The organism is Clostridioides sp. ZZV14-6387 (assembly GCF_020657835.1).
Taxonomy (GTDB): domain Bacteria; phylum Bacillota; class Clostridia; order Peptostreptococcales; family Peptostreptococcaceae; genus Clostridioides; species Clostridioides difficile_A.
The window spans coordinates 57672-105583 of the sequence record NZ_JAGWCW010000014.1 but is presented as its reverse complement, the minus strand read 5'-3'; the positions used below and the strand labels follow the sequence as shown (position 1 = coordinate 105583).

The window sequence follows — 47912 nt, the reverse complement described above, 5'->3', positions numbered from 1 at the left end:
AATAATGGTGGTGGCTCTACTACTCCTGATAATGGTGGAAATAATAATGGTGGTGGCTCTACTACTCCTGATAATGGCGGGAATAATAATGGTGGTGGCTCTACCAATACACCTGATGGTGGTGGTACCCCTGCAACTTAAGTTAACAAAAACTAAGATTTAAATAAAAATATAAGGAGTGTCTCATAGATAATTTTTTAAATTATCTATAAGACACTCCTTTTTTATGATTACATCATATAATTTATTCCTAGTTGTTAAAATATTCCATACAGTTTTATCACAAATTTATAGACCTGATTTTAATTACTGTATACCAAATGTCTGAAATCTATTTAATTTACCGTATCTTTTAATAAGCATTTCCCATTCTTCTTTATCATAGAAATCACACTTATTTCTACCAAATAGCTTAGCAACTTCTATTGCAAATCTGCCTGCTGAATCTAAATCACTAAAATTAGTTGCACCTGTAGCACATCCAGCAACAGGCACCTCTGTAGTAATCGCTACTCCTACTACGGGTGCGTCTATAGCTACAGCTGGTTGTAAAATACTATTTAAATGATATAGATTGTTTCCATATGGTGTTATATCTTGAATTGATAGTGGAAATACAAATGGAGCTTTCCCAGTCACAGTCTGCATGATATCCAAAAGATTGTCACTAGTTTTTAATATGTAACCTTCTTTAACAGTTGGTGATATTGCAAATCCTCTATTATTGATTATTCTATTTCCTTTAGTAGTATCTATTGAAAGTATTGCATCGCAACTATTATCAACTTCATTTTCATTCATAGTCATCATATCTATTGGTGAATCCATAAAAGGTGTAGGATGATGTTCTCTAGTTGGTGCATCTGGGCAAATATGAGTTGAGATTATAATATCTCCATCTAACATATCTCCCTTTCGTTGCATATCCAAAAGTCTTGCAGCAACTGCAATCGCTACTAATGCTCCATCACCATCTGATACAAAGCCTGTTACCTCTGGCCTTGCTCCAATCCCACCTAATCTACCTAAAATTCCAAGAGTAGGTGCATCTCCACCATTTGATTTGCCATTCTTACCAGGTATTGTAAGTTTGACTAAATCTGTTGAACCTTTACTTGAAGACAATTCTTTGACTGTTACATCTACTTCACCATAAGATTGTAGATAAGACTTAACTTCTTCTCCATTAGCGGTTGCTTTATCTAAAATGTCATAAACCTCTATTACTTGTTTTAATATCATGTCTAATCTAATTTCCTTTCTTATATATATTTTAAAATTATATATTATTTACTTATATAAAACATCTACTCCACACATTGCTAACACCTTAATTGCTTTTATAAGTGCTACTCTGCCTTCCTCACCACCAGCTGCAACAGCAAATTCATCTGTATGAGTTGCAGTATCTTCCTTTAATTTAATATATGCTTGTATTGCAGGTATCTCATGAGTTAAATTTCCAGTATCAGTTGAACCAATACCTTGACTTAAATCTCTTTCAACATAATCCTCACCTAACACTTCGAAATTACTTCTAACTATATTCACTAATTCTGAATCATTTTTAATTTCTTTGTATACTTCATCTAATTGAACTATATCTACATTAGTTCCTGTAGAAATTGCTGCTCCTTTGGCACAATTTTTAAGCATATCACAAATCTCATTTAAGTACTCTATACTTAAAGCTCTTACATTAAATATAGCTGTAGATTTTTCAGGAATTATATTATGTATGCTACCTCCATCAGTTATAATACCATGTACTCTTGCATAATCTTTAAGGTGTAATCTCATGCTATTTACACTGTTAAACAATGCGATTACTCCACTTAAAGCACTTTTTCCTTCCCAAGGATAAGCAGCAGCATGAGATGCCTTTCCACTAAAATCAAATTTTAAATTAACTTGAGCAAATGATATATCATCAGGCATTGAAGCATCACTTGGGTGTAAAATTAATGCAGCATCTACGTCTTTGAATACACCTTCTTTAATCATAGTTATTTTTCCACCCACTCTTTCTTCTGCAGGTGTTCCAAACACTTTTACAGTTCCTTCTATATTGTGTTTTTTCATTATTTCTTTTAATATGATGCCAGCACCAACAGAACTTGTACCTATAATATTATGCCCACATGCATGTCCCATCCCTGGAAGTGCATCATACTCAGCTAAAAAAGCTACTGTTTTTCCATTACCATTTGAATAAACAGCCTCAAAAGAGGTCTCTAATCCTCCTACACCTTTAGTTACATCAAATCCATTCTCTTCTAATAAATCACATAATGCTTTTTGTGACTTATGTTCTTCAAATGCCAATTCTGGATTTGCAAATAAATAATCAGATACATTTTCAAATGATGTCTTCTTTTCTTCAGATAACACTTTTATTTCTTCTTTGATTTTTAATTTTAATTCATTCATGTTTACCTACCTCCTTAAAGCATTCCATTTAATCTTAAAACTGTTTGAGATATAAAGGCAGAACCAAAGTAAGTAGATGTCATAACTATAAATGATATAACTACTAACTTCCAGCTCAAAGTCTTTAATATATCCAATTGGTTACCTACAGAAATTCCTGCAAAGGCTAACAATGGTGTTACTGTAGACATAAAATTGATTTTACCTACATTAGTTGCTATAATATCTCCCACTGGTGATATTGGAAGTGATAAAACGAATGCAACTAAAGTAGCCCATGCAAAACCTGGTAAATTAGGTTTTTTAACGAAGTTCTTAATTATAATAGCAACTATAACTAACAAAAAACCAAATACACTTCCAATTAATAAATCCTTAGCCTGAGTCTTAAGTGCTATCATTTGTCCAAAGCAAATAATAATATATATAAACAGTACTATTTTTACCTGTTCTATAATAGTCTTAAAAGTCTTTTCCATACATACACCCTCCTTTATAAGTCATTACTTGTTTTTGTTTTTCTTCCTCTGAATCTTTCAATAATTGGAGCTACTTTACTATAATAATAATTGGCTACTGGTAAAGATAAAAATAACTCTATATATATTCCAGTAACAGCTGTAATCAAACCACTAGTTGCTGAATATGCTAAAATCTGTTCTGACATCTGTGGAACCGTATTCATTAATGATGCTGTTGCAGCTCCCATCATCGAACCACTTCCCATTCCTGATGCCATTGCTAAAGCATATGGATGAAATCCTAAAAGTACACCTACTGGTGCCAAAAATGAGAATAATAATGTCCCAAATATACTACCACTTATGTAAGTTCCTAATGTTCCTATACCTTCTGGTGAATTTAACCCATACTTATCTCCAATAATTCCTAGTGCTGTGTCACGACATAATGAAAAAGTACCTCCTAATGCACTTCTCCCAAGACCTAATGCAACTCCAACAGGTAATGCAATCAACATTGTACCCATATGACCAAATTCTTGTAATAAAAGTGCTGGTCCTGCTTGAAGTAATATACCTACTTTAGGACCTGCATTGATTCCAAACATTATTCCTAATGGATATAGTGTTAAAGACAACAAATATGGAGATACATTTATTTCATTATCCCCTATAAATTTTTTTAGAGCTGGTATAACTCGTCCTAATAAATGAGGCGAAACAGCCATCCCTATAAAGATAGCCCATAGTATACTAAGTAAAGTTATATTAATACCCATAACTTTAAATGAAATAGGACCGATTAATTCCGCCAATATTGTGATTATAAAGGCTGCTATTATGGCATTTCTAATCCCTGCTTTTTCTTTCATTTCTATACCTCCTTGTAATTTTTATAATTTTCTTATAATATAATTGTTAGTGATTTTATTATATAACCTATCATTGATAATGTATAATATATATTATTCATCATTTTTATATACTTTTAGTTATGAATCAAAATAAGACATTGAAGATTCATGATATAAAACACAAATAATTTATTGAACTATATTATCTAAATAGTAAATTATTAACTAATCTAATAAAATTATTTACTGATTTTATGAAAACGTTCTAAATAAATAAAGGAGTACAATGTACTGATATACACTTACTCCTTTTAATTTCAATTCATATTATTTTTTAGATTAATTTATACAAACTATAATACTTCTAGTACATTTATGATATTTAAAAATTTACTATTTTATTCTTTTAACACTGTTTCGTATTATTAACCTTGGATATAGTTTTCTTGGAATATGTTCTGTTCCTTTTTTATTTATTATATTTACTAAACTATCTACTCCATTTTTTATAACTTGTTCTCTTGGGTCATCTATCGTTGATAAATGAGACCTAAAATATGATATTAATTCAATATTATTATATCCTATTATGGAAATATCTTCTGGTACATTTATACCATAAGTATTTTTTAATTCTTGTATTATAGAAATTGCTGGTACATCTTGTTGTACAAATATAGCTGATGCTTTTTTTATTTTATCAATATGCTTTTCTAATAGCTCAACTTGAGATTCAAAGTCCATTTTAGATTCAATAACCTCAGTCTTTAAATTTGCCTCTTCCATAGCATTCAAATATCCCTTTGTTCTATCTTCATGCATTTTTGAACTTTTATCATCTGAAGTTACTGTTATTATATCCTTATGACCATGGTCAATTAAATGCTTAGTGGCTATATAACCACCATATACATTATCATCCCAAAAGAAATTGTCTACTTCTCCTACAAAAGATGGTTTAAAATATATAAATACATGTGGAAAATTATTATCTTTTAAAAATTCATACTCTTCTTTTTTTATTGATTGAGATACAATTACTAATCCGTCTACCATTTGTCCATTAACCATTTTATATACATTACTGTCACCACTAATGTTATTATTAGGTTGTATTATAAAATCGTATTTATTAGTCTCAATAGAATTTATAGAACTGTCCATTATATCACTAAAAAACTTTCTAGTATCTTGGTGATTAAAATTATTTGAAAAGATTACCCCAATTCTGTTTGTTTCTTTTTTTGCCAGATTTCTTGCATTTACATTAAAATGGAACCCTAGTCTATTAGCCTCTTCTACTACCTTCTTTTTTGTTTTTTCAGATACATTAGGATTATTATTTAAGCACCTAGAAACGGTTGAATAACTGATACCTAGATTCCTTGCAATATCTTTAATAGTTACCATCTTTATCCCCTACTTCACTTCATTTTATTTTGATAATATAATACTACACTATGTTGTAAATAATTGTCAACTTCAATTATGTAAACGTTTCTTTATATAAAAAATAGGCAGAATCTGAAAGATATCTACCTATTTTATAAAAAGCTACTATTTTAAATTTTATTATTCTTTTAAGTAATATTTATGGCTTTGCTTTCGGTGTAAATACTACTGACATAATATATCCAAAGAATATAGCCGCTGCTATCCCACCAGCTGTAGCAGTTGTACCACCTAAGAAAATACCTAAAAAGCCATCACTTTGAATTGACTTTATTACTCCTGTAGCAAGTGAATATCCAAATCCTATTATAGGAACTGTTGCACCTGCTGCTGCAAACTTAACTAATGGTTCGTAAAGACCTAGAAAAGTTAAAACTACACCAGTTGTTACATATGTTACCATAACATATGGAGTTTGCATTTTAAAGTAATCCATCATTACTTGGGCTATTAAACATATAATTCCACCTACAATAAACACTCTTACATAGTCCATTAACATATATATCACTTCCTACTCATTTACTATTACTACTGCATGTGCAACACATGGTATTGTCTGCTTTTGTAGTGTACTTGTTGGTGACAGTAATGCTCCAGTTGATACAAGCATTACTTTATTAAATTCTTTTTTTCTCAACTTATCATATATATATCCTGCAAACACTGTAGCTGAACATCCACATCCACTTCCACCACAGTGGACATCTTGCTCTTTAAGATTAAACATCTCTATACCACAATCAGTATAACATTTTGATATGTCTAGACCTTTTTCTTTCAAAAAGTCCTCTGTTATCTGTTTTCCAAGAGTACCCAAATCTCCAGTAGCAATTATATCAAAGCTATTTGGGTCATCATTAGTATCTTCAAAATAAGAATATATTGTATCTATTGCTGCTGGAGCCATAGCTGGTCCCATATTATTACCATCATCAATACCTTCATCTATTACTTTACCAACTGTAACATATTTTATCTTAGGACCATCTCCATTAGGAGCTAATAATACACTTCCTGCTCCTGTAACCGTCCATTGTGCTGTCATTGGTTTTTGATTTCCAAGTTCTAAAGGAAATCTAAACTGTCTTTCTGCTGTACAATAATGACTTGATGTACCTGATAGTACTAAATCTGCAAAACCACCATCTATAAGCATAGAGCCTATACAAAGACCTTCTGCCATTGTAGAACAGGCTCCATATATACCTAAAAATGGAATTGCTAATTCCCTTGCTGCAAATGATGCTGGTACTATTTGATTTATTAAATCTCCACCTAACATGTAATTTACATCTGTTAGTTTTTTTCCTGCCTTTTGTATAGCTTTTTGAGATGCAGTCTCTACCATCTTACTTTCAGCTAATTCCCAAGTTTTTTCACCATATAAATCATCAGTCATAATCATATCAAAATAGTCCTTTAATGGCCCTTCACCTTCTTTAGAGCCTACTATAGTTCCAGTTGATATTATTGTTGGTTTATTTTCTAACTTTACTGTTCTTTTTCCAATTCTTTTATTTTTCATATTTTCACACCTTTTTAATTTTACATTTTAATATTTAATTTTTTAATATCAATTGAAATCTTCATAACTATTTTCTAACTAACAAGCTTCATAGTTAATTTTCAACTTTTATAGCTATTTTGCAATTAATAGAGTTTAAATTAAATAAAAACCATCTAAAACATCTTAAAAATATAATAAATAATCCCACATAAAATAGAAGAACCTATTCCATAAACTAAAACGGGTCCTGCAATTTTAAATAAGTTTGCACCTACACCTAATACATAACCTTCTCTTTTATACTCCATAGCTGGAGATACTATTGAGTTTGCAAAACCTGTTATTGGAATTATAGAACCAGCTCCAGCTCTTTTTCCGATTAAGTCGTAAACTCCTAGTCCAGTTAAAAATGCCCCTATAAATATTAGTGTTATTGATGTTGCAGAACTAGCACCTAATTTATCAAGACCTCCAACTTTCATGTATAAATCATTTATTGCTTGCCCTATCATACAAATAATTCCACCTACAATAAATGCAAGTGTATAGTTTTTTAAATATGTAGGTTTTGGGCTTATTTGGTCTACATATTTTTTATAATTTTTATCCATACTAAACACCTCTCTAAAGTATTATTTGTTAATTTTAAAAAAATAAACCTATTATTTATTTTGACAGTTTAAAGTTTTATCAAAAAATAAAAAAGATGTCTCATAAAGAAAATAATTTATTTTCTTTTATAAAGACACCTTACTTTTTAATATTTTTTATTCTAATTGAGAAATTTTTAATCATAGTTTAAAAATCTAATATCAAAAGCTATTACAGTTTATTTAAGTAATATTTTTATTATCTTTTGTTATTTTATATATCATAAGTATTCTCACGATATATATTCTTTTAATTTAGATAACACCTTTTTCTCTATCCTAGATACTTGAACCTGTGATATATTGAGCATTTCTCCTATTTCACTTTGAGTCATATCTTCAAAATATCTGAGAACTATTATTTGACGTTCTCTCTTATCTAATTTTCCAAGTATGTCTTTTAATAGTATATTATCTACTACTTTTTCTTCCTCACTTTCTCCTTTCATGCTTATTTTATCAATAAGGCATATTGGAGAACCTTCCTCTTCATGAATAACACCTTGTAAATACTCAACGTTGAAATTAGCTTCCATAGCCATTACTAAATCTTCTTTTTCTACATCAATTGCTTTAGCCAATTCTTCTATACTCGGTTCTCTACCTAACTTTTTGGTTAATGACTCACTTTCCATCTTGGCCTTTACAGCTATTTGCTTTAATGACCTTGATACTTTTATCATACCATCATCTCTTAAGTACCTCTTTATTTCACCTAAAATCATAGGTACTGCATAAGTAGAGAATTTTACATTAAATTTTGGGTCAAATTTATATATTGATTTTATTAAGCCTATAGAACCTAACTGAAATAAATCCTCTCTATCATATCCTATATTTAAAAATCTAGATACAACGCTCCTAACTAGACCTAAATTGCTTGATATTAATATTTCTTTTGCCTCTTCATCTCCATTTTGAACTTTGTCAATAAGTTCTAGAGTCTCCTCATGACTAAGAAGAGGTTTTTTTTCTTCTCTGGCAACAGTTACTTCCATAATAAAACCTCACTTTTGGACTTTATTTAGGCACATTTATTTTTTTAGACATTTCAATTCTAGTACCATTATCTTTTACAGAACTTACCTCTACATCGTCCATAAAGCTTTTCATTACTGTGAATCCCATTCCTGATCTATCAAGTTCTGGTTTTGATGTATAAAGTGGTTCCATTGCCTTCTCCACATTTTCTATTCCATACCCTTCATCTTCAACTATAATTTTTATAGTATTTCCCTCTATCTCACATCTTAAAAAAACAAATTTAGAACTATCTTCTTCATATCCATGTATTATAGCATTTGTAACAGCCTCAGAGACAGCAGTTTTTATATCCACTAATTCATCTACTGTTGGGTCTAATTTAGCTGCAAAGGATGCTACTATAACTCTTGCTAAACTTTCATTTTCAGATATTGCCGAAAATTTAACTTCCATAATATTATTCATCACATACTCCTCCCTACAAAGAACTTAGAGCTTCTTCATACGTATCATAAATGCCAATAATTTTATTTAACCCAGATAAATCAAAAATCTTCTTAACTCGTGAACTTATATTAATTACTGAAACTCGTCCCCCTTCATTAGAAATCTTTTTATATCTACCTATGATGACACCTATACCTGAAGAATCCATAAAATTAATATTTTCAAAATTAAATACAACATTTCTAACTTGATTTACACTTAATAAGTTATCTATTTCTTCCCTTATTTCATTGGCTACATGGTGGTCTAGTTCTGAGCACATAAATTCTATGTATAGATTCTTATGTTCTAAGGAATAATTTACCATCAAAATCCCTCCTTCAATAGTTTTGTAAAAATAGTAACTTTTAATCAATTCTATAATTGTATTTTTATTCCTTCAATGAAATTTAACTAGTTTTGTCGTATTATTTCTACCATACTTTCATTGTATGTTACCTGACCGCCAAAGTCTGATATGCCAGAGTCTGTCAAACTGTTTGGATTCCCATGTTTCTTCCACCAACCAACATACATTTTTACTATATAATCACCCACTCCATCGTCTATATTTATTTGTACATCTATTTTTGCTTTTTTTGAGTTTAAAGTCACAATGTCTTTATCCTTAATGCCTAATTGTTTAGCCATGCATTTATTTATATATGCTTGTGATATAGAAGTCTTATCCATAAAGTGTTGACTAAACAAAGTATCTGCATGATGATTAGTCAATAATCTAAAATAAGTATTTTCATTTTTCTCTTTTATATTTTTAGATTTATGATTCATATACACAGGTATTGGGCTTATTCCTAAGCTTTTTATTCGTTCTGAATAAAGCTCATACTTTCCAGATGGAGTCTCAAATTTCTTATCTTCCCAAGCAACAGGATTATGTATAGTGAAGTAGCTATTTTTAAGTTTTTCTATATTTAGATTTTTATCAAATTTTCTAAGTGGTTCAATTACTTTTTCTAGATATTCGCTTTTTCTAACAAATGGATAATCTTTAATCCCCATCTTTTTAGCTAACTCCATAAAGAAATAGTATTCATCCATCAATTTATATTTTGGTTTTACTGCTATTTCATTATAAGTTATATATGGATTAGTCATTGAACTATAGATTATATCTTCACTTTCTAGTGTATTTGTACAAGGTATAAACAAGTCGCATAGCGTGGCTGTATCAGTCATAAACATATCAAAACACACTTTAAATTCAATCTTTGAAAATACTTTCTCTAGCTTTACTAAATCTGGCAATTGATTCATCAGATTACTTTTGGTTATAACAGCCATCTTTATAGGAACATTAGTTTTTATTGATTTATTTGATAAGTTATTTAATTCACTTGATACAAGATTTGTTTTACTATCTTTATCATCAGACCCATTTAATGTATCTTTTAAAGATTTCTCTATAAATTCACTAATATTACTTACATAAAACTCCCTATCTTCTCCATATGACTGGCTATTATAAGGGTCAGAGTTTAGAATATTTGGATAAACCTTATTGGCATAGTTTATACCTCCACCACTAAAACCGATTTGACCTGTTATAGCTCCTAAAGCATCTATGGCTCTTATTGTATTTCCTCCATTTTTATACTTCTGAAGTCCATACCCAAGATTTATAGTTGAATATTTGTTGGTATATAAATCAACTAGTTCTCTTATATCCTTCTCTTTAACTCCACATTCATTAATTAAAAAACTTAATTCCAATGAATGCAAATATTCTTTGTACTCCTCAAAACCAATAACATATGAATTTATATATTCTTCATCATATAATTTATCTTCTACTATAACTTTTGCCATAGCTATAGCTAAAGCTCCATCTGTTCCAGGATTTACTTTTATGTACTTATCTGCTATTTGAGCTGTTTTTGTATATATGGGGTCAATTACTACTATCTGTATTCCTTTATCTTTAGCCCTTTTAATTATTTGCATAGTATGAATTGTAGTATATGCTGGATTTTTTCCCCATACAAATATGCTTTTACTATTTAACATGTCTTCTATGGCATTACTTTTAGCTTCTCCAAAATCATACTTTTGAGCATGCATTCCTGCACTCCAACATGGACCACCCTTGTGTCTACTAACTCCTCCATAAAAGTTAAAAAATATATCTCCTATGTATTTTAATACAGACCCACTTCCATATTGGTCATAATGCATAACAGACTTTGATGTGTACTTTTCTTTATAGTCTATAAGCTTTTCTGCCATTATCTCTATAGCTTCATCAAAAGAGATTTTCTTCCATACTCCATCAACTTTAAGCATTGGAGTCTCTATCCTCTCTTTATGATTTAGTCTATCTAAATGAGCCAATCCCTTTTTACATATAAATCCTTTTGTGTAAGGATGGTTTTTATCTCCTTCAATTTTTATTATGTTATTTCCTTCAATATAAACATTAAATTTGCAACAATCATGGCAATCTAGTGTACAACCATGACTTAATTTTTTTATTGTATCCATAAAGTATCCTTCTTTCCTTATTAAGAACTATCATATTTCCTGTAATTTATTAAATTTTATATACTCAAAACTACTTTATATAAAACATAAATATATTTTATCAAATTAAATTTAAAAATACTTCATAAATATAATATTATTGAAAAATTCACTTCTAAAAACTAACTGACTTCTAATTTTGCTTGAATACTATAGTTGTTAATAATAAAAATAACCTTTCAATTAATATATCTCTGATATACATAAATTGAAAGGTTATAAAAATTTTACATAACTTGTCCACCAGTAATATTTATAGATTGACCTGTACAATATTCAGCTTCCTTAGAAGCGTAAAATGTAAGCATATTTGCAACATCTATAAATCTACAACCTCTTTTTAGAGGTACTTTATCTATATAAACTTGCTTAACTTCTGATTCAGGTATCCCCAATTTTACTGCATATTGAGGAATTAAACTTTCAAACATGTCAGAATCAAGTAAATTTCCAAGCATCAACGCATTTACAGTTATCTTATGCTCTGCTAAATCTAATGCCAAACTTTGAGTAAGACCCACTCCAGCAAATTTACCTGCTGAATATCCTGAATTATGCTTGCTACCTACTCTACCTGATTTTGAATTTATCTGTATTATTCTACCTTCAATGCCTTTTGATATCATGACCTTAGATACTTCTCTTGCAAATAGAAAATACCCATTTAAATTTACATCTACAATAAATTTAAAATCTCTATATCCAAAATCAGTTATTTTTTTACTTACAGCCACTCCTGCATTGTATACCAATAAATCAATCCTATCAAAATCACTTTCAATCTTTTCAACAGTACTTATAACCTGTTCTTCATCAGTGGCATTACAGCCATATCCTATGGATTTACAATCAAACTCTTTTTCTATTTCTTCAGCTACTTTTTTTGCATTATCTTTATTTAAGTCCGCAATAGCAACATCATAACCTACTTTAGCTAGATGTTTAGATAAAAATTCACCTAAACTTCTTCCTCCTCCAACTACTAAAGCTACTTTTCTCATTTTCATTTCCCCTTTTATATCACATTAGAAGCTAACTTGATTAGTTAAATTGACTTTTATCTATAATTTACTTATAATATGATTAGATTAGTTTTAAATTTTATTTTCTAATTATTTTTAGTATAGTACCTACGCCAATAGGTGCTATTTCTTTTTTTTCAAGATATAAGGTCCCTCCAATTGCTCCATCTTTTTCACCTGTAAACTTAAATGTTATATGACCTAATTCTGAAAGATTTTGATTTACTAACTCACCAACAGAAGTAATTTTATAATCAACATTATTTATTGATAACACATCATTCGTAAGTATTTCTTTTACTAAATTATTTTCAGAATGTATATAACAGTAATTTTCTAATTCTTGAGGAGCATTATCCTTGAAAGTTACAAACATGTTATGTTCTAAAAATTCATTTGCATTATCTCCTATTTTATTTATTTGGGTACTGTATATTAATTCCATATCAACTGAACCTTTCTCTAATTATTTATAAAGTATTCTTTTATTTATATAATCCAAAGCTTGCTAACCATGCTAGTAGAACAGTTGGTGCACCTGTTAAAAATCTAGAATATAAAACTGATGGAACTCCTACTTGAACTGTATCAGGTTCAGCTTCTGCAAGACCAAGCCCTACTGGTATAAAGTCACATGCTGCTTGTGAATTTATTGCAAACAGTGCTGGCAATGCTAAACTTGGTGGAATATTTCCTTTTCCTATTTCTGTCCCAACTAATACCCCTACTATCTGAGCTATAACAGCTCCTGGTCCAAGAAATGGAGACAACAATGGAAATGAACATATTATTGATAAAACAACCAGCCCTCCAACATTTCCTATTAATGGAGTAAGCAAGTTGGCTACCCAATTTCCTACACCTGATTGATTTATTATACCTATTAGGACTGCAACGAAAGCCATAAAAGGCAATATAGTGTGTATTAATGTATCTATAGTATCTCTACCAGCTTGAAAAAGAGTACTTGTCACATTACCTAGTGCTATACCTATTTTTGCGACAATTCCTTGACTCTGTTCACTTATCTTCTTTTTAGTATCATAAGCCATATTTTTTTCCTCCTACATCCACAATTATAATTGCTCTACATTGTTTGGTTTTACCCCTGAAACATATATATCTTCTTTTATAAACATCGCTAATGGTCCACTTTTACCTGTCTTCATTATATTTATAGTTGGTATTTTCTTTTGAGGATATATACCACATCTTAATGTACCACCACAATTTATTATTACACATGCTATTTCATCATCTTTAACACCTTGCGAAAATCCATCTATTAATTCACATCCTGTAAGTTCAGCTATTCTTACTGCAGTTTCTGGTTTTGCTCCTCCAGTTACATATACTACCTTATTTTTCTTTTCTGTTGGCTCTATTATCAATGGTCCTCCCCATCCTCCAGAACCTTTTACTATTTTAACTTTATTAAATGACATACAAATTCTCCTCCTATATACACTATTTTTTATTTAAGTTATTATCTTAATCCTAATTCTATCCATTTCTTTCTTAGTTATCTTATTTTAAATCCTTTAATACTATTATTTATTTTCTTACATCTCATGTTAACTTTCTGCTATCTTATATGTAACTTTCTTATATTAATTTATTTAATTACTATTCAAAACAATCTACTTATTATATAAAACAATTTACTTTCACTTAGAATAAATTTAATTATATCTTAAAATAATTATCCAATATTTATATCTGAATTTAATGATATTCCTTGTTGCTTCTCTACAAATTTTGTCGTATAGTCAGTAACCACACCTTTAATAAAGTTTGCAATTATACCAACTAGTAAATATCTAACTGCTAAATCTGCTGTTGAAAATCCTAAAGTTGTTATACCATTTGCAATTCCTAGATATATAAATAGCTCTCCTGGATTAATGTGTGGAAATAATCCATTCATTGTATGGCATGAAAAACTTGCTGCTGCAAAATAACTAGGTTTAAATTTTTCTGGCAAAAATCTTCCAAGTGATAATGTCATTGGATTTGCAAATACGAATGTACCAAGTACTGGTAATATTAAATATCTAGTAAATATATTTGCAGAACATTTTTTTGCAAGCCTCTCGACTCTATCTGTACCTATAAAATTGATAATTGCATTCATTGTAACCAATAAAGCTACTAAAAGTGGAACTATATCTGTTACAAACCCTACAAATTGTTGACCTCCTGCCCTAAATAAATTCATAAAACTGTCTGCACCACTTGCTAATACTTGAAAAAATTGCGTCATATTAACTCCTCCTTATAAATATATATTTTTAAACTACTTCTGCATTGCATTCTTCATCAGTACTAGTACTATTTGTACTCTCACATCTATTTTTTTCAAATGTTATGTACTGTTTGACTGCATCTAGTATTGCTTTTTTTAGTAGTTTATTATACTCAGCTAAATCTGATTTTGTTATGTCCCCTAAGTCTTTTCCTACTAGCCCTTCAAACACTTTTACTCTTGCTAATACTGTAACACCTTGCATTTTCCTAGTTTCAACAATTGCACCATCCTCATCTATGAGTATTAGCACAATTGTACCTGATGATATTCTTCCTTTTTTTCTGCCTATTGCAACTCTACCTTTTCTTTTTAATTCAATATAATTTTTATTAAAATCTTTAAGTTGTAAGTATCCAAGAAAAATATTTAATAAATAAACTGCAATAAGTGATACTATAATAAAAATTACTGGGTCCATATTATTACCTCCTCTTGGTAATTATTTTATAAAATTCATCAAATGATTTTACTTTAGCAAGTGCTTCTACCATTTTTTTATCTCTTCCTATTTCAAGTACCTCTTCATAGCTTTTTATTATCAAATCTGTACTTTCTACATTCTTATCTGGAATTATCATTAATATTATTATTCTAATTTCTTTTGTATCCCAAATTACTGGATTTTCTAATATACCAAATGCCAGATAAAGATTTTCTCCTTTAGAGCTAACTGAATGGGGTAATGCTATGTAATTATCTAGTGCTGTAGAAGATTTCTGTTCCCTTTTTAATACATTTTCCTTAAACTCCAAATCAATAATTCCTTTATGTACTAGCTTTACTAACATTTCTTCTAAATTTTCCATGAATGTGTCATTATTCAGTATAAAAAACTTATCTTCCTCAACTAATTTACCTATAAAAGGAATATTCTTTTCAATATGCTTTATAGATTTAAGATTTATACTATTTTTCAATAGTATGGCATTTTCTATTTCTTTTTTTATACTTTCTTCATTAAATAAGGCATTTACTCTAAATATTGGAACATCTAAGTCTGTCTTAAAGTCTACTGTTGTAAACACTAGGTCATAGTACTTTAATAACTCCAAATTAGCCTTGGCTTCTATATCAGAAAAAGTATTTACTTCAACACTTTCTCCAAGAATTTTTCCTATTTTTATCCTGATGAGTTGTGCAGTCCCAAGACCAGTTCCACAAACAACTGCCACTCTGTTTACATTTAGAATCTTTCTTGAACTTTTTTCGAAATAACTTCCAAAATGTAATGCTATATATCCTATTTCGTGTTCACATATCTTTAAGTCAAACTTTTCTTCAATTATCATTGCAGCTATCTTTGCTACACTGTATGGAAATGTATATCTCTCCTTTATTTCTTGCAATAATGGATTTTTTACCCTTATGTTAAACCTCATTCTATTAAGTGCAAAATACAAATGATATTCTAGGTTTTCTATGAGCTTCTTATCTTCTTTAAAATCAATCCCAGATGTCTCCAATAGAAAACTAGTTACTTCATCTACAACTTCTTTTACACTATCATTTATCTTTATGCTACTAAGTGCTAACTTTGTACTAGGAGCTTTTCTGCCTATTAATGGCATTGTCAAAAATATGGTTTCTTTTTCATTTAAAACTATATTAAATATCTTTTCCAACAAAGATTTAAGTTTTAATCCTAAAATATATTCATCTGAACATCTTATGACTTCAAATCTCTTATCTATCTTTTCAAATTTATATCCATTTAGATTTCTTAAAACAGATATTATTATATATCTTTCAACATCCATTAAGACCTGCTCTGTTATATAGAGTTCTTCTTGATTAAATAACTTCTTTAATTCGTCTCTAAGACATTCAATATCACCCTTTTTAATAACTCTTATGTGATTAACGTTTTCCAGTATATCAATATAATTTTCATATAACCTATCAAGGACTAATAACCTTATATCCATTTCTTCGCCAACTAAAATCATACCTATATTTGGTTTTCTTTTTAACTCCAAGTCGTAATCTGCTAAAATCTTATCTGCCTTTTTTAAATCTTTTATTAGCGTTGTTCTTCCTATACATATCTCTTCAGCCAAATCATCTATAGTAATTGGATTGCTAGTCATAGTTAAAATATCAAGAACATAATTTACCCTTTCATCAGGTGAATTTAAATTTATAAAATTTGATGCTTTTCCTCTATTGAAATTTACAATTTCAATTAATTTACTTTCATCTTCAATTCTTATACTATATGTACCTTTTTCATTCTTAACTATTTTAGCAATACCATCTTTTAATTCTCGATTAATCTGGTTTATATAATTTCTGATAGTCCTAGTACTGACACCTAGAACACTTGAAAACTGTTCTAGAGTGTTTGTGTCTTCTTTTAACACCATTTCTAAAATTAAAAAAACCCTAGGGTCCATATAAGTCATTGACATCTTTTTCTCCCCTTTGTTATCTTACATTTTTTATTATAATCCAAACTGTATAGATAATTAATATTCTCTTTTTCAAATAAGATTTGAAAAAGAGGAACTAATATACATTTTTTCACAATACACTGGAAAAATGTATATTAACATATTAAATCGTATTCTCAAATGAAAATCATATATTAATTTTTATTTTGTTATAGATTTTAATTTTTTTTACATCTACTAAGTCAAATTATAAATTATTTTTAAAATGCTCCTCATAATAATATTATATAAAACAATAAAAGCCTTATGTTGTTAACTATTACAGACTCTACACATCTGTTTTGAAAACACATTAGGCTTTTTAAATATTCAATATATTATTTTATATATTTTCTAATTATATTTTTACATGCTATAAATTATTTTTTCTTTTTATTCGCTTTTTCTATATTAATCTTATTACCTTTTATCTTAATATCTTTCATTTTTTCAATTACTGTCTTAGCATCTTTTTTAGGTATTTCAACAAAAGTATACTTATCATATATATCTATAGTTCCTACTACTTTACCTGGTATTCCAACCTCTCCAGCTATAGCACCAACTATATCCTTAGCTTGCACTCTTTGATTTCTACCAATATTGATAAATAATCTAATCATACCATCTTTAGCTCCAGTACTACCTTTTCTATCTCCATGTTCTCCACGCTCTCTTCTAGGTTTTTCTTCTATTATTTCTTCTTTCATTTCTTCACCTAGAGATAACTTCACAAGTGCAGCAGCTATGTCAACCATTGCATAGTCTTCATCATTACAGAAGCTTTCTAACCATTGTAATTGTTTAGTTAAATGTCCTTCTTCAATAGTTTGCTTAACTTGTGCGAAGAAAGTACCTACTTTTTTCTCTTCAACATCAGTTATTGTTGGTATGTTATGTTTTATCAATTTAGATTTAGTATATCTTTCTATATCTTTCATCTTTCTCATTTCTTTTCCAAATACAAAAGTAAATGACATACCTTCTCTACCAGCACGACCAGTTCTACCAATTCTGTGAACATAATACTCTTCATCTTGTGGTAAATCATAATTGAATACACATTCAACATCATCAACATCTATACCTCTAGCTGCAACATCAGTAGCAACAAGTATATCTATTGTACCATTTCTAAACTTATCCATTACTATATCCCTTTGAGTCTGCTTTAAATCACCATGTAAAGCATCTGCAAAGTATCCTCTTGCTTGTAAATCTCCTACTAATTCATCTGCTTTTCTTTTAGTGTTACAGAAAACAACAGATAACTTAGGGTCATATACATCAACTAATCTACATAATACTTCTAATTTATTTGATGACCTAGTTTCTATATAGTATTGCTTTGTATTTGAAACTGTAAGTTCTTTTCTAACAACTTTTATATGTTCTGGGTCTTTTTGATATCTCTTAGTTAATTCCAAAATTCCTTTTGGCATAGTAGCTGAAAAGAAAGTTGTTTGTCTTTCCTCAGGAATCTTGCTTAAAATCATTTCTATATCTTCTCTAAATCCCATATCTAGCATTTCGTCTGCTTCATCTAATATAATCATTTTTACATTATCCATTTTTAATGTTTTACGATTGATATGGTCTATTGTACGTCCTGGTGTACCTATTACAACTTGTACTCCACTCTTTAGAGATTTTATTTGTCTATCTATTGGTTGACCACCATATATAGGTAATGTCTTTATTCCGTGCGAATATTTAGCTAGCTTTCTTATTTCTGTTGATACTTGTATTGCAAGCTCTCTTGTTGGACAAAGTACTACAGCTTGTAAACTTCTATTATTTGGGTCTATTGTTTCTAGTATAGGTATACTAAAAGCTGCTGTTTTCCCCGTACCAGTTTGTGCTTGTCCTATAACGTCTTTACCTGACAAAATCGCAGGTATAGACTGTGCTTGTATAGGAGATGGCTCTTCAAACCCCATTTCAGCTATAGCTTTTTTTATTCCTTCACTTATTGGTAAATCTTCAAACTTTGTTATATTCATATATTATTCCTCTCCGTTATCAATTAATCTTAACCTATCCATTATATACTTTTTTAGGATATTCTGCAATTAATATTTTTAACAGTATAGTTAAATAATATACATGAAATACAAAATTGATATGTATAGAAAATATGTAAATAACATCAATATCCCTTGTATTCTGCTAAGTCTGTTTGATTTAAGCGTTGGTACTATGACTATTAATAATAATAATATCATAAATGGTATATCCAATTGCCTATTTTGGGATAATATTGGTATGTTATTTGGTATTGCTGATACGGCTATTACTGATACTATATTCAATATGTTTGCACCTAAAATATTTCCTACTGATATTTCATGATGATTTTTTCTTATAGCAGTAATCGACGAAACTATCTCTGGCAGAGAAGTTCCAAGTGCTATTATAGTTAAACTTACTATACCTTGAGGTATATTTAAAAAACTAGCTATTCTTACTCCACTCTCTATAAGAATCTGTGAACCAATTATCATCATTATCAAACCTGTAGCAAAAAGTGCTAGTATTTTTAAAATTTCTACTACAGAAAAACCTCTAAAATTCTTACTCTTTTTAGTAGGTATATCTTTAATAGTACTATTTTTAATATTTCTATTTTTAGTAGATTTTCCAACTACACTTCTATAATTATTAACCATATAAAAGATTAATATTATTATAAGCAATAACGAATCTCCTCTTGTTATAACTCCATCTAAACCCAATAAAATTAAAACTATAACAGATACTATTAATAGTAAAGACTTAGAAAAAAACATTTTTTTATCTACATTATATGGACTTATAAAAACAACTAATCCTAATGCTAACCCTGTATTACATATTATAGAACCAACTGCATTTCCTAAACTCATTGTAGTATGACCATCAATAGAAGCAAGTAAAGACACTGTAAATTCAGGTAATGTTGTCGCAAAACTAACGATAGTTGCTCCAAGTATGATTTCTGATATGTTTGTTTTTCTACCTATCTCTACAGTACAATTTATAAAGATATCTGCGCCTTTAGTAATTAATAGGAAACCTACTAAAAATAATATCACTGTGATAAACAATATATCACCTCCCCCTATTAAATAAATATTCAATTTATGAAGATGTATGCTTTTCTTTTTTTCATAATAAAATTTATTTATTTCAAGTTTAGGATTTAAAAAATATATTATTGTTAATTAATCATTTATCTGTTTCATTTTATTTATATATGGGTATAATTTCATCACATTAATAACATATAATTTGTTTTATACTTTAAAACGACAATTTTTTATTTTTTTGTGTATACAGGATACTGATAATATGTTATTATTATATTAGAAAATATATTTTTTAAAAAATATATAAAACAAATTAAGTATATAAAAATTAATTTTAATAGTATTATTTATCATTTAAATCTAAGGAGGAAATACTTAATGAATGCATGGCAAGGATTTAAAACAGGAAGATGGACTAAAGAAGTAAATGTTAGAGAGTTTATACAATTAAACTATTCTCCATATGAAGGAAATGACTCTTTCTTAGCTGGTGCTACTGAAAACACTAAAAAGCTATGGGACAAAGCTATGGTCTTATTTAAAGAAGAAAGAGAAAATGGTGGTACTTTAGATGTTGATACAAAAACTGTTTCTGGAATAGCTGCATATGCTCCAGGATATTTAGATAAAGGATTAGAAACAATAGTTGGGTTACAAACGGATGCCCCTTTAAAAAGAGCTGTTATGCCATATGGTGGTATAAAAATGGTTGAAAACTCATGTGATGCTTTTGGATATGAATTAGACTCAGAAATAAAAGATATATTCACTAAATACAGAAAAACACACAACCAAGGAGTTTTTGATGTTTACACTCCAGAAATGAGAGCAGCTAGAAAATCTGGTATAATAACAGGTCTTCCAGATGCTTATGGTAGAGGTAGAATAATTGGTGACTATAGAAGAGTTGCTTTATACGGTGTTGACGCCTTAATAGAAGATAAAAATAAGCAAAAGAAATCATTAGAAGTTTCTTGCATGGATGAGGAAGTTATCAGACTAAGAGAAGAAATAGCTGAGCAAATATCAGCTTTAAATGAACTTAAAAAGATGGCTCAGTCTTATGGATTTGATATATCAAAACCAGCGACTAACTCAAAAGAAGCTGTACAGTGGTTATACTTTGGTTATTTAGGTGCTGTTAAAGACCAAAATGGTGCTGCGATGTCTTTAGGTAGAACATCTACTTTCTTAGACATATACTTTGAAAGAGACTTAAAAGCAGGAATAGTAACAGAAGAAGAATTACAAGAATATATGGACCACTTTGTTATGAAATTAAGAATGGTTAAATTCCTAAGAACTCCTGATTACAATAACCTATTCTCTGGAGACCCAACTTGGGTAACTGAGTGTATAGGAGGTATGGGAATAGATGGTAGAACATTAGTTACTAAAAACTCATTTAGAATGTTAAATACTCTATATACATTAGGACCTTCTCCAGAACCAAACTTAACAGTTCTATGGTCAACTAAATTACCTCAAGGATTCAAAGATTTCTGTTCTAAAGTATCTATAGATACAAGTTCAGTACAGTATGAAAATGATGATTTAATGAGAGCATACTGGGGAGATGACTATGGTATAGCTTGTTGTGTATCTGCAATGAAAATTGGTAAGCAAATGCAGTTCTTTGGAGCTAGAGTTAACTTAGCAAAAACTTTATTATATGCTATAAATGGTGGTATAGATGAGAAATCTGGCGTTCAAGTTGGACCAAGATTTGAGCCTATAACTTCTGAGTACTTAGATTATGATGAAGTTATAAGTAAATTTGAACCATTCACTGATTGGTTAGCAACATTATATGTAAATACTTTAAATGTAATACATTACATGCATGATAAATATTCTTATGAAGCATTAGAAATGGCATTACATGATAGAGATATATTCAGAACTATGGCTTGTGGTATGGCTGGATTATCAGTTTGTGCAGACTCATTATCTGCTATAAAACATGCCAAAGTTAAAACTATTAGAAATGAACATGGAATAGCTGTTGATTTTGAAATAGAAGGAGACTATCCAAAATACGGAAACAATGATGACAGAGTTGATAGTATAGCTGTAGAGTTAGTTGAAAGCTTTATGAATAAAATAAGAAAAAATAAAACTTATAGAAATTCTTATCCAACTCAATCTATACTTACAATAACTTCAAATGTTGTTTATGGTAAGAAAACTGGTAATACACCAGATGGTAGAAGAGCTGGTGCTCCATTTGCTCCTGGTGCTAACCCAATGCATGGTAGAGATACTAATGGTGCCTTAGCTTCATTATCTTCAGTTGCTAAATTACCATATGAGCATGCTCAAGATGGTATATCTAATACTTTCTCTATAGTACCAGCTGCTTTAGGAAAAGATATGAATGAAAGAATAAACAATCTTTCTGCAATGATGGATGGATACTTCTCTCAAAATGCTCATCACTTAAATGTAAATGTATTTGATAGAGCTACTTTAGAAGATGCTATGGAACATCCAGAAGAATATCCACAATTAACTATAAGAGTATCTGGATATGCTGTTAACTTCATAAAATTAACAAAAGAACAACAATTAGATGTTATAAACAGAACATTCCACGGTAAAATGGCTTAGTCTTTAAATTTTTATACTTTAGCTAAGATTACTACTGTGTAGAAAATAAAAATAAAAGGCCATCTTATATTTGAATTATTTCTGGTATAGGATGGCTTTTTTTAGACAAATATTATAACTATTAATAAAGTCATTAAAATATATTGTGAGGTGAACTCTATGATTAAGGGAAAGATACACTCTATAGAAACATTTGGCACTGTAGATGGGCCAGGAATAAGATATATATTATTTTTTCAGGGATGTCCACTTAGATGCAAGTACTGCCATAACAGAGATACATGGGATACTAAGTCAGGGAAAGAATATACAGTTGATGAGATAATAACTGATGCTCTTAAGTATACTTCTTTTATGAAGTTTTCTGGTGGTGGTATAACTGCTTCTGGTGGAGAATCTACTCTTCAGCCAGAATTTTTGAGTGAATTATTTAAAAAAGCAAAAGAAAATGATATACACACTTGTTTGGATACATCTGGATTTGTAGATATAAAAACCATAGACCCAATTCTAGATAATACTGATTTAGTTTTGCTTGATTTAAAACATATGGTTGAAGAGAAATCTATTGATTTGACTGGTGTTGGTATGGATAAAGCTCTAAAACTTGCTAGACACTTAGACTCAAGAAATATCCCTGTGTGGATAAGACATGTTTTAGTTCCTGGTATTACTGATGATACAGATAACCTAGAAAAACTAGGTCAATTTGTAGCTACATTAAAAAATGTAGAAAGATTTGAATTACTACCATACCATTCTATGGGAATACACAAATGGGAGAATCTAGGAATAGATTATGAACTAAAAGATGTCCCTGATGCTAGTAAAGAAGATATTAAAAAAGCTAGTGAAATAATATCTAAATTTGGGGTAAAAGTATATAATAGTTAAGATATATTTGCACAATGAAATAGGGTAAAGTATAAGCTTTTTAAAAACTTGTACTTTACCCTATTTTAATATACTACTACATTATCTTCTATACCTAGCATTTTTTATATATTTACTTTGACAATTGAAGTTTATAAAACTCAGATGCGCTCACAGGTCTTCCAAATAAAAATCCTTGAATAATATCTACACCTAGACTCTTTACTATATCATATTCTTCATAAGACTCTATACCTTCAACGCAAACTTTTAAGTTGATGATGTGAGCCAATTTAATGATATATTCAAGGAAAGTATGTTCATAGCTATTATATGTAATATTCTTAACAAAACTTCTTTCAATTTTTATTATATTAACAGACAGTTCTTTAAGGTAATTTAAAGATGAATATCCTGTACCAAAATCATCTATTGCAATATGTACTCCTATACCCTTTAAGCTAATAAACTTATCATTCAGTAAATTTATATCTGGTATCCAACAATTCTCTGTTAACTCCAAAATTAAAAATTCAGGTCTTAATTGATACTCTATTAAACATTCAACTATAAAATCTCTAAAAAAATCTTCTTTTAATTGAATGTACGATACGTTTACAGATATCTTGAAGTCTGGATTTATTTTATGCCATTCTTTACACTGTTTTACAGCTTCTTTTATAATCCACTTCCCCACTGGTATAATCAAATTGCTTTGTTCCAAGATTGGTATAAATTCAATAGGAGATACTTCTCCATAAGTACTTGAATGCCATCTTAGAAGTGCCTCGGCTCCTATTACTTCTCTTGTGGCCGCATCTATTTGTGGCTGAAAAAATAGTTCAAGGTCATTAAAGTTATTTTCAATACTTTCTCTTAGCTTATGTTGCATTGAAATTACCTTTAGTTTGTTTTCGTATAATTCTGGTGAAAAAAACTTAATTCTATTCTTTCCATTTATTTTTGCTATATCTAGTGCAATATCAGCATGTTTGAATAAGTCCAAATAAGTATCTCCATCCTGTGGATACATAGCAACCCCCGCAGTTACTGTGCAATAATACTTATTCGATTCAATCTCATGTTGGGTATTGGTATACATCTGTATCTTTTCATAGATTTTATTTATAGTCTCTTTAGTACACATAGGGTAAAAAAATGCAAATTCATCTCCATCTAATCTATACAATCGAACATCTTTTGGTAAATATTCTAACACTTCGGTGGCAATTGCACGCAAGACCTTGTCACCATAAGAGTGACCATATTTTTCATTTATATTTTTGAAATTGTCTATATCCATAATAAATATAGCTCCACTTTCATAGGTCTTTTCTTTTATGATATAATTCATCCAGTACTCGAACTGTTCTCTATTCCATGTTCCAGTGATGGAATCAAACTTATTTTTTTCACCAATATTCTTTATTCTTCCAACCAAAACTATAGTTTTTTTATCTTCTGATATATAAGCCTTCCCTCTACAAGAAATCCATACTACTTCCCCATATTTATTAATTAATCGATATTCTAGATTATGTTCATCTTTTTTTCCATCTATCAACGCTTGTATATCATCTTCCCACACTTGAACATCATCTGGATAAATAATTTTACTCCAACAATTTACTACATCAGAATCTACATCTTTACTTAAGTTAAATTCATCAAAAACTGCTGAAGAAATTTTAAATTTATTCCTGTTTATGTCCCAAAAAAATATATAGTCTTCTGTACTTTGAGACAAAAGTTCAAAGAAAATTTCTATATGATTTAAATTTAAAGAGTTCGATTCTTCTCTCATCTTTTCCCCCTACAATATAATTAATATAGTAATATTATAACCCTACTTATAATAAAAATAATTTTAAAGTAGGGTTATAGTTTACAGTTGGTGTAATTTATCAATAAAATATTATTATCTAAATTATTCTATTTTACTATTTCTTTTATCTTCATTATTTCTAAGCCACTTACTCTTAATTATTATTTGTCCTTATTGATTTGATAGAAATATTTAAATGTATAATTATATAATATACTTAATCCATTAATATTTTTTAATTAAAAAGATATTTTTATTATAATTATCATTATTTTTCACTTCCAATAGTTTCCATTTGTTATAAAAAAGTTACTATTCAAAAAATTGGAACTTTTCTTCAATTTTATACATAATTTTTCAAAGAAAATGCACTTAATTAACAATCAAATTTATAAATATTTTACTGTTTTTAGGTTTAATTTTATTTTATTGATGTGTACTTGTTTATTAGAAATGAAAAATTTTTTAGATTGGTTTTTAAGTGTAATATTTTTAGATTTTTATAGGTATAAAAAAAAGCCCTTTTATAACTAAGGGTTACTTTCATTTTATTTTAACATTCTTTTTTCTTCATTTCAATGTTTTGCTATTTATTTCCAAAATATTATAAAGTGTTTATTTATACTTCTCGACTTTATAATTTTTATTTTATATACTTAGACTAACAAATCTACTTCACTTTTTTTTCATTTATAAATATAAAATAATAAAAAATAAGACTAAAAATAAATAATTTTTTATTTTCAGTCTTATGTTATCTTTTTTAATCATATAAATTTATATAATCATTTGATTAATCTGATATTCTAAACTCTAGAAACTTTATAAACAACATCTCTAGCTTTTGGTAGATTTCCATCTGGGACACCTATAGCAATACCAAAAGGTACAGAATACCCTTTTGGTATATTCAACAATTCTCTATATTTTTTATTTGTATCAAACATCATCTTTATTGAATCTGATTCTTTTACATCATTCTCATCTAATACACTCACAAGACCTGTTATATCCCCTTGTTCAACAGGTGTAAATAAGCCCCTAACCATTCCTATTATGCAACTTCCTAATCCTAATGCTTGTGCAGCTGTAGTTACATTTCCTGTAAGTATTCCTACATCATATGGAGCCCATGAATTTTCTTCATCATAAGAAATAAATAAAACAGTTGGTGCACCATAAAATAATTTAAAATTCTTATTTATCTCAACATTACTAACTTCATGGATTCTGGATAATGTATCATCACTAATCTCTTTTAAAAGTTTCTGGTCTTGCACAACACTTACATGCCAAGGTTGTTTATTACATCCCGAAGGAGCTGCAAATGCACAGTGTAACAATGTATCCAGTTGCTCGTTTGTAATTTGCTCCGTTGTAAATTTTCGTATACTTCTACGACTTTGTATTAAGTTTATTGTTTGATTATCTTGTAAATTATTCATATATCTATTCCCCTTTTATGTATTACTTAGTATAAATACTAAATTTGATAAAAATTTAGTATTTAACTAATATTCTTTATATTCTTATTATAGTTATTTTTAGTTTATATGTGAAGACTTTAAAATAGTAAATATTCAATAATCATACTGCACCAATAAAATATTCAAAATAAAATCTGGTATTAATTAACTATAGAGAATATTATTCTATAGTCTAATCAATACCAGTAATATATATCATATTAATTTAAAGGACCCCAACCAGATTTAGTATGGATTTCTTCTTTTAAAACTTCCCATGTTTTATTTGCTACAGAAATACCACTTTTACCTTTATACCATTTAGCTTCATCGTAATCATAAATTAAAGAAGCATACCAATTACCTTTAGTTGAAGTGTTTGCAAATACAACTACATTAGCTTCATTTGTATTAGGCTTATTTGCATATGGTTGTATATACAATGTCTCTTTTCCTAAATCGTACTTTTTCTTAAATTCCTCTGGAATTTTAGGCCAACCATTTTTATACTTATTATCCAACAAATAATTTCTAAAATCATCATTATTTTTTGAATTTCCTGGTATTATAGAAGGGTCTTGTGCAAATGATGCAATTAAATCTGTCATACTTTGATATACATCTCTAGCCATCTCAACACCATCTGGATGTTCTGTACAAGTAACATACACTTTTGCTATACTTTCTTCTCCAGTTATTCCATCATAACCATTATCAAATTCTGCTGAATATGTTCCACCTGATTTACACTTTGGCTCTGTTTCAAAGTATTTTCCATCTTTATTTTTTAATACATCTTTTATAAGTTCCTTCTTGTCTTTACTTGTTTCCTCAGCCATTGCAATAACAATTTGAGTCTTTATATTCTCCCTATTTGAAAGACATGTAACTGCTTTACTTTTTTCTATATTTCTAAATAGTGCTGGAACTGCGACTATAACTAAAATTCCTATTATAGATATAACTACCAATAATTCAATTAGTGTAAAACCCTTTTTATTCATAATAATCATTCCCATTAAATAAAATTATAGTACTTACTTTAAAATACTACATATTAACAAATTGTCTACATAGAGTTCTTCCAATAAAAACTCCTAAAATACTTAATGTTAAATTTAAGAATATATTTAACCCAAATAACATATAATTGCCACTATCAAAAAACTTTACATTCTCAAAACTAAATGTGGAAAATGTAGTAAGACCTCCCATTAGACCAGTTACTAAAAATAATTTCAAATTATCAGAAATATAATTTGTTCTTGTACTCATTTCCATGATAAAACCAATCAAAACTCCACCCATAACATTGACAATTAGAGTTCCAAATGGAAACTTAGCTTCTGCAAATCTTAAAGATATTAAATATCTTAATATAGCACCAGAAAATCCTCCAATACCAACACACAATATATGAATCACATATAACACCTCCCCCGAGAGGCTAAAATCACTTGTATATTAGAATTCTATATCTTCAACCTCTATTCTATCAATTGCATCTTGTACTAATCCATCAATATCAAGTGCTGTTTCAGATTTTTCTATCTTTTCTAACCTAGGTTTAGTAACAGGCTTTCTAGGAGAAAATACGCTACAACAATCTTCTTCAGGAATTATAGATGTTTCAAAAGTTCCTATTTTTTTGGCTATATCAACTATATCTGATTTATCCATTGCTATAAGTGGTCTAAATACTGGTAAATCTACAACAGCATTAGTACAAGTAAGACCTTGTATTGTTTGAGATGCAACCTGGCCGATACTTTCACCTGTAATTAAAGCATCACAATGTCTTTTTTCAGAAAGTTTCTGTGCTATTCTCATCATGAATCTTCTTGAAAGAATAGTAGCTTCTTCTTCATTACAATTCTCGCCAATTGCTTTTTGTATTTCTAGTATGTTAACTTTATGAAGTCTTACTCTTCCACAATACTTTGCCAATATCTTAGCTAAGTCTTTAACTTTTTCTTGTGACCTTTCGCTTGTAAACGGATAACTATGGAAGTGTACTGCCTCTACTTCCATACCTCTTTTTGCAACCATCCATGTTGCTACTGGACTATCTATACCTCCTGATAAAAGAGACATAGCTCTACCATTTGTTCCAAGTGGTAATCCACCATATCCAGGTATAGTATCACTATAGACCATAGTATGGAATTCTCTGTATTCACATTTTATTTTAATTTCTGGATTTCTTACATCAACATCAATCTTATCTCCTACCTTTGATAATAAGTATCCACCTATATCCATACTCATTTCTTGAGAAGTCAATCTAAAAGATTTATCTCCTCTTCTTGACTCTACTTTGAACGTTTTATAACCAGCTTCTATTTTTTCCTCTAACATTTTTAAAGCTATTTCTTTTAATGTATCATAATCTTTTTTAGCTCTTACTCCAGGGCATACACCCACTATTCCAAATACTTTTCTAACTTCTTCAATTACTTCTTCATAATCATAATCTTCTAAATCAACATATATTCTTCCATATTCTTTATATACATTAAATTTACCAATTGGTTTTAACATATTTCTTATATTTCTTATAAGTCTATTTTCAAATATATATCTATTTTTCCCTTTTACTCCAATTTCTCCATACTTTACTATTAATATATTATACACCATTTCACCTCTTAAACTAATTTATTCTCATTATTTATACTGTATTCTTTATTTCCTTCTCATTATTGACCTTAAGTCGCAAATTGATTCTTTCAATACTTCTACAACTTCTGATATTTCTTCTTCTGTATTCATATCAGATAAACTAAATCTTATTGTTCCATTTATTTCTTCATTTGTAAGACCTATAGCATTTAAAACATGGCTACCCTTCTTCTTAGAAGAACATGCAGAGCCAGTTGATACATAAATACCTTTTTGTTCTAAGTAATGAAGTAATACCTCTCCTTTTGTACCTCTAAATGATATATTTAATATATGACATACACCATCTTCTGGAGAATTAACTTTTATATCTTCTATATTATCAATTATTTTATTTTTAAATGTATCTTTTAAATTATTTGCTTTTGAAATAACTGCATCTAAATCTTTATTTAGTATTCTGACAGCTTCTCCAAGCCCATATATACCAGGTACATTTTCTGTTCCAGACCTAATTCCTATTTCCTGTCCTCCACCTGTTAACATAGGCTTAAGACGATTATTTTCTTTTATATACATAAATCCAATTCCTTTTGGTCCATGAAATTTATGTGCACTCACGCTCATAAAATCTATATTGTATTTAGATGGTCTAAAATTAATTTTTCCATATGATTGAATAGCATCCACATGAAAATATATCTTTTCTTTTAAAGACTTCAAATACTTTCCGACTTCGTCGATTGGCTGTATGGTTCCTATTTCGTTATTAACATGCATCATACTTACCAAACATGTAGTTGACTTTATTGCATTCTTTAAATCTTCTATATTTATCTTTCCATCTTTTCCGACCTCTAAGTAAGTTACTTCAAAACCATCTTCTTCTAAATCCTTCAATGTATTTAAAACAGAAGGATGTTCTATGTTAGTAGATATTATATGATTTTTTCGCTTTTTATTTAAGTTTGCAACTCCTCTTATTATAGTATTATTACATTCTGTACCACCTGATGTAAAATAAATCTCCTTTTCTTTCGCTCCTAGAGATTTAGCTATAACCTGTCTTACTTCTTTTATTCCTTTTTCAACGTCTACACCTTTTCTGTGAACAGAAGAAGGATTTCCATAATCCGTACTAAGTGCATACACCATTTTATCTATAACTTCTTGATAAGGTTTTGTAGTTGCGCTATTGTCTAAGTATATTTCCAACTTAATTACACCTACCTTTATTTAAAATTTCAGCTCTAACTATTATACCACTAATTATAGTATTTTTTTTGTTAATCTTTATTAAAAAGACAATCTTAAATTTACAAAATATTCTTTCATAAAAAATTAGTTTTTTCACTTTATTATAAAGTTTTATAGTAAAATATAATATGCTTATATTATATCCTACAAAAATACGTTATAAAATACAATATATGATAAAATAATATATTATATAAAATAAATATATTATATTATACATATGCTTATTTTTACTATAAAAGTTATTTTTATAAGCTTACTTGTTATAAAAATAACTTTTATAATTTATATCAAAAAAAATATTGATTTTTGTGTCGCATTTTGTTATAATAAATTAAGGTTATCCCCCTGGTAACCCTAGTTAGTTAATATATCTATTCCCAATACCCTTTCATAAGGATATATTTTATATTTATTAAAAATCGGATTGATAACGGAAATTGATTCGGTGGAAAAAAAGAGCTTACCCCGAGCTCTTTTTTTCTGCAAAAATTTAGCAAAATAAGATTAATATAATTTTAAATTATATTAATCATCATAAAAAAAGGATGTATTGAATTTCTAATATCAATAACATCCTTTTTACATATTATAATACTTTTGCTAAGAATGATTTAGTTCTTTCATGTTTTGGGTTTCCAAAAACTTCTTCTGGAGTATTGTCTTCTAGTACACTTCCTCCATCTATAAAAATAACTCTATCTGCTACTTCTTTCGCAAATCCCATCTCATGAGTTACAATTGCCATTGTCATCCCTTCTTTTGCAAGTTCTTTTATAACATCAAGAACCTCGTTTACCATTTCTGGGTCAAGAGCGGATGTTGGCTCATCGAACAACATCATATCGGGTTCCATAGCAAGTGCTCTAGCTATTGCTATTCTCTGCTTCTGACCTCCAGATAATTGTGATGGATAAGAATCTTTTTTATCTAAAAGACCAACTCTACTTAACAAAACTTCTGCTTTTTTTTCTGCTTCTTCTTTAGTCATCTTTTTTAATTTAATTGGTGCTAATGTTATATTATCTAAAATAGTCTTATGTGGGAATAAATTAAAGTTTTGAAACACCATACCTATATTTTGTCTAATTTCATCAATATTAGTTTTTTTATCAACCAAATTTTTTCCTTCAAATATTATATCTCCACCTGTAGGTATTTCTAGTAAATTCATACATCTAAGAAGTGTACTTTTACCAGAACCACTAGGACCTACTATAACCATTATTTCGCCTTTAGCGATTTCTAAGTCTATATTTTTTAATACATTTAAATCTCCAAAAGATTTACTTAAATTTTTTATTGTAATCATATTATCACTTTCCTTTTTACTATTCTATGTTTTCCCTAAATGCTAAACACGCTCTCATCTAGTTAGACACAGACAGTTTCTTTTCTAATAATCCAACTAATCTTGATAGAGTAAATGTTATAACAAAGTAAATTGCTGCTGCTACTATTAATGGCTCTAATGCTTTGAATGCTGCATTTTTTACTATATCAGCAGTACGCATTATTTCAACAACTCCTATTACAGAGATTATTGAAGATTCTTTTACAAGTGTAATAAACTCATTTGCTAATGAAGGTAGTATATTTTTTATAGCCTGAGGTATTATTATATATCTCATAGTTGACCAGTAATTTAATCCTAGTGATCTACTTGCTTCCATTTGTCCATTATCAACTGATTGTATACCTGATCTAAGTATCTCTGCCACATATGCTCCAGAGTTTACTGATAATGCAAATGCACTAGCTATAAATTCACTTGGTATACCAAATAACATAGGGAATCTTATTCCTAATTGAGGTAATCCAAACCATACTATATATATCTGTACTAATAATGGTGTTCCTCTTAAAATCTCAATATAGATTGATGATATTGCTCTTAATACTTTACTCTTGGATATTCTTGCCATACAGATGATTATACCTATTATAAATCCAAAGCATAATGCCACAAGAGAAATTCCTACTGTCACACCTGTTCCTTCCAGAAAAGAAGTTCCAAATCTACTTAAAAAACTAAAATCTAAACTCATAATTTCATCTCCCACATAACTTTCTTACTAATTTGAAGCAGCTTCAGTAGATGCTTCATTTAAAAATTCTTCTATTTTTTTACCATCTTGTAATTCTTTTATCTTTTTATTCAATAATTCTATAAAGTCTTTGTTGTTATCAGCTTTTTTGATTGCTGCTGCCATACCTTCTGTTACATCTTTACCAACTTCAGTATTTGCCATTTTGATTCCATCATATTTTTTAACATTTATTAAAGAAACTGCTTCATTAGTAACAACAGCATCTATGTTTCCATTTTTTAATTCTGTAATTAAATCAGGTATTGCTTTTAAAGATTTAGTAGTTGTCATTTTTAGAGTATTAACTACATATTCTTCTTGGATACTTCCTGCTTGTACTCCAACTTTAAGTTTCTTTAAATCATCTTCAGTCTTTACTTTATCTATATCTGCATCTTTAACTATAACTGCATTTCTACTTAAATAATATAACTCTGAGAAATCAACACTCTTTTCTCTTTCTGGTGTTGGTGACATACCTGCAAGAACTATGTCAACTTGGTCTGCATTTAAAGCTCCTATTAATCCATCAAATGACATATCTTTAATTTCAACTTTTACACCAAGCTCCTTTGCAAATTCTTCAGCTAACATTACATCGAATCCTTTTATTGAATCTTTACCATCTACTACTTTATGGAATTCAAATGGTGGGAATTCTGCACTAGTACCTACAACTAATTTTCCATTTTCTTTTATTTGCTCTAATTTTGTTTTTTCTTCTCCACCACTACATCCTACTAGTGATAAAGTTAATCCTAATACTAATCCTAAACTTAATAATTTTTTAAATACTTTCATTTTTATTACCCCTCTCTTTTAATTATAATTTCCCTCAAATTTTAATACTTTCATGTTTCAAGTTACAAAAAAAGTCTCTCAGTCTTTAATGACTAAGAGACGACTTTACCGCGTTACCACTCTTATTGATAAATACTCTTACAACTTTCAAAATTTGTGAATTTTAGCTTTTAAGCTATGTGGATATCTTAATTTTAAAATCAAAAAAGTCCCTTAGCTTTACAGCTAAGAGACGAATTATATCCGCGTTACCACTCTTTTTGATAAGTAAGTACTTATCCTCTCAATCCCTTAAGGCGGGCAGACCAATTATCATACTAAAAAACTTCTGATAATCTCCTCCAGAGCTCTCTTCACATAGACTTCATTGCTAGGCTTACACCAAACCCTAACTCGCTGTAAATCCATATATGCTACTTTCTCTATCACTGGATTTGTTTCCTTAAATTGTTAATACAATTGTACTTCCTTATAATATTTTTGTCAATAAGTTTTTTATTTTTTTAATAATTTTATTTGTAAATTATTTAAACACTATGATGTATATTTGGCTCTACTCTTTAGATAATCATACATAGAATCTTTTAGATTTATTTATATTCTTTGGATATTAATAAATAACATTTTTCATATTTTGAGCTATTTTTTTAATAATATATTTTATATCTATATCTTTGCCTTAAATATCATACATAAATAATATAATTCTTTCTTACCTATAAAATAATACATTTTATATCTAAGTTTGGTTTTTAAATTAAATAATATAAATTATATTCTTCAATAAGCAAGTTTTCAGGTCTAAAATTCGCTCCCTATCTTTAAACTTTATTGTAAACATAATTCCATCTTTTTTAATTATTTCTCCTTCATGAAATTTTTTATGGTATACCTTATCACCTACACCAATACTATCAATTTCTTTTTTGGTTGGAGATTTTATGTCATTAATAAACAGTGATTTATCAACTTTTTTACCATATTTATTTAACGTAGAACTTATACACAACTTTTCTTCAGCTCTTGTAATAGCAACATACATAAGTCGTCTTTCTTCTTCTAATTGTTCTTCTTTTTTCTCTTCCTTACAAATATCATATGACTTTTCATGAGGTATTGTTCCTTCATTTACGCCTATAATATAAACATTTCTAAATTCTAATCCTTTTGCACTATGCATAGTTGTAAATATGACACCATCAGTCTGTTTATTCTTATTGTTTTCCATTAACTCAGTCTTTACTCTCTCAATATGCTCTAAAAACTCTGTCACAGTATTAAAGTTTGTCGCTGAACTCTCAAGCTCATTTAATATCTCTACAAGACCATTAGTCTTTATTTTTCTGTTACTACAATAATCTAAGACATATCTATCATAATCAAGACTAGTTCTAATATAAGATATTGCATTTTTAGGATTTAAAGTGTTTAAATAACTTAAATCTATTTCCAAATCAGTTATTGTTTTGATTTGTTTAGGATGAAGATTACATTTGTTTATTAATGCTGTTATAAAATCATTTTCATCTTTAGCCATACTTACACTATCCTTAGATATATATCTAAATGGCTTATTTATGATTCTTAACCAATCTTTATTTGACTTTGGATTAATGCCTATTCTTAAATACGATAATATATCTTGACTCGCCCAATGGTCATATATTGTGATTACTGAATCTTTTACCACAAATGGAATTCTCATATCCATAAATACATCCACCAATGCTCTTGACTGTATATTGGTTCTATAAATCACTGCAAAGTCTGAATACTCTACATAATCTTTTTTTATTTCGTCAATTATTTCCTTGGCAATATGTAAAGCTTCCTCCTCTGAATCATGTGGACAAATATAACTCACACTTCCTCCAGTACCTTGACTACATTTAATGATTTTTTCATATCTATTTTTATTTTTTTCTATAAGCCTGTTTGCAATATGTACTATCTCACTTTTAGACCTATAATTTACATCTAATATTATTTTTTTAGTATTATTGAAATACTTTTCAAATTCAAGCAAAAAGTCTGGTCTTGCTCCTCTAAAACCATATATACTTTGGTCTTCATCTCCAACAGCAAATATGTTATTTAAAGGATTTGAGATTAATTTTAAAACTTCAAATTGTACTTTATTTATATCCTGAAATTCATCTATCAATATATATTTATATACATTTCTAACCATTTCTAATGCAGACTTATTGTTCAAAAGTAAATAATAAGTTTTTATAAGCATATCATCAAAGTCAATTTTATTAACTTTAGATTTTTGTTCTTCATATAAATTATATACCTTCAAAAACTCATCTTTTGTCAATACCTCTGAATTAAAGTCGTTCTTATCCATAAGTTCATTTTTTACATAAGAAATTTCATTTATAACTTGTCCTACATTCTCATCATCATCAGCATTTTCTATATTTAAGCTCTTTAGTATTGCCTTGATTGTTATTCGCTTTGATTTCTCATCAAATATACTATCTAGATTATACCTTTCAAAGTATCTTAGGATTTTAAAAAATACAGAGTGAAAAGTACCATAAGTTACCTTATTGAGTCTTATATCATCACTTAAACTTAAAGCTCTATTTTTCATTTCTATTGAAGATGCCTTTGTAAAGCTTATTGCTAAGATTCTTGTTGGCGCTATATTTTTATTTACTACCATATTAGCTATTCTATATGTAATTACTCTTGTCTTACCTGAACCAGGCCCTGCAAGTATCATGCAAGGCCCATCTATATGTTCAACTGCTTCTAATTGATTTTCATTTAACTTTCTTATATCTATATTTGTTGTGATTATTAGCTCCACCACCCTAATTTATAATTATATTATTTTCTTTTTAATTATAAACCAAAAGTTCATAAAAATACATGTAATTTTTCCTCTATTAAATCACATCATTCCTATTTTCATGACACATCTTGAGCTCTTTCTTAATTTTATCACTTACATCTTCAGGGATAAATGATGGTTTACTAATATAATACCCCTGCATATAATCTATTCCAAGATTAATTAATGTTTCCATCTCACTTTTAGTCTCTACACCTTCTGCTATTACTTTAATATCTCTTTCATTAGAATATGAAATAAGGTTTTTTAATATTTTCTGTCTGTCTTCATCTTTATCAATACCTCTTACAATGGACATATCAATCTTTACGTAATTTGGCATTATATATAACAGTACAGCATCTCCATTGTAACCTGTTCCAAAATCATCCAAAGCAATCTCTATATTCCAATGGCTTATATAAGATTTCTTTTTCTCAATAAAATCTTCATTAATTTTATCATTTTCTGTTATTTCTAATACAACTCTATTTAAATATCTACCATATAAATCTTCAATTTCTTCAAAATCAACTCTTGATAAGTTATTATTTGGAATAGAATTTAAAAACAATTTACAATCTCCAAACTTATCTCTGTATTTTTTAAATGATTTAAGTGCTTTGAACCATGTAATACGCTCAATTTGATAGAGTTTAGATTGTGAACGAGCCAATCTAATAACATCTACTGGAGAACTGAAAGTCTTTATTTTAGGTCTCATAAGCGCCTCATATGCAAAAACTTCTCCTTTACAATCTACAATAGCTTGAAATGCATATTCAACAAGTTGTCCATCAATCAATTTATTTAACTCTTCTCTATTACTCAGTAAGAATGAATCTTTATTATATACATTAATATCAAACTCACTCACTTCGCCCTTGATTGTATTTTTAATTTGATACATAGCAAAATCTGCATATCTCATTAATTCATCATAATTACATGAGTCATAAGGATACCAAGAAACCCCAGCTGATGCCCTTATTTTAAATTCTGTTCCATCATGAAGTTTTAGTAATGTATTGCTCATCTGTATCTTAACAGAATTGATAATATCTCTTATACTCTCTTTACTCTCATATCCATATATAAATACATAAAACTCATCACCTGAAAGCCTAGAAACTATACCATTCCATGATATAAACTTTTTAAGTATACCTGCTGCACATCTAATGTATTCATCACCAGCATCATGTCCATATGTATCATTGATATATTTTAAATTATCTAAGTCCCACATAATAAAGGCTGCTACCTTAAGTTCATCTTTATTTTTAAATTTCTCTTGAATCTGTGAGTAAAATGCTCTTCTATTTAAAAGATTAGTTAAAATATCAAAATCTCTTTCATATTCTATCTTCCTTTTCTCAATGAACTCTTTGGTTACATCTACAACAACACCAAGAACCTTTAGCTCATCTTCAACAATATTTAGTCTTACCCACTTAGACCTTTTATCTTCAGATTCAAATTTATATATGTATGTATTTTCTGTTTCATAATTTTCTTGTAAATATTCATCTAGCTCTTTTAGTTTTTTAAGAAACTTATCTTTTCTCACATAACCATATTCTTGAAATTCTTTTTCTGTAATAAATACATTAAAAAATTCTTTTGTACAAAAAACGCTCTCTGTATTTTTATACAATTCAAAAGCCCCAATAGGCATATCTACCATCTCAATAATCTGTGATAATTTTGAAGAAGAGTCTGCAACATTTGCACTAAGTATCTCTATAGCCGAAGATAATTCATCTATTTCAGATATATTTATCTTATCAAGATTTACTGGTTTTGATGGGTTACTATTTCTAACTTTTTTAGCTAGAAGAACAATTGGTTTTGTAAATAATCTTGATGCTATATAAATACCTACAAGTCCTATTGCTAAAGAAATTGCAATAGAAATTATAACTAACCTCTCAACTCTTTTTGAAAAAGACAAAAGACTTTTTTCCTCAATAATACCCAAAAGTGCCCAACGTTCATTTTCAAATGGAGTATTAGAGTTGTATAAATCTATATATTGTACACTAGCATAAATATTACCACAACTATAATCATCCTCTTCATTTTTAATCTTATATACATTCTTATAAGATTCTTTCTGTTCTAAATTAGAATGTAAACCATCCCAAAATTTTTCTTTTAGTGAATATCCATTTGAAACTACATTTTCAAATGCCATATCATCATTCCTGTCTACACCTAAAATGTAATTACCTTTTTTATTACTATGTATTTCTGTATATGGCAGTAATTCACTTAAATAATTTATACTTAAATCTATTCCAAGCACTCCATATACAGTTCCATCTTCATAAATAAGAGGAACTGAATATGTCATTACCTTATCTCCTGCATTTGTCAATAGAAACTGGCTTCCCCAGTAACCTAAATTAGAACTTGATACATTTGGGTTATCAATCGCCGCTCTAAATGGCTTGTAAAAAAAATTATCTCCCTTTCGTGTATTTTCACCTTTAAATGAAAATTTTGGAGCCCAATAACTATCCATAGATATTCCAAAGTTTCTTGCTATATCTGATGAGCCTCTCTCAATTAACAAATCAGAATTGTCATTTGGGTTAAATTTAGGGTCTAAATCTCTTATGTACAATCCAGTCTTGCTTACTTCACCTTTATTATTCATAGAATCATTTTCAATATTTTTATTACTTAAGATTATAAAAGAACCTGTCACAGAGTTTTTTCTCAAAAGATATATCAAATCACTTGATATATTTTTTATAATCTCTTTGTTAATTTCTTCATTGTCACCTACATCCTTGATTGAAGCATTATTTTCATCCAAGACCTTCTTTACAGATGAATTAATTGCGGATTCCGTTTCACTTGTTTTTGACCATCTTTGCAACATCTCATTTTGTATATAGTTTTTACGATTAATTACTCTTTCATTTAAAATATCAAATGAGTTGTCATTTAACTTCTGAATAGTTCCTCCCCATAAAATTGTGGCACAAAATAAACTTGTTTGAATTAGCATAACAATAATTAGGGGAAATATCATCTTTTTCATTATTGAATTATTTTTTCTTAGATTGTTTTCCATACTTATTCCACCTATACCTTTGTGCATGTCGACACATTAACCGCCAATTCACCTACTCTTTTGTAGCATTTTCAAGCTCAGCCTTAAAATTTTTGAACCAAGTTTCAAAATTCTTTTCATTATTAAATTGTGTTACTGCATCCTTTTTAGAAGTTCCATTTTTTATTAATTCATTTATTTTATTTAAATCTTCTTTAGCTTTATCAAGCATTGAATATTCAAGAACTTGTCTAGCTTTAGTTCCACCATCAAAAGCTTTATTCGTATATAAATTACAACTATTAATTTGTTCAATAGATGAGACTAATGAGCCCTCAACTTTATCTGATACCTTTAAATCATCTTTTTTCATAACTTCTTTTATAACATCTAAATCATTTGTTTTTTTCTTCACTGGTAAGTATCCAGAAGAAATAGAGAATTTTATATTAGGTTCTTTATCTGTAAACCATTTTAAGAATTCTACTGATGCAAATTCTTCTTCTTTAGTGGATTTTGTTACAGCCATTCCTGCACCTTGTTGTACCGCATATTTTTCTTTTCCTTTAAAACGTGGAGCTTGAAAAACAGATGTTTCAATCTTATAACTCTCATTGTCATTTAACATTACTCTATCTGGGAAGTATGCTGCTCCTGAGCTAGAACCCACAAGAGCTAATATATCTCCTGTTTTTGCATCATCAGAACGAAACTTACCATAAGATGCGAAATATCCATTTATATATGGGACATAGAAATTATCCCATAATTTTCTCATAACTTTTTCATCAATATTTAATGTAACTTTTCCGTCTTTAACAGAAAAAAGTTCTACTCCTAATTGTTTACTTCCTATAATAATATAATTTGCTAAAGCATCTCTTCCAAAAAATGCTTTACCATCGTTAGGTTCTTTTGTTAAACTATCTGTCCATTCATAATATTTTTTTGATATTTCTGTTAATCCCTCTATTGTTTTTATATCATCTATATTTGAATTTGTAGCTTTGGCAAATTTATCCCAATCAGTCTTATTTATCATCAAAACCTCAGTCGATTTTGCAATTGGAAAAAGTTTAAATTCATCATTAGAATTTATTCTACCCTCTTCTACATATTCTTCTATATATTCATTTAATTCCTCTTTACTTATATACTTGTCCATGTCCACTAGTAATCCTAATTTGTCCATTTCATAGGCAGTATCTGAGTATGCTGCAAATATATTTGGTACATCTTCAGAACCAACTTTTTTATTTGCAGAATCTAAAACCTTTTCTGATAAATCAACTACATTACCTTGACTAAACGCTTCAATAATAATTCCTTTTTCAGCACCTACAGTATCATTAAATTCCTTAACAAGCTTATCAAAAGCCATTTTTTGCTGTCCATTATAATAATGCCAAATTTCTATCGATGTCGGATTCTCTGGATCTAGCTTATAATTATCTTCCTTTTTCAGACTACATCCTGTAAGTAATAAAACAATCATTGATGTGATAATTAATTTCGCAAACTTACGCCTATTCATAAAATCTACTCCTTCAAATTTATAAAATTTATAATAGCATTAAAACTCCAACTTCACTATTTATATTAATTATAGAACCTTTACTGATATATTTAAACAGGATTAACAACATATTTAAAAGCAATTAAGAAACATATAATTACAAATATTGAAAATAAAGCTTTTACATAATTTTTATTTCTAAATGCCCCAAACGATACTAAACCTTGTTGAATAGCTACTGTAATCACTAAAAGTATCATTATTACATTAAGTTGAACTAATTTAAACAAATAAAGTAAAGAAAATATTACTAAAAGGACACATAACACAATACTAGACTTATTGATAATATCATCAATTTTATCTACCTTTTTAGAATTTTTATTAGTTTCCTTTAACTTTTCTTTATTTAAAGTCTCAACTTTTTTATTATACCTTTGTCTCGTTTTATCTTTATACTTTGTGTTTTTATTCTTATTACTCATTTGTTTCCTCACCCTCTATAAAATTTTTTAAATTGAGTTTTTATTGTTTAAACATTATATATTTAAGATACCATATATTCTTCAAAAAAGGTAACTTACTGTTCATCTATTTTTAATTTTAACACAAAAAAACTATCTCTTTTTAGAAATAATTCTATATTGAGATAGTTTGTTTAACTATTTATTTTCACCAACATTTTCTACATTATCATATTTACTATCAACTAAGACTATATCAACTCTCCTATTTTTTGACCTACCATCTTGAGATGAATTTTCTGCTATTGGTCTAAATTCGCCATATCCTACAGCAGACAACTTATCTGGTGCTATACCTGCACTATCAATAAGAAGTTGAACAACATTAGTTGCTCTCATAACTGATAAATCCCAATTCGACTTAAATTCAGAATTTTTTATAGACATATTGTCCGTGTGACCTTCTACTCTTATGTAACTGTTCATTTCATTTAGCATCTTACCTATTTGGATAATCTTATCTCTAGAATTACTCTTTACAATTGCTTTTCCAGTATCAAATAATATAGTATCTTTAAGACTTATTACCAACCCTCTATCTTGAGCTTTTAATGATACTGAATTTGCCATACCATTTTCGTTTAAATACTTTTGAATTTCCTCTCCTACTTTTTTAAACTCAGCATTTTGTAAACTATCTAAATTACTACTACCTGGTTCAACTACTGGTTCCATTTGGCTTTTACCACCTTCAATAACTCCTGAAGAACCACCAAAAGCAGAATTTAGAGATTCAGATAATTGTTTATATTTCTCTGCATCAACATTACTCATAGAATACATTATGACAAAGAAAATCATAAGTAGTGTTATGAGGTCTGAATAAGTTAAAAGCCATCGCTCATTGTTTTCTTCTTTTTCATCTTCATCATGTAACATAAATATTCCATCCTTATTATATTATTCAGTTCTACCATCAGTTTCTTCAAGTTCAATTAATTCTTTTGAATTTAAAAATATTTTTAATTTTTCTGTCATTAAATTAGAATTGTCACCCTCAAGTATAGATAATATTGCTTCTATTACCAAAAGTCTTTCATTTATTTCTTGTTGATTTATAGCCTTAAGTTTTGATGCTACTGGTATCCATATTAAATTGGCAGAACCAACACCATACAATGTAGCTAGAAATGCAACAGATATTTGAGGTCCCAGTGCATCTGGGTTACTCGAAAGATTACCTAAAATATGTACTAATCCCATAACTGTACCTATTATCCCCAGTGTAGGTGCAAATCCCCCTGCTGAATCAAATATTGATATACCTTCTTTATGTCGTTTTGATGTTACTTGTATCTGCGATTCCAAGATATTTCTTATAGTAGCTGAATCAACTCCATCTACCATAAGTTCAAGCCCCTTTCTAATAAAAGGGTCTAAGTCATCATTCTCGCTTATTTCTTTATCAATGCTAAGAAGCCCCTCTTTTCTAGCTTTAATTGCAATTTCTTTAAAATAGATTATATTTTCTACATTATTAGGTTTTTTATTTTTAAAAGCTAATAACATTATCTTTACTGACTTTTTAAATACAGGGAATGGTGTTGAGGCTCCAACGGCACCTATAGTTCCACCAAAAACAACAAGTGCTGATGAAAATACAAATAGTGCTCCAACGTGTCCTCCATCAATAACAAAAGCAACCACTAAAGACGCTATTCCCACTATGAAAAAAATTAAAGTTGTCATCTATTTCCTCCTTTCTTTAGTTTTACTTGATAAATTACTTTTATTAATAGACACTACAAAAAGACTACCTTTAACAAGAATAGCCTTTAATAATTGGCGGAGAAGGAGGGATTCGAACCCTCGCACCGGTTACCCAGCCTAATCCCTTAGCAGGGGATCCTCTTGAGCCACTTGAGTACTTCTCCAGATTGTCTGTACTAGTAAATTATATAATAAAATTATATTTTAGTCAATTATTTTGTAAAATTTAAGTTATTTTGAATTATTAAATATCTATTTTTACTTTTTTGCTTAAATGTAAGTTTCAAATATGGTAAAATTATCTTGCATAATACTTATAATATTATTTGATAACTATACATACATTAACAAATATACATAAATCCTGACTTAATCATAAGTTATGCCAAAATCTAAAATAATATTAACCCAAGGAGGATATTCCATGCTACCACAAGAAAGATACGAGAAGATTTTAAGTATTCTCGAATCAGATAATATAATTAAAATAAATGACATCGTTCAAATGTTTGACATATCAATAGAAACTGCACGAAGAGATTTAGCTCATATGGAAAGTATCGGGCTTTTAAAAAGAGTCTATGGTGGTGCTATACCAGTTATAGCAAGTAGTGTAGAACTCAACTATGTTAAAAGAAAAAAAATAAACTCAAATGATAAAAAACAAATTGCCATAAAATGCAGTGAGTTTATAAATACAAATGATACTATTTTTATGGATACTGGAACTACTGTCCTTGAAGTTTCAAAAAATTTAAAAGATAAAAAAAATCTAACTGTAATAACCAACTCAATTTTAGTGGCAAATGAACTTATGAATACTAATATAAAAGTATACGTGCTTGGTGGTTATCTTAGAGAAACTGAAGGTTCTTTTTCTGGTCCACTTACACTGTCAGCTATTGAACAGTTTAATGTTGATAAAGCTATTTTAGGTGCTGGAGGTATCACTCTTGAAAATGGTATTTCTGACTATCATTTAGAAGAGGCACTTGTTAGAAAAAAAATGATTGAAAGGTCTAGAAAATCTATAGTGGTTGTTGAACCTCCTAAGTTTGGTATAAATTCATTTGCATCAGTTGCTCCTATAGAACATATAGATACTATTATTACATCTTCTAGTATAGACCATGATATAATAATAGAATTTTCTCAAAGAGGAATACCTTTAGTCATAGCTGATAATTAGTTCATATGATTGGTTTTTGATTCCTTGATATAATAGATTAAAGTTAAGGAGCCAAATAATTATTTATTTAGCTCCATTTATATCTAAACAATACTTTATGTTTTTTATTATGTTACTATTTTGAGATTAGTTTAATACTTTCAATTACTTCAATGTTTATGCTACTTTATTATTTTGAACTATTTAATTATGTTATTAGTCATTTGATTTTTTAATTTAAAGTGACTTAAATTCTGTTTAAGTACTACTCGTTTCATACAACATCTTTCTTCACTCTAATATTTTGTTCTTCTTCTAAAGTTAAATCTTTTGTCATCACCATAGCAAGTGCAATTGCCAATACTCCACCAATCAACTTTCCAATTACGACAGGTGTAATCATCTCTGGTACTACTCCTGCTGTAAATCCTAAATGGTCTCCTAGAGCTGCTGTAGCACAAACCAACCATGCAGTATTTACTACTTTCCCTTTTGGACTCATATCCTTCATCATTTTATATACTGGAATACTATTAGCTAAAGTAAACACTAATCCTGCTGCACTAGTTGCATCCATGCCTAATTTTTCACCCACCATTGTAAGTGGTTTATTAAGAACTTTAACTAACAAATGCAATATTGGAAAAGTACCTAATAATACTATTGCAATACTTCCAATAACTTGAATCCCTTCTCTTATTGGTGTCATTCCTTTTATGAGTACTATACCTGTTATTTCTTGAAATGCAGCTGCTCCCAATCCTACTGTTATCAATATTGATATAAACTTCCCAAAGACTAATGACCCATTTATCATGAGTGTAGAATTAAATTTTAATCCTATAGCTAGTACCATTGCCAATATTATCACTGGTATCATATTTATAATTACCATTGATAAATTAAACCCTGCTATTAATCCTCCTACAACACCTCCAAAAGGTATTGTTATTAACCCTATTAGTAATCCTTTTGCAAAAAAGGGTCTATCTTCATATTCTATAAGACCTAGTCCTACTGGGATTGAAAATACCAAAGTACATCCAAGCATAGATGACACAACTAATCCCGCAAGCATTCCTGCCTCTTTATTATGTGCAAGTTCCATAGCTAATGGATACCCTCCCATATCATTTGCTAAAATAGTAGCAAACATAGATGGGTCTGCTCCACAAAGGTTGAAGATTGGTATTATCATAGGACCTAACACATCTGAAATGACTGGAGCTAAACAAACTATACCAACCATTCCTAAAGCTAATGGCCCCATTGAATTAAATCCTTCTTCAAATTGCTCTCCAAGCCCAAACTTATTCCCAATTATTCTATCTAACGCTCCTAAAAGCACACCCACAGCCATTATGTATAATATAATTTTATCAAAGGGCATATTTAGTTCCTCCTGTATATGTAAAATTTTCTGTTGCGCCTTAATTAGCACACAATCTTTTGGTATCGTTTTCCCAATTCATAGCTCTTTTTACTGCCTGATTCCAGCCAATTAATATTTCTTCTCTTTTTTGTTCAGTCATATTTGGTATATATTTTTTACTTATTGTAAATTCGCTTCTAATCTCATCAATACTATTCCAAACACCACATGAAAGACCTGCCATATAGCCTACCCCAAGTACTGTTGTTTCAGTGTTTTCTGCAATTTCAATTGGTATATCTAATATGTCAGATTGAAATTGCATGGTAAAATTATTCTTAGTAATTCCACCATCTACTCTCAACATTTTTATATTTTTACCTGAAGCTAAATTCATGGAATCAACAACATCCTTAACTTGAAGTGCAACAGATTCAAGAGTTGCCCTTACTATATGCTCTTTTTTAGTACTTCCTGTTATTCCAACCATTGTACCTCTAGCATATTGGTCCCAATAAGGTGCTGCAATACCTGCAAACGCTGGCACAAAATATACACCACCAGTACTTGTGATTGAATTTGCCATATCATCAGTTTCAGAATAATTTTTTATGACTCCAATTCCATCTCTAAGCCATTGTATCGCCGCACCTGCTATATATACACCTCCATCATAAGCATATGTAACTTTATCACCTATCTTCCAAGCAACAGTTGTCAATATACCATTACCTGCTATATTTAACTCCTCACCTATATTCATATATAAGAAACATCCTGTGCCATAAGTATTTTTTACCATACCTGGTTCAAAACATCCATTACCAAATAAAGCTGCTGGTTGGTCAACCATTGATGCAGTGATTTTTATAGAGACACCACAAAATGCCTCCTTATTTGTAGTTCCGAAATCTCCACTGGTAGGCATTATATCTGCTAAAATATTTCTAGGTATCCCTATAATATCAAGTAACTCTCTATCCCAATCCATATCTCTTATATTAAAAAGCATTGTTCTTGCTGCTGTGGATACATCAGTTAAAAAAGATTTTCCTCCTGTCATTTTCCAAATTAGCCAACTATCTAATGTTCCTGCAAGCACTTCTCCATTTTTTATTTTTTCCTTTACACCTTTTACATTGTCTATTACCCATCTAATTTTTGTGCCTGAGAAATATGGGTCTATAATTAGCCCAGTCTTATCTATTATTTTATTTTCTAGACCTGGCACCCTCTTTAAATTTTCCACATAATCATAAGTTCTCCTACACTGCCATACAATAGCATTATAAAGAGGCATACCTGTATTTTTATCCCATAGCATTACTGTTTCACCTTGATTATCTATACCAATTCCTTTTATGTCACTTTCATTGATTCCACTTTTAAAAGCTTGCTGTAATACATTATTACTTACAGTCTTTGTATTATTCCAAATTTCTATAGGGTCATGTTCGACGTATCCAGATTGTGGATATATTTGAGTATGTTCCATATAATCACTAAAAACAAACTCTGATTTTTCATTTATTAATACTGCTCTTGTTCCTGTTGTTCCTTGGTCAATTGCTAATACATATTTCACTTTAAACGTCCCCCTTATTTTTCAGAATTAATAAATTCTTTTTTATTTTTTGAATATAAAATCTATTCAAGTTATTTATATTTTATATCATTCTGTGGATTTATACAATATTTATTACAATATTTTTTGTATTTTTTAATTAAAATGATTTTAAAAGTATTTTAATTAAAATATTATTGCAATATTTACTATTTTATTCTATAATCTAGTTAAATTAACACATAAACTTATAATATATACACACAAACAGTCATAAAGAAATTAAAATTAAACTTTGAGGAGGATTTACAATGAAAAAAACATATCTATTTAGTCCTGGACCAGTAATGGTTACAGATAGGGTTAGAAATTCACTTCTTCACTATGATATATGCCATAGAGGGGATGAG

At 28.9% G+C, this 47912-nt stretch carries 41 protein-coding genes, 1 tRNA gene, 1 pseudogene and 1 other annotated feature (1 of these 44 only partly in view); of the genes and pseudogenes, 4 read left to right on the top strand and 39 right to left on the bottom strand.

What is annotated here, in order from left to right:
* Nucleotides 1–306: 306 nt before the first annotated feature.
* From KGF38_RS10715 to KGF38_RS10620, 21 genes and pseudogenes are all read right to left on the bottom strand, one after another.
* Nucleotides 307–1242 (bottom strand): DUF1177 domain-containing protein, encoded by a 936-nt coding sequence (locus KGF38_RS10715; protein ID WP_074179195.1) that lies wholly within the window; start codon nucleotides 1240–1242, stop codon nucleotides 307–309.
* 48 nt (nucleotides 1243–1290) lie between these two features.
* Entirely contained in the window at nucleotides 1291–2430 is a 1140-nt protein-coding gene (locus KGF38_RS10710) for a M20 family metallopeptidase (protein WP_054269419.1), read from the bottom strand.
* 14 nt (nucleotides 2431–2444) lie between these two features.
* Entirely contained in the window at nucleotides 2445–2909 is a 465-nt protein-coding gene (locus KGF38_RS10705) for a hypothetical protein (protein ID WP_054269418.1), read from the bottom strand.
* A 14-nt stretch (nucleotides 2910–2923) separates the two neighbouring features.
* Complete coding sequence (locus tag KGF38_RS10700; protein ID WP_021383560.1) at nucleotides 2924–3763, bottom strand: DUF3100 domain-containing protein; 840 nt, start codon at nucleotides 3761–3763, stop codon at nucleotides 2924–2926.
* 375 nt (nucleotides 3764–4138) lie between these two features.
* Entirely contained in the window at nucleotides 4139–5155 is a 1017-nt protein-coding gene (locus KGF38_RS10695) for a LacI family DNA-binding transcriptional regulator (RefSeq protein ID WP_054269416.1), read from the bottom strand.
* 181 nt (nucleotides 5156–5336) lie between these two features.
* Nucleotides 5337–5699: a stage V sporulation protein AE gene (gene spoVAE / locus KGF38_RS10690; protein WP_003418423.1), complete on the bottom strand. Its 363-nt coding sequence runs from the start codon at nucleotides 5697–5699 to the stop codon at nucleotides 5337–5339.
* A 12-nt stretch (nucleotides 5700–5711) separates the two neighbouring features.
* On the bottom strand, nucleotides 5712–6725 hold the full coding sequence (gene spoVAD, locus KGF38_RS10685; RefSeq protein WP_054269415.1) for a stage V sporulation protein AD: 1014 nt from the start codon (nucleotides 6723–6725) through the stop codon (nucleotides 5712–5714).
* Nucleotides 6726–6880: 155 nt separating this feature from the next.
* Nucleotides 6881–7318, bottom strand: a complete 438-nt coding sequence (gene spoVAC / locus KGF38_RS10680; RefSeq protein WP_003418420.1) for a stage V sporulation protein AC — start codon at nucleotides 7316–7318, stop codon at nucleotides 6881–6883.
* 272 nt (nucleotides 7319–7590) lie between these two features.
* Nucleotides 7591–8355 (bottom strand): RNA polymerase sporulation sigma factor SigF, encoded by a 765-nt coding sequence (gene sigF, locus KGF38_RS10675; protein ID WP_054269414.1) that lies wholly within the window; start codon nucleotides 8353–8355, stop codon nucleotides 7591–7593.
* Between the two features lie 22 nt (nucleotides 8356–8377).
* Entirely contained in the window at nucleotides 8378–8806 is a 429-nt protein-coding gene (gene spoIIAB, locus KGF38_RS10670; protein ID WP_054269413.1) for an anti-sigma F factor, read from the bottom strand.
* A 13-nt stretch (nucleotides 8807–8819) separates the two neighbouring features.
* On the bottom strand, nucleotides 8820–9155 hold the full coding sequence (gene spoIIAA / locus KGF38_RS10665; RefSeq protein WP_054269412.1) for an anti-sigma F factor antagonist: 336 nt from the start codon (nucleotides 9153–9155) through the stop codon (nucleotides 8820–8822).
* Between the two features lie 86 nt (nucleotides 9156–9241).
* A complete protein-coding gene (locus KGF38_RS10660; RefSeq protein ID WP_074179194.1) occupies nucleotides 9242–11329 on the bottom strand; it encodes a molybdopterin-dependent oxidoreductase in 2088 nt (695 codons plus the stop codon).
* 266 nt (nucleotides 11330–11595) lie between these two features.
* Nucleotides 11596–12369, bottom strand: a complete 774-nt coding sequence (srlD, locus tag KGF38_RS10655; protein WP_074179193.1) for a sorbitol-6-phosphate dehydrogenase — start codon at nucleotides 12367–12369, stop codon at nucleotides 11596–11598.
* Nucleotides 12370–12469: 100 nt separating this feature from the next.
* A complete protein-coding gene (locus KGF38_RS10650) occupies nucleotides 12470–12835 on the bottom strand; it encodes a PTS glucitol/sorbitol transporter subunit IIA (protein ID WP_054269410.1) in 366 nt (121 codons plus the stop codon).
* Between the two features lie 40 nt (nucleotides 12836–12875).
* On the bottom strand, nucleotides 12876–13295 hold the full coding sequence (locus KGF38_RS20590; RefSeq protein WP_407813854.1) for a PTS sorbitol transporter subunit IIB: 420 nt from the start codon (nucleotides 13293–13295) through the stop codon (nucleotides 12876–12878).
* 39 nt (nucleotides 13296–13334) lie between these two features.
* Nucleotides 13335–13835, bottom strand: a pseudogene (locus tag KGF38_RS20585) (PTS sorbitol transporter subunit IIB); the annotation flags it as partial.
* Nucleotides 13836–14092: 257 nt separating this feature from the next.
* The gene (locus KGF38_RS10640; protein ID WP_054269409.1) at nucleotides 14093–14653 is read right to left on the bottom strand and encodes a PTS glucitol/sorbitol transporter subunit IIC; all 561 of its coding nucleotides are present in this window, start codon (nucleotides 14651–14653) and stop codon (nucleotides 14093–14095) included.
* Nucleotides 14654–14681: 28 nt separating this feature from the next.
* Nucleotides 14682–15116 carry a transcriptional regulator GutM gene (locus KGF38_RS10635; protein ID WP_054269408.1) on the bottom strand — a complete coding sequence of 145 codons (435 nt, stop codon included), beginning with the start codon at nucleotides 15114–15116 and terminating at the stop codon, nucleotides 14682–14684.
* Between the two features lie 4 nt (nucleotides 15117–15120).
* Nucleotides 15121–17106, bottom strand: coding sequence for a BglG family transcription antiterminator (locus KGF38_RS10630; RefSeq protein WP_074179191.1), 1986 nt, complete (start codon nucleotides 17104–17106; stop codon nucleotides 15121–15123).
* A gap of 401 nt (nucleotides 17107–17507) precedes the next feature.
* Nucleotides 17508–19130 carry a DEAD/DEAH box helicase gene (locus tag KGF38_RS10625; protein WP_074179190.1) on the bottom strand — a complete coding sequence of 541 codons (1623 nt, stop codon included), beginning with the start codon at nucleotides 19128–19130 and terminating at the stop codon, nucleotides 17508–17510.
* 90 nt (nucleotides 19131–19220) lie between these two features.
* Nucleotides 19221–20213 carry a calcium/sodium antiporter gene (locus tag KGF38_RS10620; protein WP_054269405.1) on the bottom strand — a complete coding sequence of 331 codons (993 nt, stop codon included), beginning with the start codon at nucleotides 20211–20213 and terminating at the stop codon, nucleotides 19221–19223.
* Nucleotides 20214–20573: 360 nt separating this feature from the next.
* Between KGF38_RS10620 and pflB the strand changes: the two genes are divergently transcribed.
* On the top strand, nucleotides 20574–22805 hold the full coding sequence (gene pflB, locus KGF38_RS10615; RefSeq protein WP_227832344.1) for a formate C-acetyltransferase: 2232 nt from the start codon (nucleotides 20574–20576) through the stop codon (nucleotides 22803–22805).
* Nucleotides 22806–22964: 159 nt separating this feature from the next.
* Nucleotides 22965–23699 (top strand): pyruvate formate-lyase-activating protein, encoded by a 735-nt coding sequence (gene pflA / locus KGF38_RS10610; RefSeq protein ID WP_167640377.1) that lies wholly within the window; start codon nucleotides 22965–22967, stop codon nucleotides 23697–23699.
* Between the two features lie 112 nt (nucleotides 23700–23811).
* On the opposite strand, the gene KGF38_RS10605 is transcribed toward pflA, so the two are convergent.
* The 16 genes from KGF38_RS10605 to KGF38_RS10525 form a co-directional block, all read right to left on the bottom strand.
* Nucleotides 23812–25482 carry a GGDEF and EAL domain-containing protein gene (locus KGF38_RS10605; protein ID WP_054269402.1) on the bottom strand — a complete coding sequence of 557 codons (1671 nt, stop codon included), beginning with the start codon at nucleotides 25480–25482 and terminating at the stop codon, nucleotides 23812–23814.
* An 827-nt stretch (nucleotides 25483–26309) separates the two neighbouring features.
* Nucleotides 26310–26948 (bottom strand): nitroreductase, encoded by a 639-nt coding sequence (locus KGF38_RS10600; protein ID WP_227832342.1) that lies wholly within the window; start codon nucleotides 26946–26948, stop codon nucleotides 26310–26312.
* Between the two features lie 242 nt (nucleotides 26949–27190).
* Nucleotides 27191–27973 (bottom strand): prepilin-type N-terminal cleavage/methylation domain-containing protein, encoded by a 783-nt coding sequence (locus KGF38_RS20515; protein ID WP_054269281.1) that lies wholly within the window; start codon nucleotides 27971–27973, stop codon nucleotides 27191–27193.
* Between the two features lie 46 nt (nucleotides 27974–28019).
* Nucleotides 28020–28394: a fluoride efflux transporter CrcB gene (gene crcB, locus KGF38_RS10585; RefSeq protein WP_054269280.1), complete on the bottom strand. Its 375-nt coding sequence runs from the start codon at nucleotides 28392–28394 to the stop codon at nucleotides 28020–28022.
* A gap of 39 nt (nucleotides 28395–28433) precedes the next feature.
* Nucleotides 28434–29609, bottom strand: coding sequence for a tRNA uracil 4-sulfurtransferase ThiI (thiI, locus tag KGF38_RS10580; RefSeq protein WP_074179186.1), 1176 nt, complete (start codon nucleotides 29607–29609; stop codon nucleotides 28434–28436).
* Between the two features lie 45 nt (nucleotides 29610–29654).
* Entirely contained in the window at nucleotides 29655–30806 is a 1152-nt protein-coding gene (locus tag KGF38_RS10575; protein WP_227832340.1) for a cysteine desulfurase family protein, read from the bottom strand.
* A 631-nt stretch (nucleotides 30807–31437) separates the two neighbouring features.
* Entirely contained in the window at nucleotides 31438–32160 is a 723-nt protein-coding gene (locus KGF38_RS10570; protein ID WP_054269277.1) for an amino acid ABC transporter ATP-binding protein, read from the bottom strand.
* 58 nt (nucleotides 32161–32218) lie between these two features.
* A complete protein-coding gene (locus tag KGF38_RS10565; protein WP_054269276.1) occupies nucleotides 32219–32896 on the bottom strand; it encodes an amino acid ABC transporter permease in 678 nt (225 codons plus the stop codon).
* A 27-nt stretch (nucleotides 32897–32923) separates the two neighbouring features.
* Nucleotides 32924–33739, bottom strand: a complete 816-nt coding sequence (locus KGF38_RS10560; protein ID WP_054269275.1) for a transporter substrate-binding domain-containing protein — start codon at nucleotides 33737–33739, stop codon at nucleotides 32924–32926.
* A 225-nt stretch (nucleotides 33740–33964) separates the two neighbouring features.
* Nucleotides 33965–34177, bottom strand: a binding site (T-box leader).
* A 319-nt stretch (nucleotides 34178–34496) separates the two neighbouring features.
* Entirely contained in the window at nucleotides 34497–36563 is a 2067-nt protein-coding gene (locus tag KGF38_RS10555; protein ID WP_065388360.1) for an ATP-dependent helicase, read from the bottom strand.
* 76 nt (nucleotides 36564–36639) lie between these two features.
* Entirely contained in the window at nucleotides 36640–39669 is a 3030-nt protein-coding gene (locus KGF38_RS10550; RefSeq protein WP_167639752.1) for an EAL domain-containing protein, read from the bottom strand.
* Nucleotides 39670–39721: 52 nt separating this feature from the next.
* Nucleotides 39722–41182 carry an extracellular solute-binding protein gene (locus KGF38_RS10545; RefSeq protein ID WP_074179185.1) on the bottom strand — a complete coding sequence of 487 codons (1461 nt, stop codon included), beginning with the start codon at nucleotides 41180–41182 and terminating at the stop codon, nucleotides 39722–39724.
* 92 nt (nucleotides 41183–41274) lie between these two features.
* The gene (locus tag KGF38_RS10540; RefSeq protein ID WP_054276063.1) at nucleotides 41275–41649 is read right to left on the bottom strand and encodes a hypothetical protein; all 375 of its coding nucleotides are present in this window, start codon (nucleotides 41647–41649) and stop codon (nucleotides 41275–41277) included.
* 177 nt (nucleotides 41650–41826) lie between these two features.
* Nucleotides 41827–42567 (bottom strand): flagellar motor protein MotB, encoded by a 741-nt coding sequence (locus KGF38_RS10535; protein ID WP_054269271.1) that lies wholly within the window; start codon nucleotides 42565–42567, stop codon nucleotides 41827–41829.
* Nucleotides 42568–42588: 21 nt separating this feature from the next.
* Nucleotides 42589–43377 (bottom strand): motility protein A, encoded by a 789-nt coding sequence (locus KGF38_RS10530; protein WP_074179183.1) that lies wholly within the window; start codon nucleotides 43375–43377, stop codon nucleotides 42589–42591.
* A 94-nt stretch (nucleotides 43378–43471) separates the two neighbouring features.
* Nucleotides 43472–43562, bottom strand: a tRNA-Ser gene (locus KGF38_RS10525).
* Nucleotides 43563–43822: 260 nt separating this feature from the next.
* Between KGF38_RS10525 and KGF38_RS10520 the strand changes: the two genes are divergently transcribed.
* Complete coding sequence (locus tag KGF38_RS10520) at nucleotides 43823–44587, top strand: DeoR/GlpR family DNA-binding transcription regulator (protein WP_054269269.1); 765 nt, start codon at nucleotides 43823–43825, stop codon at nucleotides 44585–44587.
* 253 nt (nucleotides 44588–44840) lie between these two features.
* On the opposite strand, the gene KGF38_RS10515 is transcribed toward KGF38_RS10520, so the two are convergent.
* The gene (locus KGF38_RS10515) at nucleotides 44841–45956 is read right to left on the bottom strand and encodes an ethanolamine utilization protein EutH (protein WP_074179182.1); all 1116 of its coding nucleotides are present in this window, start codon (nucleotides 45954–45956) and stop codon (nucleotides 44841–44843) included.
* A gap of 40 nt (nucleotides 45957–45996) precedes the next feature.
* Entirely contained in the window at nucleotides 45997–47523 is a 1527-nt protein-coding gene (gene glpK / locus KGF38_RS10510; RefSeq protein WP_054269267.1) for a glycerol kinase GlpK, read from the bottom strand.
* Between the two features lie 290 nt (nucleotides 47524–47813).
* Between glpK and KGF38_RS10505 the strand changes: the two genes are divergently transcribed.
* Nucleotides 47814–47912 carry the beginning of a pyridoxal-phosphate-dependent aminotransferase family protein gene (locus KGF38_RS10505; RefSeq protein WP_074179181.1) on the top strand. It continues 999 nt past the right edge of the window, so 99 of the gene's 1098 nt are visible here — the first part of the coding sequence; its start codon is at nucleotides 47814–47816; its stop codon lies off the right edge, out of view.

What these genes read in the sequence shown, in the direction of transcription:
- KGF38_RS10710 (WP_054269419.1), bottom strand. Translation starts at nt 2,430, where the DNA reads ATGAATGAATTAAAATTAAAAATCAAAGAAGAAATAAAAGTGTTATCT.
- spoVAD (WP_054269415.1), bottom strand. Translation starts at nt 6,725, where the DNA reads ATGAAAAATAAAAGAATTGGAAAAAGAACAGTAAAGTTAGAAAATAAA.
- KGF38_RS20515 (WP_054269281.1), bottom strand. Translation starts at nt 27,973, where the DNA reads ATGAATAAAAAGGGTTTTACACTAATTGAATTATTGGTAGTTATATCT.
- KGF38_RS10705 (WP_054269418.1), bottom strand. Translation starts at nt 2,909, where the DNA reads ATGGAAAAGACTTTTAAGACTATTATAGAACAGGTAAAAATAGTACTG.
- KGF38_RS10530 (WP_074179183.1), bottom strand. Translation starts at nt 43,377, where the DNA reads ATGACAACTTTAATTTTTTTCATAGTGGGAATAGCGTCTTTAGTGGTT.
- KGF38_RS10605 (WP_054269402.1), bottom strand. Translation starts at nt 25,482, where the DNA reads ATGAGAGAAGAATCGAACTCTTTAAATTTAAATCATATAGAAATTTTC.
- spoIIAA (WP_054269412.1), bottom strand. Translation starts at nt 9,155, where the DNA reads ATGGTAAATTATTCCTTAGAACATAAGAATCTATACATAGAATTTATG.
- srlD (WP_074179193.1), bottom strand. Translation starts at nt 12,369, where the DNA reads ATGAGAAAAGTAGCTTTAGTAGTTGGAGGAGGAAGAAGTTTAGGTGAA.
- KGF38_RS10635 (WP_054269408.1), bottom strand. Translation starts at nt 15,116, where the DNA reads ATGGACCCAGTAATTTTTATTATAGTATCACTTATTGCAGTTTATTTA.
- sigF (WP_054269414.1), bottom strand. Translation starts at nt 8,355, where the DNA reads ATGGAAGTAACTGTTGCCAGAGAAGAAAAAAAACCTCTTCTTAGTCAT.
- KGF38_RS10565 (WP_054269276.1), bottom strand. Translation starts at nt 32,896, where the DNA reads ATGAGTTTAGATTTTAGTTTTTTAAGTAGATTTGGAACTTCTTTTCTG.
- KGF38_RS10545 (WP_074179185.1), bottom strand. Translation starts at nt 41,182, where the DNA reads ATGAATAGGCGTAAGTTTGCGAAATTAATTATCACATCAATGATTGTT.
- spoVAE (WP_003418423.1), bottom strand. Translation starts at nt 5,699, where the DNA reads ATGTTAATGGACTATGTAAGAGTGTTTATTGTAGGTGGAATTATATGT.
- pflB (WP_227832344.1), top strand. Translation starts at nt 20,574, where the DNA reads ATGAATGCATGGCAAGGATTTAAAACAGGAAGATGGACTAAAGAAGTA.
- KGF38_RS10520 (WP_054269269.1), top strand. Translation starts at nt 43,823, where the DNA reads ATGCTACCACAAGAAAGATACGAGAAGATTTTAAGTATTCTCGAATCA.
- KGF38_RS10695 (WP_054269416.1), bottom strand. Translation starts at nt 5,155, where the DNA reads ATGGTAACTATTAAAGATATTGCAAGGAATCTAGGTATCAGTTATTCA.
- KGF38_RS10550 (WP_167639752.1), bottom strand. Translation starts at nt 39,669, where the DNA reads ATGGAAAACAATCTAAGAAAAAATAATTCAATAATGAAAAAGATGATA.
- KGF38_RS10715 (WP_074179195.1), bottom strand. Translation starts at nt 1,242, where the DNA reads ATGATATTAAAACAAGTAATAGAGGTTTATGACATTTTAGATAAAGCA.
- KGF38_RS10700 (WP_021383560.1), bottom strand. Translation starts at nt 3,763, where the DNA reads ATGAAAGAAAAAGCAGGGATTAGAAATGCCATAATAGCAGCCTTTATA.
- KGF38_RS20590 (WP_407813854.1), bottom strand. Translation starts at nt 13,295, where the DNA reads ATGGCTTTCGTTGCAGTCCTAATAGGTATAATAAATCAATCAGGTGTA.
- KGF38_RS10535 (WP_054269271.1), bottom strand. Translation starts at nt 42,567, where the DNA reads ATGTTACATGATGAAGATGAAAAAGAAGAAAACAATGAGCGATGGCTT.
- pflA (WP_167640377.1), top strand. Translation starts at nt 22,965, where the DNA reads ATGATTAAGGGAAAGATACACTCTATAGAAACATTTGGCACTGTAGAT.
- KGF38_RS10660 (WP_074179194.1), bottom strand. Translation starts at nt 11,329, where the DNA reads ATGGATACAATAAAAAAATTAAGTCATGGTTGTACACTAGATTGCCAT.
- KGF38_RS10630 (WP_074179191.1), bottom strand. Translation starts at nt 17,106, where the DNA reads ATGTCAATGACTTATATGGACCCTAGGGTTTTTTTAATTTTAGAAATG.
- KGF38_RS10560 (WP_054269275.1), bottom strand. Translation starts at nt 33,739, where the DNA reads ATGAAAGTATTTAAAAAATTATTAAGTTTAGGATTAGTATTAGGATTA.
- thiI (WP_074179186.1), bottom strand. Translation starts at nt 29,609, where the DNA reads ATGGTGTATAATATATTAATAGTAAAGTATGGAGAAATTGGAGTAAAA.
- KGF38_RS10650 (WP_054269410.1), bottom strand. Translation starts at nt 12,835, where the DNA reads ATGGAATTAATATACAGTACCCAAATAAATAAAATAGGAGATAATGCA.
- KGF38_RS10570 (WP_054269277.1), bottom strand. Translation starts at nt 32,160, where the DNA reads ATGATTACAATAAAAAATTTAAGTAAATCTTTTGGAGATTTAAATGTA.
- KGF38_RS10515 (WP_074179182.1), bottom strand. Translation starts at nt 45,956, where the DNA reads ATGCCCTTTGATAAAATTATATTATACATAATGGCTGTGGGTGTGCTT.
- spoIIAB (WP_054269413.1), bottom strand. Translation starts at nt 8,806, where the DNA reads ATGAATAATATTATGGAAGTTAAATTTTCGGCAATATCTGAAAATGAA.
- KGF38_RS10540 (WP_054276063.1), bottom strand. Translation starts at nt 41,649, where the DNA reads ATGAGTAATAAGAATAAAAACACAAAGTATAAAGATAAAACGAGACAA.
- KGF38_RS10600 (WP_227832342.1), bottom strand. Translation starts at nt 26,948, where the DNA reads ATGAATAATTTACAAGATAATCAAACAATAAACTTAATACAAAGTCGT.
- spoVAC (WP_003418420.1), bottom strand. Translation starts at nt 7,318, where the DNA reads ATGGATAAAAATTATAAAAAATATGTAGACCAAATAAGCCCAAAACCT.
- KGF38_RS10640 (WP_054269409.1), bottom strand. Translation starts at nt 14,653, where the DNA reads ATGACGCAATTTTTTCAAGTATTAGCAAGTGGTGCAGACAGTTTTATG.
- KGF38_RS10625 (WP_074179190.1), bottom strand. Translation starts at nt 19,130, where the DNA reads ATGAATATAACAAAGTTTGAAGATTTACCAATAAGTGAAGGAATAAAA.